The organism is Vibrio sp. vnigr-6D03 (assembly GCF_002835515.1).
Lineage (GTDB): Bacteria > Pseudomonadota > Gammaproteobacteria > Enterobacterales > Vibrionaceae > Vibrio > Vibrio penaeicida.
The window spans coordinates 1-57,671 of record NZ_PIZL01000023.1 but is presented as its reverse complement, the minus strand read 5'-3'; the positions used below and the strand labels follow the sequence as shown (position 1 = coordinate 57,671).

Genomic DNA, 57,671 nt, shown 5'->3' with positions numbered 1-57,671 from the left:
ACTCATTGATATGATCAGCCATGATGACATAGCAATGCTGAAATCTTTGGTTTACGAAGCAGGGCTTGAACCCGTCTAAAATATCGAATGTTGAACATAGAGAATATAGTGTAACCGAGAAAGGTCAGCAGACACTCGCTCAATAAGCTCACGTGATTTATCAAGTAAAAGCAGTATATAGGAATCAGTATCGGAACATGTTGTCTCCAATTAAACCACTTCAACTTAGCCTAACAGAAGGGCAAAAAAAGGTTCTTGGCGTTGTTCGTCAACACGGTTCTTTGCCCAGAACAAAGATTGCCGAGTTAACAGGGTTTGGCACAGGCTCTGTGACGACTCTTTGTAAAGAGCTATTGAGCTTGCAGCTTATTCAAGAAAGTGAGCGAGTTAAGGGCGGGCGTGGGCAGCCAGCAAAGCCCGTTTCATTGTCGCCTTATGCGGCTTTTACGTTTGGTGTGGCTTTTCATATCGCAAAGATTGACTTAGCGCTTGCCAATTTTACTGGTGAGGTATTGGATCGTGTCGAAATTTTTTACGACGAATCTCAACCTGTAAAGGACACCATTATTCTCATTGAGAAATCGATAGAGAAACTAACGGTAAAGCATAGATTAGTGAATGCTCGAATTCTGGGAATAGGGGTTTCGATGCCTGGTCCACATATGTCTGATGGTAAATGTGTTCACACCATCGATCAGATGAAGCACTGGAGAAATGTTGATTTAGCGGCGTTATTCGGAGACCAGTTCGATTATCCGGTCTGGATCGATAACGACTGTAAGGTGGCTGCAGTCGGTGAATATTATTCCGGGCTTTGGGAAGAGACAAAGCATTTGGTTCTGATAGAAATTGGTCACGGCATCGGCGGGGCTGTGATCATGGATGGAAAACTTTATTCAGGTAGGCACAACAATGCCGGTGAAATTGGAACATTTTTTAATCGGCGTGACAAATTGAGACCGTGCCTTCGAGAACTGATCATTGAACTTCAAGATGCAGGGTTAGATGTAGTGAAGTTGGAAGATATTCCCGACATCTCTCACCCGATTGTCGCGAATTGGATAAAACGCTCAGCAGAACGGTTGATGCCCGCACTACTGCTTACTCTGAGCTGGTTTGATCCCGAGTGCGTTGTTATTGGCGGCACCTCACCGAAGGCAATAAGCGATGCATTGATTAAAGAAATGGATTTAACTACTGAGTGGAACAGCCGCTTTGATTACCCCGTAGCGGAGATCGCGCCTTCTAGAGTTGGAAAGTACTTGTCTTCCTACGGGGCGAGTATGTATCCCGTATTTCAGACTCTTTCTTATCAAACATAGTGCTTTTCTTATCAAGCTTAGTGCTTTTTTATCAAATTCAGTGCTTCCTTTTTCGAAAATAAAAAAGACCCAATGGCAATGCTATTGGGTCTTTCTTCTATGTTAGCTATTTAGCAATTATTCTTAATAAAGTTGATTGCACTTCAATCGGTAAGGGAAAAGTATTTACGCTTTTGCCGTTTCCAAGTTTTCAGCTTTTTTCTCGTTATACATTTTGAGAAGGAAGTATACATTCACACAAGCGATAAATCCGTTGGTAACGACAACAGGCATAGCGTCGATCATTAGGCCATAGCTTGTGAAAAGTGCACATCCAATAAAGTTAAGTACTCGAAGTAATACGATGTCTTTCATCATTAGCGAGATCGCTACCATGATCGACGATGCGTAACCTAAAATTTCTACAGTGCTAAATTCCATTAATTGACCCTCATAGTCTCATCGGTGTTACAGCTACCAATTCTTCTCTTCATGAGATGGTGGGGGTTATCCTTGCCCCGAATGGTCATTTTGTTTAACTATAACAAGAGCTGAATAGGTCTGGAATACAAGGTGTTAAGGAAAGTGAAAGTAAGCGATTACGCAAACGTTAAACGTGAAAAATAAATGTTGTATACCGATTTGTGTTGAACCGAATCAACAAGATTTGGCGTGGAAGTTCTTCGCAGCAAAAAACAAAAACCCCTGCATAGCAGGGGTTCGAAAGCGGTTTGGATAAGCAAGTCGGCTTATTTTTTACCTTGGGTTTGCTTATCTGCTTCTGTTAGCTCGCGGATCTTACGGCTAATGTCGCGGCGAACTTTAGAGATTTCTGCGCTCTTAATGATGTGGTCATCAACGCGATCTTCATAATCGGCTTTCATGTTTTTGATGATAGCGACGATTTCATCAGGCTTCATTTCTGGCTTGATGTAGTCCAATAGGTTTTCTAGTAGATCAACACGCTTAGTGTTATCACGAATTTTCTTATCGTTGTCCTGCAACTCACGCTTTAGTTTGTTTTTACGACGAGCTTGGTTAACGATTTCAAATACGTTGTTCATAGGATTTTTTCCCCAAAATCAAAACGAGTAACTTTTTTTGATTAAAACATAATGCAGGAACGCTTAACAGACTTTAGATCAATCCCTTGCATCTTATGATGAAAATTTAAACATACAATCTGAGAACAGTTGTGTTGAACTCCTGAACCGCTATATCATCTTCCTAAGTATTTAAACAATTACCACGAAACTATGACACCTATTGATGAATGCGACACTAAAGAGAACTGTGCTTCCGCAAGAAGTAAACTGGGTTCCTCGTATAAAACAGGTCGTCAGTTGCAAGAAATTACCGAGATAGAACTGAGCCGAAGTAAAATAGTTGTTCTATCTTTGGATGGCAAGCCACAACGAATTCCTTTGGTCACTAACCACTAGATGAGGGTTAGTATCAGGGGTAGAACAAAAAGGAAGGTTGAATGAGCATTGAATTAAACGCTATTGAAGCTCGCGTGATTGGCTGCTTAATAGAAAAGGAAGTGACTACGCCAGATCATTACCCGCTTACTTTAAACAGCTTAACGTCTGCATGTAATCAGAAGAGCAATCGAGACCCTGTGCTTTCCTTATCTGAAGGTGATGTACAAAACGCGTTGGACTCACTTATACAACGTAGACTCGTGACCGACGAAAGTAGCTTTAACTCTCGTGCAGCGAAGTATCAGCATAGGTTCTGTAATACAGAATTTGGAAGCTTGAAGTTTTCTGCGCAAGAAAAAGGGATAGTTTGCTGCATGCTGCTCAGAGGAGCACAAACGCCAGGAGAACTTCGTACACGCACAAACAGGCTTTGTACCTTTACTGATGTAAAAGAAACAGAGAGTGTGCTGGAAGGGCTTGCTGCGCGTGAAGAGGGGGCGTTAGTTGTAAAACTGCCTCGTGAGCCAGGAAAACGTGAATCTCGCTATCAGCACTTATTCTGTGGTGAAGTTGATATCGAATCTCTTGCTACTGCTTCAATCGAGTCTTCTGGCGATACAACGAGAGTAGATGCGCTAGAAAGTGAAGTGGCTGAGCTTAAATTGGAAATTTCTGAGCTTAAGGATTCTCTTGCCCAGCTTCGAGCGCTAATGAATCAATGATAAGTGAAGACGCTTGGTTTGTTTACCTTGTAAGAGACAAAAACGCGTCTTTGTATTGTGGCGTAACCGATCATGTCATTCGTCGGTTTCGCCAGCATCAACAGGGTAAAGGGGCAAAGTTTTTACGCGGAAAAATGCCCTTAACACTTGAGTGGTTCTATGTTGCAGACTCTAAAAGTGCGGCGTTAAAACTAGAGTACAAAATCAAGCAATTGCCAAAAGTACAGAAAGAAAAACTCGTTTCTGGTGAATCCCTTCTTACTTTCCTAAATTAACATTCTTTTACTTATCCGGTTCAACCTTTCTAAAAGGCGTTATAGATCACATTAAATCGCGGTCGCAACTCAAGTCATACATTACACTAATCTATTGAAAGAGAGATTATCTTCATATCATTTATGAAAATAGTTGAGCTATATAAATAATAATTGGAATAGATTATGAATAACAAAAATGCAGTGGTTTTTGGCTTATCTTTGTTGTCGCTGTCTGTCAGCGCAGCTAATCATGTCGCCGATGGACGTGGAAATGGTATGGGGAATACTGGGGTTGCCTCAGGGGAATACTTAGTGGCTCCATTCTACAATCCGGCGCTTTCTGCGGTCAGTGAAGATTCAGATGACTTTGCTTTGCTTATTCCCGCAGGTGGAGTGAAAGTACGGGATACCGATAACGCAATAGAACTCATTGATGATGTGCAAAATACCTTTGAAAAAGTTCAGTCATCACCTAGCACAGCTTTGCTCCAAGAGCTAAATGGTCAACTAGATTCATTGTCTGGTCACAAGCCCCTTACCGCGTCTGGAAACCTCGGAGTGGCGGTAGCAATTCCTACTCAAGTTGTGTCTGTGAACCTATTTACTGCCGGTTACGTTGAAGTCATTGGGGTAACAAACGTAGCGTCGAAAGTATCTGATGGTCTTACGGATACGACGCAGCGAGTTCAAAACACCGATGTAGATTTGGTTGCTTTTGGTTACACCGAAATAGGGGTAGCGTTAGCTAAGCAACTTAACGTTGGTGGTCAGCAGTTTTCTTTTGGTGTGACTCCTAAGTTTCAAAACCTGACTACGTACTCGCAAAACATTAATGTTAATGACTTCAAAATCAATGACTATGATGAAGGAGAAACAACAGAGTCAGCATTCAACTTAGATTTGGGCGCGGTATGGTTACTCGGAGATAATTTTAGAGGGGCGTTAGCCATTAAAGACGTTCTAAAACAATCAATAACTACTGAAACAAACTTTGTATACGAACTGTCTCCACAGATAACAGTAGGGGGAGCTTTTGTTTCAGAGTTCTTTACCTTGGCAGCAGATGCTGATCTAACGGCTCAAACGCGTTTTGTAGGAGTCGATGATGATACTCAGTTTGTCCGACTCGGAGCAGAAGCGAACGCTTGGGACTGGGCTCAATTACGATTAGGTTATGAGATTGATACCAAAAGTACAGTAGACAATTCTGTCACATTTGGGCTAGGTTTCAGTCCCTTTGATGTGGTTAACATTGATCTCGCAGGTAGTTACGCAGGAAACAATCAGTTTGGCGCTTCAGGCAGTTTAGCTTTCACGTTCTAAATTTTACCTCTAGCAAGTGTCTCACCTGAAAGCCAGTTATAAAACAACATTGGAAATGTAGATTGAATGATCCAAGTTGTTTTATAACTGGCTTTTCTACTGAAAAACGACCAAGTGTGGTATTCATTTTTACAAAAAATAATTGAAGTAATTTCTCCCATTTGCTCTCAAATCAGCAACTTTTAATATCAAAGTTTTGAATGAATAGGGAATGAAAAATCTATCCTAAGATTATTTTTCTCCATTTCTGTATTTATATTAAAGTAAATAACTCTTAATTATATACTCCTTTGTATTTTATAAATAATAGATGTGTTTAACCTAAAATTAATATCTGATGATATAACTGTCACTGTAATTGGATGAAGAATAATGAATTTATTTATTCGCATCTCTTTAATGTGTTTTATAACAATGAATATATATTTTGTGATTTTAAATAATACATCTATATATAACGTTTGTAACCTTATGATTAATATAGGGTTTGATTAAAATCCGCACAATTACGTTTCTAAAATGTAAAATATAAGTTTCTTATTCAGTATTTCGTTAACATAAGTGCATGATATTTGAGATAGTGATCTTGTTTTGGTGATAAACCAAACTTTGTAAGTAGATTTATTAGAAATGTTGCTTATTTTAAATAACAAGAAATAAAAACGTCATAGAATTCTATTAAATTAAAAATAAATCTGAATCTTTGAACGTATTAAATAGATTAAGAATAAATCTCATTGAGACGTTAAAAATAACGTCAGTTGGTTTTGACGTCTTGCGTCACGCTTGTTGTAAGAACGGAGTCATTAATGGAAAAACTCGCTTTGATCACTGGTTCCAAGGGAGGAATCGGGTCGGCTATTAGCACTCAATTGGTTAGTGAAGGTTATCGTATTATTGCGACTTACTACACTGGTAATTATCAATGTGCAAAAGAATGGTTCGATGAGAAGCAATTCACCGAAGAGCAAGTCTTGCTCTTTGAACTTGACGTAACGAACACTGCAGAATGCAGTGAAAGGCTTGAGAAACTTCTCGTAGAGCAAGGTACGCCAGATGTTGTTGTTAATAACGCTGGAATTACCAGAGATGGAGTCTTCAAAAAAATGTCGGCTGACAGTTGGTTCGAAGTTATCGATACCAATTTAAATAGCCTATTCAATGTTACCCAACCTCTTTTTTCTGCAATGTGCGAAAAGGGCGGTGGGCGAATCATCAATATTTCCTCAGTAAACGGTCTAAAAGGTCAGTTCGGACAAGCCAACTACGCTGCTGCAAAAGCAGGGATGATCGGTTTTTCTAAGTCACTGGCTGCCGAAGGTGCGCGTGCAGGTGTAACAGTTAACGTTGTTGCTCCTGGGTACACGGCTACGCCTATGGTGACGGCTATTAGAGAAGACGTACTTGAGTCCATTAAGAGTGGAATCCCAATGAAGAGACTCGCAACGCCAGAGGAGATCGCAAAAGCGGTTAGCTATCTTGCAAGCGACGCAGCTGCCTACATTACCGGTGAAACATTGTCGGTAAATGGCGGTTTGTACATGAGTTAATTCAAAGTTACTAAGGATTCTACAATGGAAAAAGTTTATATCGTCGCGGCAAAGCGTACTGCCATTGGCGCGTTTGGCGGCACTCTGAAAAATACACCTGCTGGTGAACTGGGTGCAGTAGCAATCAAAGGAGCACTAGAAGCTGCCAATGTTCAACCTTCTGACGTTGATGAAGTAATCGTTGGAAATGTAGTTGCTGCTGGTCAAGGCATGAGCATAGGGCGTCAAGCCGCCATTTTTGCTGGTGTGCCAGAAACCGTACCTGCATACACGGTTAACATGGTGTGTGGCAGTGGTATGAAAACGTTGATGGATGCGGCTTCTCATATCCGAAGTGGTGATGCAGAAGTGGTTGTTGCTGCGGGCGTTGAAGTCATGTCACAAATTCCTTTTGCTGCCCCAACAAGCTTACGCCAAGGGCACAAAATGGGTGATCTTAACTTCAAAGATCTGCTTGTTTCAGATGGCTTAACCGATGTTTTCAACCAATACCACATGGGTGTTACTGCTGAAAACATTGCTAAAGAAGTTGGTTTAACTCGTCAGGTTCAAGACGAATATGCGTTGTCGAGCCAACAAAAAGCCGTTGCTGCGATTGAGGCAGGGAAATTCAAGCAAGAAATCGTTCCTGTTGAAGTTAAGAACCGCCGTGAAACGATCACATTTGATACCGACGAATACCCAAAAGTGGATGCAAGCCTAGCTGGGTTGCAAAAACTACGACCTGCTTTCGATAGAGAAGGTACGGTAACCGCTGGCAACGCATCCGGTATTAACGACGGTGCGAGTGCATTGGTCGTTGCATCGGAGTCTGCTGTAAAGCGCTTAAACCTAACACCTCTATGCGAACTGGCTTCTTACGCACAGACAGGTCTAGATCCCAAAGTCATGGGGTTAGGACCGGTTAAAGCTGTGACATCAGCCCTAAGTAAAGCTGAACTTTCTATCTCAGATGTTGATGTGTTTGAGCTAAATGAAGCGTTTGCTGCTCAAGCTCTCGGCGTTGTTCATCAACTTGCTGAGCATCACGAAGTTGAAAAAGACGTGATTCTTTCAAAAGCAAACATGAATGGCGGCGCAATTGCACTAGGTCATCCTCTAGGGGCGTCTGGAAACCGAATCATTGTATCTCTAATCCATGAAATGGAACGTCAGGGCAGCAGCTCAGGTGTGGCATCGTTATGTATTGGCGGTGGAATGGGAACGGCTGTGGTACTTAAACGCAGTTAAAGACTATTTTACTCATTGAGGTTACTGCCTCAAATGAATTGAAATCGATTCACTCAATGGAAAATTGTTTATCAGGAGAGACACCATGTACACAGATATTTTTAAAGCATTCACTGACCAAACTGAAAAAACTTTTGAACCTTACACAAAGTTCAACAAACTAGTCGCAAAAAACGCTGAGGTAGTTACTGAGCTACACCTAAATGCCATTCGCGCATACAGCGAGCTAGGTCTTTCTCAGATGAAAGCAGCAAGTGAAGTAAGAGATGTAACTTCTTTGGCTTCTTTCAGCAACCAGCAGCTATCTGTACTTACTCGCCTTTCTCAGCAGCTAACAGAAGACAGCAATAAACTGCAGTCTATTGCCACTGAATTTAAAGATGATGTTGAGACTATTACTGCAGACAATCTGAAAGCTTCTACTCCAGCTTAAGATGATGGCGCCACCCTATTGGGTGGCGTTTTTTTGATCCGATTAAAGGGTTTTATCATGTTTCAAAACTTCTTATCGGACTACCTTGTTAAGCTCCAAGAGAGCAACCAGCAATGGTGGAAAGATCTTGAGCAAGGCAAGGCAGCCGTAAACACTCCTCTAAACAAGGCAATGCAAGAAATCAGCCTTGAAGACACCACCGAATTACTAGAAAAAGCCGCTCAACAACCAGCAGCAATGCTGGAAGTTCAGACCAAGTGGTGGGAGCAGCAACTGGAAATTTGGCAAAAAGTAGCACTCCAAGCCAACCAAGGTTCGGTTATAGAATCTGAAAAAGGCGACAAACGCTTTCAGGACAAAGCGTGGCAAGAAGACGCTTATTACAACTTCATTAAGCAATCTTACTTACTCTTCAGTCGTACCTATATGGACACGATTGACGCAGTTGAAGGATTAGACGAGAAAACCAAAGAAAGGTTGAATTTCTTTTCTCGTCAAACGATTAACGCAATGTCACCAAGCAACTTTATCGCAACTAATCCAGAGTTACTGAAACTGACGATGGAGAAGAATGGCGAAAACTTGGTAACAGGCCTTCAGCACTTCAGAGAAGATGTTGAAGCAAGTGCAGACATCCTTAAAATTCGCATGACCAATACCGATTCATTCCAAATCGGTGAGCATGTCGCTAATACCAAAGGGGAAGTGGTTTTCCAAAATGAGCTATTTGAGCTCATTCAATATTGCCCTCTTACTGAGCAAGTCAATGCGACACCGCTACTAATTGTTCCACCATTCATCAATAAATATTACATTCTTGACCTACGAGAGAAAAACTCATTGGTTAAGTGGTTGCTTGAACAAGGCCACGCCGTTTTCATGATGTCTTGGCGCAATCCAGGTCCATCACAGGCAAACGTTGAGTTTGGTGATTATGTTACCGAGGGTGTCGTAAAAGCAGTCAATGCCATTGAATCTATTACAGGTCAGGAGCAAATTAATGCTGCTGGGTATTGTATAGGTGGAACGGTATTAGCATCTACAGTTGCTTACTATGCCGCGAAAAGAATGAAAAAGCGCATCAAATCTGCGTCTTTCTTTACGACGTTATTGGACTTCTCGCAACCAGGTGAAGTGGGTGCGTATATCAATGACACTGTAATTCAAGCGATTGAAGCCCAGAACAATCTGCAAGGTTACATGGATGGGCGTTCATTGAGCGTAACATTCAGTCTATTGCGTGAAAACAGCCTATACTGGAACTACTACGTTGATAACTACCTAAAGGGCAATAGCCCTGTAGACTTCGATTTATTGTACTGGAACAGTGATAGTACAAATGTGGCGGCTAAAACACACAATTTCCTTCTTCGTCAGCTTTATTTAGAGAACAAGCTTGTTAAAGACAAAGGCGTAAAAATTGGCGGTGTATGGATTGATCTGAATAAAATCCGCATCCCAAGCTACTTTATCTCCACGAAAGATGATCATATTGCTCTGTGGCAAGGCACTTATCGTGGTGCACTTAACACTGGCGGAAACAAGACGTTTGTACTTGGTGAATCAGGTCACATAGCGGGTATTGTTAACCACCCCGACAAGAAAAAGTACGGGTATTGGACAAACGATAATCTTGATGACAGCGCTGAGGAGTGGATGACAAATGCTGAACATCATGATGGCTCATGGTGGCTGCATTGGAACAAGTGGTTGTTGAGCTTTAACCCAGAAGAACAGCGCGAGCCATTTAGCATAGGTAATGAAGACTACCCAGTACTGGGACTAGCTCCTGGAAACTATGTAAAACAAACGCTGCCAGTGATTGAAGACATAGTAAAAGAGAAAGACGCGGAAACCGCTTAATATCTCGAAAAAATAATACTAACAACACAGTTGGCTTAAAACAAAAACTCCCACAATAGTGGGAGTTTTCTTTTTTAAGCCATACAGGCTTCAGCAAGAAAAGGTTTCTATCAATTTACTTTTTTATCTTTTCCAAGTGATAGTAGCCATAAAGATACGGCTGCGACCCCTAGGAAACCACCAATAATGATGACTGGCATTGCAGAATAGCCCAACATATGCCAGATAATTGATTCTAAATTACTCATTTAAATCTCCTTATTGCCAGCCTTCTACGCCGTGCATATCTGGTAATTTGTGCGCGATACCTTTATGGCAATCGACACATGTCTTTTCACCAGAAGCCAACGCCGTTGAGTGCTGGTTGGCACTTCTTGTGCTTTGCTCAGAGAAGTCCATAAACTCAAATTCGTGGCAATTTCGGCATTCCAAAGAGTCGTTGTTCTTAAATCGAGACCACTCTCTTTCTGCAAGGTAAGCTCGGCGATCTTGAAATTTCTCAGGTGTGTCAATTGTCTTTAACACAAAGTGAGCAAACAACTCTTTAGATGCTTGAACCTTGCGGACAATTTTGTCACCCCAATCATGGGGGACGTGACAATCAGAACAGATAGCACGAACACCAGAACGGTTAGAATAGTGAATAGTTTCTTGAATTTCAGCTACGATTGGTGCGTGGCAACCAGAACAGAACTCTTCCGAGTTTGTGGCTTCCATACCCGTGTTGAACGCTCCCCAAAAGAGTAAACCACCGGCAAAACCCATAAAAAGCACAACCCCTACGGCTGCTTTACTAGGGCTTATCAGTCTCTTCCAAAACGCTTTTAGTATTTTCATAATTCGCCTCTTATGGAGTGACTAATCACTTGTTCAGTGAGTCGACACTCTTAAACTCGTTTTCTACAAGCGGCTTTGCGTTTGCTTGAGGAACATGACATTGCAAGCAGAAGTAACGTCTTGGTGACATGTCTGCCAGCACGGCATCTTCGCGGTTTACGTAGTGGGTGACACTGACCTTCGTTGCGCCCATTTCTTTTGCATTTTTCCAACTGTGGCAAGCGAGGCATTTATTGGCGTTCAAAGATACTTCATAACCACGAATGTTATGAGGGATCAATGGTGGTTGATAAACATAGCTGCTTTCCAGAACTTGTTCCCGTGGGAACTTTTTAAAATCGTCTGCTGGGCGAGTTGTTTCCAATTCGCTTACACCGCGAAGGGATTCGACACCTCCGATTCCGCCTGGGTTTTCAAGTTCAGCAACCGCTGTTCCACTTAAAACTGCGCCCACCGACAGCAGTGTTAACATGAGTTTTTTCATTCTAAATCTCCGCCTTGTGGCTAAATTCTGATCAGACCGCCGCAATGGCGGTCAGTGCTACCTTTCGAATTTGCGTTACGCAATCTTGGTGATCTTCACCGGACATTTCTTAAAGTCGGTTTGCTTCGATAACGGATCGGTCGCGTCAAGAATCAGCTTATTGATTAGGATTCTAGCGTCGAAGAAAGGCACAAATATCAAGCCCTCTGGTGGGCGATTTCGACCTCGGGTTTCTACCCGCACTCGAACTTCGCCACGTTTGTTGGACATAAGAACCTCTTCGCCACGGCGAAGACCACGCGCTTTTGCGTCAGCAGGGTGGATGTAACAAACGGCATCAGGTGCTGCTTTGTAGAGCTCTGGTACTCGTCTTGTCATTGTGCCTGTGTGCCAATGCTCAAGAACTCGACCAGTACATAACCAAAGATCAAATTCAGAATCAGGTGTTTCAGGTGGAGCTTCGTAAGGCGCGGAAATGATCAGTGCTTTACCATCTGGTTTACCGTAGAAATCCCATCCAGATCCTTTTTTCGCATATGGGTCGGAGCCTTCTTTATAACGCCATAACGTTTCTTTGCCATCGACGACTGGCCAGCGAAGACCACGAACTTGGTGATAAACATCATACGGTGCGAGGTCGTGACCGTGATCGCGCCCGAATTCCGCGTATTCTTCAAACAGACCTTTTTGTACATAGAAGCCGAAATGGTGCGCATCGTCATTTAACTCACGAGCTTCCTCTATTGGGTATTTATCTACCTGCCCATTAGCAAACAACATGTCGTACATGGTTTTGCCTTTGTATTGAGGCGCTTGGGCTAGCATTTCCTCGGTCCAAACTTCTTCCATTTTGAAGCGTTTAGAGAATTCCATTACCTGCCAAAGGTCAGATTTTGCCTCGCCGACGGTGTCAACCTGTTGGTACCAAGCTTGAGTACGACGCTCTGCGTTTCCGTACGCGCCTTCTTTCTCAATCCACATAGCTGTAGGTAAGATAAGGTCGGCAGCTTGAGCCGTTGCCGTAGGGTAGGGGTCTGAACACACAATAAAGTTTTCGGGGTTTCGGTAGCCAGGAAGGCGCTCGTTGTTGATGTTTGGACCCGCTTGCATGTTGTTGTTACACATTACCCAATAAGCATTTAGCTTACCGTCTTTTAGCATGCGGTCTTGAAGAACAGCGTGGTATCCAGGTTTTGGTGGAATAACACCAGGAGGAATGTTCCAAATCTTTTCTGCGTATGCGCGGTGTTTAGGGTTAGCAACCACCATATCAGCAGGCAGGCGGTGAGCAAACGTACCAACTTCACGCGCTGTACCACATGCTGAAGGTTGACCGGTTAGCGAGAAAGGGCTGTTACCCGGCGTCGAGATCTTGCCCGTAAGAAGGTGGATGTTGTAGATCAAGCTGTTCATCCAAACGCCACGAGTATGCTGGTTCATACCCATCGTCCAAAGTGACATCACTTTAGTGTCTGGGTCGGCATACTGTTTAGCCAACTCGATGAGTTTTTCTTGTGAAACTCCAGACATTTCAGATGCTTTTTCAACGGTATAAGGAGCAACGGATTTTTTGTATTCTTCAAAGGAAATAGAACTCATTTTCCCTGAATTAGGGTTTTGAGCTTTCATTTGTAGAGGATCGTCATCGCGCAATCCGTAACCGATGTCTGTCGTCGCTTGCTTGAAATTGGTGTGTTTGTTAACAAAATCCCAGTTAACAGCATCATTTTCGATAATGTAATGTGCAATAAAGTTGGCGATAGCAAGGTCTGATTGCGGTTCAAATATGTAGCCTTTGTCCGCAAGCTCAAATGAACGATGGTAATAGGTGGAAAGGACGTTAACTTTGACGTGTGGAAAGCTTAATCGGCGGTCGGTAATACGTGTCCAGAGTACTGGGTGCATTTCAGCCATGTTTGAACCCCACAGTACGAAAGAGTCTGCGTGTTCAAAATCGTCATAACATCCCATTGGCTCATCGATACCGAATGAGCGCATGAACGCACCAACGGCAGATGCCATACAGTGACGAGCATTGGGATCAATGTTGTTTGATCTCAGACCCGCTTTCATCATTTTGGCTGCCGCGTAGCCTTCCATTACTGTCCATTGACCAGAACCAAACATTCCGACACCAGAAGGACCTCGCGTTTTCAGCGCATCTTTCCACTTTTCTGCCATGATATCGAAGGCGGTATCCCAAGAAACTGGCGCAAAATCGCCGTCTTTGTGGAATTTTCCGTCTTTCATTCGCAGTAGAGGTTGGGTAAGACGATCCTTTCCGTACATGATTTTAGAGAGGAAGTAACCTTTGATGCAGTTAAGACCTTTGTTCACAGGTGCCTCTGGGTCACCCTGAGTTGCGACCACTTTGCCGCCCTGAGTTCCCACTAATACTGAACAACCCGTTCCACAAAAACGACAAGGTGCTTTGTCCCATGTGATTTTAGTTTGATCGGAGCTGGCAATCAGATTGGTGGCCGATGCAGGTAGTGTTACACCTGCGACGGCTGCTGCCGATGCTGCTGCATTTGCTTTCACAAACGCACGTCTTGTCATTTTCATACTTCACCCTCTAATTGGGAATGTTGCGTTCCAGTGTTTTCATCCTTGTCGTCTAGGTCAGTTTCGATTTGGTGATAAACCAAAACTGTGCTCAGGACGTCCGGCAAGTTATTAATCGCGTCAATGGTGTCTGTGATGAAGCCTTGGTTTTCTGTTTCCAAAACCACCACAATTTTCCCTTCAGGGCTGTCTCCAAAAACTTCTGCATTTTCAAATTCTTCGATTCGAGACTTTGTCTGTGACAGATGTTCTGGTGACACATGCACCACTAAGCTGGAAATATGCACTTCATTTAGTGACATAGTTATCTCTCGTTATTTTGTATGCTCACATTGATGGATGAAGTAGGGCACACAGAAACGCACGCACCACAGCCATTGCACTCATCAAGGTTTAATTCGGGTTGGGCGACCTTACCTACAGCGAGTTTGAATTGAATCGCCATGGTTTCGCATTGGTCACCGCAAGATCGACATTCGACATTTTTGGAGGCAAGACAATCTTTATTGATGATTGCTTTGGCTTGCCATGCCATTTCATTCTGGCTAAGAAAAAGAGGTTCTGGACATACGTCGGCGCATTGATAACAAAACGTACATTCACCAAGATCGAAATCAATGGTTGGAAATCCGCCACTGCCGTGCTTGATGATTTGTGTTTCGCATTCATTTACACACTTATTGCAGCGTGTACACTGGTCGGTAAATTCGACAGCGCCACTCAACCAAGGCAGCCGAGGGTGAGTATCAGCTTCTTGCTTTCGTGAAAAAAAACGCCTGCGGAATTGATCAACCAAAACAACCTCTTATATAAGCCATTAAAATCTGTTAACAGATCTTCATTACTACACATAAATAGTTTAGTTTTAGTCACAATTGATTAAATAACCCTAAAGGGGTAATCAGAGTCTAAACTGTTTTAGATCAATAAAAATATCAACAATTCAAGCGCTAATGGTTATGAGATGGTTGGCAATTTGTTCAAAATAACTGGTTCACTAAGATTTCTACCGAGGATATTGTTTTGAACTTGGAATCGAGACGAGAAAACAATTTTGTTTAAGTTACCCAAAAAACCTGTGACAAGCACCGTCGCACAAGCCTTGTTACTCATCCTGTTGCTCTCGATTACGACAACGAGTTTTGCGATTCTAACTTTGGCATCGAGTTTGAATGATGCGGAAGCGGTAAATGTTGCCGGATCGATGCGAATGCAAAGCTATCGGCTCGCGTACGACATTCAAAGTAATTCACTTGATTTCAATTTGCACGTTGAGCAATTTGAAAGTTCTTTGTTCTCACCTTCAATGTCGGCCCTTCGGCACTGGACGGTTCCAGCGGATATTCAGCAAGAATATATGTTGATCATACAAAGATGGCAGCAGCTCAATACCTTGCTACATTCCCAACAGAATGACGTGTATTTAGGTCAGGTCGCCGATTTTGTAGAACAGATCGACGAATTCGTGTTTGGGTTACAAGAATACTCAGAACAGAAGTTGATTACGCTATCGTGGATAGGTGGTGTGGGGTTAGGTGGTATCCTCATTATTTCGACGTTTGTTGTGCGTTACGTGAGAAGAGAAATAGTTAACCCACTAAACAGGTTAAGCCATGCGAGCTACGAGATTCAAAATAGGAACTTTGATGTGGCCCTTCACGTGTCTGGGGATAATGAGCTATCTCGACTAACGGAAACATTTAATTCAATGGCCACCGAGTTAGGGCACCTCTATCGTGGTTTAGAAACCGCAGTGGAAGAGAAAACTCACCGATTGCGCCATGCTAATCAGTCGCTGCAAGTGCTGTATCACTGCTCACAAGCACTTAACGTTTCTCGGATTACAAAAAGTCACATCGAGAAAGTCATTGATTTTATGTTCAGTTTAGAGGGTGTCGCTGCGGTAAAGTTGACGTTAGGCGATCCACAGCAAAGCGAAGTCATCGAAAGAGGTATGGCTAAGCCAAATAACAAATGGAATTGTACAACGCTAGAATTGGATAATCAGGTACTGGGAACACTAGAAACTCAGTTTATGCTGCCGTGCCCCGATCAAGAATTGATAAACAGCATCATTCAAGTACTCACTCAAGGTATCTATTACTCTCAGACTCAAAAACAAGAAGAATACCTCATTCTAATGGAAGAGAGGGCAACGATAGCACGTGAACTTCATGATTCACTCGCTCAATCCTTATCTTATCTCAGGATTCAAGTAAGCTTACTAAAGAGAATGCTTAACAGTGAATCAGATAAGAAACGAGCCGCACTGCCGTCCATTATATCGGATATTGATAGTGGGCTGACGGGGGCTTATACCCAACTTAGAGAGTTGCTGAATACGTTTCGCCTTTCAATTAAGGACGCGAATTTTGATGAAGCGCTTATTCAAATGATCATTCCACTGAGAGAGCAAACGAATTCTATTATTACTGTTAACAACCACGTCGCCTCATTAAATCTTAAAGCCAATGAACAAATCCACGTACTTCAATTAGTTCGAGAGGCTGTTTTGAATGCAGTGAAGCATGCCAAGGCAAAACACATAGAAGTTAACTGCACAAAGTCTGACAACGAAATGCGGGTTATAGTAGTGGACGATGGTATTGGCTTTGATGTTAAGCATCAAAAGCTGAATCATTATGGGTTAAGCATTATGGAAGAAAGAGCAGGCAGGCTCAACGGGCGTATAGAGATAGAAAGCGAACCAGAGAATGGTTGCAAAATACAATTAACTTACACTGTAAAAGAGGATCAAAATGACGATCTGTAATGTACTCATCGTTGACGACCATCCTTTGATGCGCAAAGGGATCGCTCAACTACTGAGCTTTGAAGACGAATTTAGTGTAGTGGGTGAGGCAAGTAATGGTTCTGATGCACTTGCTATTGCTTTAAAAGTACAACCAGATTTGATTTTGCTTGATCTTAATATGAAGGGCATGTCGGGTCTTGATACCTTAAAAGCTCTTCGATCTGAAGACATAGAGGCTCGAATTGTGGTTTTAACGGTATCTGATAGTCCAAATGACATTGATGTTATGGTTAAAGCAGGTGCCGACGGTTATTTGCTGAAAGATACTGAACCAGATGATTTGATTGCGTTGATTAAAGAATCCATGTCCGGTAGCCAAATTTATAGCGAAGAAGTTCGTAAATATTTAATCGAAAGAGGTGATAAACCATCTGTAATGGACCTATTAACGGACCGTGAACAACAGATTCTGCAAGAAGTCGCTAAGGGTTTTCGCAATAAACAAATAGCAGATAGTTTGTTTATTTCAGAGTCCACAGTGAAAGTTCATATGAAAAGCTTGCTAAAAAAACTAGAAGTGCCCTCCAGAACAGCGGCTACCATTCTCTATTTAGAGCATTTTGGTGATCCTAGGTAGCAAAATACCAATGCAATATGATGCATTTTCTTCGAACCGTGCCAGACTTTACCATGAATTGCGTTAAGGATAAGCAGTCAGACTTATCCTAAGCAATTGCGATATAAATTCTTTTTTACATCAACTATATTATCGTGAGGCATCACGCAAATTGGTGATTAAGATATGAAATTGCAACATCTTTTGGTTGGCACCTTAAGTTTGGCTTTAACATCCGGCTTAAATGCAGCACAAGCTCTCAATGGCTATTGGGAATACAGTGATTATTTAAAAACATTTCCTGAACAGCAGGGGCTCGTGAGGAATTTTAGTGAGGTCGTTCGCTCTGAGCCAACGCCTCTCGCAGTAAGACAAACGAAACCAGTAACGATTTCCGTTATCTATCCTGGCGAACAAGTCTCAGATTATTGGCGACGTAACATCACCGCGTTTAGTAAGCGTATGGATGAGTTGGGTATTGATTACCAAATTAACAAAGTATTCACGCGTCCTAATGTCGATATTAGGCAACAAAGTGCTTCGTTGATGGAGGCAATACGCAACAAATCCGGGTATTTAATCTTTACGCTTGATACTGGTCGTCACCGGAAATTCATTGAGCACGTCCTAAACAGCCCCGACACAAAACTCATACTTCAAAACATTACCACTCCACTTAAAGCATGGTCTCAGAACCAGCCTTTCATGTATGTAGGGTTTGACCACGCAACAGGTAGCCGCGCACTCGCAAGCCATTTTAAATCCCGTTTTCCTCGCGGTGGCGACTACTCTGTACTCTTCTTTTCGCAAGGTTATATAAGTGCTGCACGCGGCGATACATTTATTGAAGCGATGAGTAATGAAGGTGAGGCGTATCAATTACGTTCGTCATTTTACACAAAAGCAAGTCGTCAAAGTGGGTACGAAGCAGCGAAAAATGCACTTAGTCAAGGTGATAATCTGTCCTTTATCTACGCGTGCTCTACCGATGTTGCGCTGGGTGCTACCGATGCAATTAAAGAGCTGGGTCGCAAAGATATCGTAATTAACGGCTGGGGCGGTGGAAGTGCGGAGCTTGAAGCGATACAAAAAGGTGAATTGAATGTTACCATTATGAGAATGAACGATGATACAGGTGTTGCGATGGCGGAAGCCATTAAAATGGACCTAGAGGATAAACCTGTCCCAACCGTTTATTCTGGAGATTTTGAGATAGTAACCAGTCAAGACAGTGAAGAAAGAATACAAGAATTAAAGCTTCGTGCTTTCAGATATTCTGACTAATGGAAAAGCTGAGCTAGGATGATTAAAAAACTTACAACTAAAAGGCGATCGCTGGCGAACCTAATTGTTCGCCTGATCGTTATTATTTTTGGTGTTCTGACTATAGGTGTAATGGTTCAGAGTTACCACTTCTCATCCAGCATTATCAAGCAGGAGGTGGCTCGCAGTTCATCTCAAACGTCTAGCTTGTTGCAAAACTTACTTGACTATAAATTAGCTACGTTGCAAAGCCACCAAGACAGTAATGCCCTTAACATTACACTTCAAAACAACTTGGCCGATATCCATTCAAATAAAGTTGATTATTTCTTCCTAGATTTAGAACAAAATGACCCTCTGAACACACCAGATTTTCGGTTTATAACCACAGACAGAGGTGAAGTTGAATGGAATGATGGAAATGGTCTGTTCTATGGTTTAACAGAAGTACATATGGAGCGGATTTCGACTTCTATCAGCTTCGGGCGTGATTGGCATTACCTAAGCCAAGATACAGTATTAGGTGAAAGAAATTTATTAATTCGACGAACTCCAATTATCAGTCTAGAAAATGGACAGGTACTGGGGCATTTGTATATATCGGTGGTTCTCAATCGGAACTTATCATTGATAGACCAACTTCAGGTCGCCTCCAATAGCGATGCTGTCATTATGATGATTGGTGACACAGCCATCGCAAGTACCATTCAATCCGAAGAGCCGCTGTATTCAGAAGTTTTGGAAGACCTAAACCAAGACGATACGGGTTCTTCCGGTGGGCATTTATTCAATGCGACAAACCTGCTTATCAATGGGGAAGACACTCCAATATACATTTATACGATTCAAACTAACTCAAACATATTGACGCTAGAGGAAAATTACAAAGTTGGTCTAGCAATCAGTATGTTCACCATGTTCGCATTAGCGCTTTTGACGCGTCAAATTATTCAAAGACTCGTCTCTAATGAGTTAAAAAGTTTGATGGAGTACACGCGCTCTGCTGGTGACAGAATCGAATCTTCTGAGTTTCAAGGTTCAAGCATTTACGAGTTTGATCACGTTGGGCATACGTTGGAAAAAACGTTTGAAGAGCTAAGAGAAAAAGACAAATCTTTCCAGGATTTATTCAATTTCTCACTTTCTCCAATCATTGTGTGGGATACAGAAGGCGGCGTACTTAGAATGAACCCCGCAGCTGAGAAGGCGCTCAACTCCAAATTAGACTTAAGTAATAGCGACATTGATGATCGATTTAAGAGTTTCCAAAGTAAGGTTGCCTTTTATTTGAGAATGGTAATGACGGGCGAAACTTTAATGGGTGTAAATGTTCCTATAGATAACAAAATTTATCGATGGAACTTATCTCCACTTGAACTGGATAATGAAATCCACGCGATCATCGGACAAGGGCAAGATATCACGACCCTCATAGAGGCAGAAAAGCAAAGTAACTTAGCTCGTATTGAAGCCGAGCGAAGCGCAGTTGCGCGAGCGGATTTTTTAGCCAAAATGAGCCACGAAATTCGTACGCCTCTCAATGGAATTTTAGGTATCACTCAAATCCTTCAAGGCACGCTCGAGAAGGAAGAAAATAAAGAAAAAGTCGATATTCTTTACCAAAGTGGTGAACATCTTCTCACCGTACTTAATGATATTCTTGATTTTTCCAAGATAGAGCAGGGTAAGCTGAATATAGAATTCAACGAATTTGTGTTCGAAGACTTAGTGAAGTCACTAGAAACAATTTATACGCCTCTCTGTGTTAATAAAGGGCTGTCTTTTGAAATTCAGAATCAAATACCTGCTAAACAAGTTATTCGGACAGATCAAGTTCGATTGAACCAGATTCTGTTTAACTTGCTAAGTAACGCCGTTAAATTTACCACTACTGGTGGCGTTATTGTACGTTTCGTACTAGAGAGCCCTGAACCAGGGAAAGAAGTTTTGAACTTTGAAGTACGTGACTCAGGTATTGGTATTACCGAAAGCAGCTTAGAAACGATGTTTGAACCTTTTGTGCAAGCCGAATCAACAACAACACGTGAATATGGTGGAAGCGGTTTAGGTCTTGCTATCGTTAAAAACTTGCTCGATTTAATGGGTGGCTCAATCAAGGTGACGAGCTTATTAGGAGAGGGGGCATCTTTCTGTATTAAGCTGCCAGTTACACCCGTCAGCAGCATTCAGTCTGAAGAAGAAGAGGCGTCAAACCCAGATCCTTCATCGTTATTTGACTCTCAAATTAGAGTCCTATTGGTGGAAGATAATAAGAGTAATGCCTTCATTGCAAAAGTATTTTGTCAAAAATATGGAATGGATGTCGATTGGGCTCAAGATGGCTTGATAGCAATGGAAAAAGTCAAAACAAACGAATACGATCTGATCTTGATGGACAACCAAATGCCGAATTTAGATGGCGTTGAGGCCACGCGCCGCATGCGTCAAGAGATGGGGATCATAACGCCTATATATGCCTGCACTGCGGATGCGTTTGAGTCAACGAAAAATGCATTTCTCAATGCGGGAGCCAATTTCGTTATTGTTAAACCGCTTAAAGAGAAACCTCTTTACAATGCTTTTTATCATTTTAAAACCAATGACTTATTGTCAAGCGAAACCCCTAAATCTGCGACGGGCTCTTAATAAAAAGACTGCTTATAAATCTATTATTATAAAAAGCAGTTAACTTGGCCTTGTATCTGATACATTGATCAAAATAATAAAAAATTGTCTGGATTATATTTAGACACCTTTAGATACTTCTTTAACGGAGTATCGAGCGTTTGGAAAAATCATAACCTGCGGCTAAGACAGGAAAGAATTCCAAGCGTATTTTTATATATAAAAACGTTGGTCAGGGAAGACAATATGAACAGGCTCGTCAAACCGAGCATCATAAGTCAGGAAAATGTATTAGTCCTGCTGGTGCCCGCAATTCTGTATTACTCGCTAGTGCATTTATTTGGAATGTTCTGGTGTATCTTAATTTTATCCGCTTACGGATGTTTCGTTTCTATTTACTCGACTAGAAAGAGCATTGTTGCCTTCTTTTTTGCTTTGTTTGGGCTAATAGAATGGATGGTGTCGTTACATGTTCCTGTTACGCTTATAGAAACGTTTCCGCAATTTTCATTAATGGCCAGCGCGTTGCAAATTGGTCTGATAATGTTGGTGTTTTCATTTCTTCGTTTTCCGTTACCTATGCTGCTTGCAGAAGCCACTTATGATCATTTGAAGGCATTAAACCGCCAGTTTCCTGATGAATACCTGAGGATGTGGCAAAAAATCAGCGCGATGTGGATAACGAGCTTTGCAGCAAAAGCGGCGCTATTTTATTTTACGCTTTCCGCACCAGCAGAGCAGGTTCATTGGATGGGGATTCTACTAGGCTGGCCTCTTTATTGTATGTTGATCTTGGTGAGCATTATTTTTGTAAACGCGAAAGTTCTGAGCTTCTATAGGGAATCCTTAACTTCGGAAGGCAATCGAACCCATATCAATGGGCACTTTTTCTAGATGACATAGCTGTGCGTCTGATTGTTTCAAAACAGCTAAGTTCAATAAATTTGGATTCAAAAAAACGAGATTCAAAAAAGCCGCTTAACTAAGATGAGATAGGCGGCTTTTTAAATGCATTTTTGATATGTACTTTTTGAAGTGGGCTTAAGTCTTCGAAGTTGAATTAGCGTGAGAGCTTACTGTGTGCTTTTGTAAAGTGTCCTGAACAGAAGGCACCAACAATCGATAACTCTCCGGCCAAACAAAGTGACGCACATACTTCGGCAAGTGCTCTTGCTTTGCCAGACCCACTCAATCCCATAATATCGAGACAGGCTTTTTGTGATGGAAGCCCTGTGCCACCACCAACGGTTCCGAGCATTAGATTTGGAAGCGTTACGCTAGCATATAGGTCGCCATCATCTTTTATCGTCATACGAGACATACCAACGGCAGATTCAGCGACACACGCTGCATCCTGCCCACAGGCGATATACAGTGCAGCGAGAGCATTGGCAAAGTGAGCGTTAACGCCAATAGAGCCGCTTAAGAGTGCGCCAGAGGTGGTGATTTGTCCGAATTTGACCATGTCTTCCGGTGTTGTGTGCAAGAATTCCTTTACCAGTTTTCGTGTAACATGAACTTCCGCAGAAACTTTTTTCCCTCGCACGCTTCGCATAGTATGGGCGTTGGCCTTTTTGTCTCCAGATAAGTTTCCATCAAGAATGGCGTGATTAGGCGTAATTGGCGAATGTTTTAAGATAAACTCAAAAACAGCATTCGTCGCTATGGTGACCATGTTCTGACCTGACGCATCACCTGTAAGAAATTCAAATACCAAAAATACTTGATTACTTTCGATGGTGATACTGATGTCTTTCAGTTTTCCGTGGCGAGTAGTGGATTCTGCCAGTGTTTTAAAAGTCTCGTATTGGCTGGTTGCCCACCCAACAAATTGACCTGCCATTGCTAGGCTTTCAAACATGAATGCTGGCGTTCGGGTAACTCCCTCATTGATTAACATGGCAGATGCACCGCCCGATGCAGTAATCAATTGGCACCCTCTATGGTAAGACGCAACAAGTGCGGCTTCCGTGGTAGCAAGTGGTACAAGAAAATCCTCGTTAGCAAATAACCCATTAACACGCAGTGGACCTGCAACGCCTAATGGAACTTTGACGGAACCGATAAAGTTCTCAATATTCTTGCTGTACGCTTTTCTTTGCTTGTGTGTACTTGAGTCGAGTAATGCATCACGCACGTCTGGCTTTCCGATGCTATTCCAACGGCTTTCAATCGCTTTGTCTGTTAAGAATGGCGAACGCGGCAGTGCGAGGACTGGCGGGCTATTATCTGGAGCAAGCTTTGTATCTATTTGTCCTAAAGAACACTGTTCTTGAATGGAGTAATGCTCTGTACTTTCTAGTGCATTCAGTTTTGGCATGAGTGAAGTATGTAATTATATTTTGTTAAAGATTTTACCTGTGAAGGCAGATAAAACAAGGAAGAGTCACCGAAACTTACAATATCAAAGTCGGATTATAAGGGTTTATTGACCATCTACCGATTAACTTTGTGCGAGTTTTATACGTTTTGTATTCAACCAAGCTGTGTTAACCGCAGCAAAAATATTTAGAAGGTTGGGTGTAATCAGTTGAATTAAAAAGAGGCGCGAGGTGCGTCTCTTGATGTTTAACGGCCAACAGTTCTGCTACTCACCAGTTTTTAGCTTCAATACATTAGCCAATTCCGTTAAGAGTTTTTGCGTATCATCACTGAGGCGATTTATTTCATTGGTGGATTCAGAAGACCTAGAAGCCAACTGCCTTACTTCATCCGCAACGACCGCAAACCCGCGACCATGTTCGCCTGCGCGCGCCGCTTCAATCGCGGCATTTAAAGCGAGTAGGTTGGTTTGATCTGATATGCCATCGATGACCTTGGCAATCTCTGAGATTTCGTTACTTGATGTCCCAACACGATCCATGATTTCTTTCATGCCGTTACGTTGCTTAACTTCTGAAGAAATGTCTTTGATGAATGCCGTGTAAATGGTTTTGCCATCAAGGCTGACTTTAGAAAGAGAAAGCAGACCCCAAGCTTCCTTTCCATCCGGTCGGTTAATTGGAACTTCACGGCTTGTACCCACAATTTTATTTTCACCAGTATTGATGTTGCGCTGAATGAAACCATCGTGATTCGCCTGAAGCTCTACTGGAACCAGCATTTTTACGTTTTTACCGATAACGTCTTCAGGTTTGTATCCCCAAAGCGCTTCCGCCGCTTTGTTAAAGAAACTTACCGTTCCGCGCTCATCAATGGTAATGACTGCATCAAGTGCTTGAGACAGGGTTTGATTGATGGTTTCTTTTGCAGTGCGTTCTTCCGTAATGTCTCGTACAAACGCGGTGTAAGCGATTTCGCCACCTACTTCGATTTTAGAAAGGGAGAAGCTAACCCATATTTCCACGCCATCTTTACGTTCCATTAATAACTCTCGGCTAGAGCCGACGATCTTATCTTTACCCGTGCGCCTGTTTGAATTTACGTATTCATCATGGCGTGATTGATGAATCTTTGGTACGAGCATCTTTACGTTCTTTCCAATAACTTCTGCGCTTTTGTAGCCCCACAATGTTTCCGCTGAAGGGTTGAAAAAGGTCACGATATTGTCTTTGTCGATGGTGACAACGGCATCAATGGCTTGGTAAAGCACCTGTTCCATCTGTTCTTTGGCAGCTTTTTCTTGAGTAATTTCGCGTGCGAACGCGGTGTATCCGAGTTCACCATTTAATTCAATTCTTGATAGAGAGAGGTTTGCCCAAATTCGTCGACCATCTTTTGTCTCAATTTCAACGTCTCGACTAGTACCGACGATCTTATCTATCCGGGTTTCTCGGTTGGCATTCACGAGTGAGTCGTGTTTGTCTCTAAGTTCTCGTGGAACAAGCATTTTCACATTCTTTCCAAGTACCTCTTCTTGTGTATAACCCCACAAGCGCTCGGCAGCTTGGTTTAGGTAAGTGATGCAGTTTTGCCCGTCTATAGAAACAACAGCGTTGACCGACTGAGCAAGGACTTGCTCTATGCGTTGTTGTGCGTTGACTTCTTCTGAAATGTCTTTAACAAAAGCAGAGTATCCAATCCCATCTGGTAACTTGGTTTTAGAGAGAGCTAAGCTCACCCAAACCTTGCTACCATCTTTTCTTATCAGCTCTAGCTTTCTTGATGTACCAACAATGACATTTTGCCCTGTCGTTCGATTCTTATTAACGTATTCGTCATGGTTAGGTTGAAATTCTTGTGGTACCAGCATCTTGACATTTTTGCCGATAACTTCTTTTTCTGAGTATCCCCACAGCTTTTCGGCTGCACGATTAAAATAGAAAACCCTATTGTTTTTATCTATAGAAACAATAGCATCCAGGGCGTTGTCGATAATCTGGTTACTTACGTTTCCACTGTTTTGGCTTTTTCCATTTAAAATTGAAAATAGTCCCATTGCTCGTTCCCAATCTTGGTTGTCGACGTTGTGCTGCCAGTATTTATTATTTTATTTGAGTCTAGACGGCTATTCTTGGTTGTTCCAATTTAGAACAATTATTTCATTATAAAGCCCATAACACCTGCCTAACGTTGTGCTTATGCCCAGCCCAATTTGATGGCTAAAAGTTTGAGATATGAATAGATGCGATAGTCTTGTTAATATATCCAAGTGATCCGAGATCTTTAGCGTTGTTTCAACGTAATCGGACATAAAACGGCAGTATTCGATAAGTGGAGGAAAGGATGACAAGAATACATTTATTTAGGCATGGGCAAACACAATGGAATCTTGAGCAAAGACTGCAAGGGCATGAAGACTCCCCTCTAACAGAATTAGGAATTGAACAAGCTCAATCAGCGAAAGACAAATTAGACAATGTTCAGTTTGACTCTGTATGGGCTTCCCCAAGTGGTCGAGCGGTGCACACTGCGAGTTTACTTACTGGTCTCGATACTAATCAAATCAAAACCATGGAAGGTCTACGAGAGATAAATCTTGGCAGTTGGGAAGGGCAAACCACAGAACACGTCAATACAAATGATAATGAAAGATACACCGCCTTCTGGAATCGCCCTGATCTTTATGAACCGGATACAGGTGAATCGTTCGAGCAGGTAAAGGTTAGGGGGTTACAAGCCCTTGAGGATATTGCGTTAGAATGCCCCAATCAAACTCTTGTGATTGTCTCTCATGCTGGTTGGATAAAAACGATAGTTACGTCATTGTTGGATATGGCACCAAAAGATATTTGGCAAGAACCGTTTGCCCATAACTTGAGTGAATCTATTTTGTGCTTTGAGAGTGGCAAGTGGCGCGTGGAGAAATTCTGCGATATCACTTGGAACAAGTAACAAAATTACCCTGCTTTCAGGCAGATAGCTAAGTGAGCAATATTGTACAATTTTAACCAGCTCATTGCCGTTAACTTATCTACTTCTAGTGAGCCCCACATCCCGTATCCTAAGTTGATAGGGAATTAACAAGGATCGTTATGCCAGCAAAGTGTTCAAAAAAAGCGAAAGAAATAGCGAATTACAATATCGCTCAGGAATTGGGTGGATTAGAGCTGCTCGACGCTTGCTTTGAAAAACAAAACTTTTCTCGTCATAGTCATGAAGGTTATACGGTCGGTGTTATTGAAACGGGTGCTCAACGATTCTACCGCGGCAGTGGGTATCATATTGCACCAAGCGACAGCATTATACTGGTTAACGCTGATGAACTTCATAATGGACATTCAGCGAGCGAAGGAGGGTGGTCTTATCAAGCCATGTACCCTTTACCTGAACATTTTGAGTTGATCGGTCAACCTCTATGCGGTGCTCCATTTTTTCCTGAGCCAGTGGTTTACGACCCACTGTTAGCGAATCAGTTTCGGTCACTGTTTTCGGTTTTGAAACGTAGCCGTAATCGGCTAACCCGTGAAACTTGCTTGTATCAAACATTACTCGCGTTGGTACTTCGTCACGGAAAGACTTGCCCAGATTCCAAATTGCCAGGTGTTGCAAAGAACAATATGCAAATCGCCAAAGAGTTTTTGGATGACTTACCTCAGGCAAACGTCTCGTTAGAAGAATTGGCCTCTATGGCACATTTAAGCACGTATCATTTCGCTCGTGAGTTTAAAAAAGCTTATGGGATTCCGCCTCATGCATACCAATTGCAAGCAAGGCTAAGAGTAGCGAAAAAATGGTTACGTGCTGGGATGAAAGTGGCAGACATTGCAAATGATTTAGGCTTTCACGACCAAAGTCATTTTCACCGACATTTTAAATCAGCTTTAGGGGTGACACCCATGCAATATGCCAAAGCTGCTTAACGTCATCGGATCTGAGTTACCATCAACTCTCGTTTTTAGACACTGTCGCAACAAAGCCCTCCGCATTTATAGAGATAAATACTTTAGGAATATCAATGATCTCAGAATCCCGAACCAAACTGTTTATCCAAGGTTCCTTAAAGATGATGCCACTGAGTATTGCTGTGGTGCCTTGGGGGATTTTGGCAGGCTCATTTGCAATAGACAGTGGTTTAACCGCATTAGAAGGACAAGCCTTTTCTCTTATATTATTTGCAGGAGCCGCCCAATTGGTCGCAATGGGAATGATCAAGGCAGGGGCAACATTAGGTGCTCTTGTGTTAACGGTATTCTTCATTACATCTCGCCACTTCCTATACAGTGTTGCCATGCGAGACAAAATCAGCCCGTTGCCTTTCAAATGGCGGTTTGTATTAGGGTTTCTGTTAACGGATGAACTGTTTGCGTTTTGTGGAAATCAGACACCCAATCAATTTAAACCATGGTATGCATTTGGGGCAGGATTTAGTTTTTATCTTATTTGGAATCTAGCAACGCTAGTGGGCATTATCGCAGGCGCGACGATTCCAAATTTAAGTGAGCTCGGGTTGGAGTTTGCCGTTGCAGCGACGTTTATTGGGATTGTTGTCCCTACTATAAAAAATATTGCGGTTCTGGTTTCGGTTATTGTGGCTTTAGTGTTCTCCGTATTATTTGCTTGGCAACAAGTCGAAGGAGGCTTGGTGATTGCGAGTATTTTGGCCATGTTAAGTGGTTATTTTTGTGAAAGGTTTAAAGGCAAGGCATGATCTATCTTTATATATTTGCAATGGCATCCGTGGTTTTCTTTAGTCGCTACCTCTTTTTAGAACCCAAGTTGCCACTTAGATTAAACCACCAATTTCATCGCTTACTCAGCTACGCAAGCCCAGCTGTGCTTACCGCTATTCTTTCGCCGATAGTATTTGCACCAGAAGGCGAGCTCCAAGTATCTCTTTCTAGCCCTTATATTTGGGCAGCCTTGTTATCTTGTTTTATCGCATGGAAAACAAAAAATGTGCTTACCACAACGTTAGTCGGTGTTTGTGTTTTTCTAATACTGAAGCATTTCCTATTTTAAGAACTCTTGCTCTAACCATTTCCGCAGTGATTTCACGCTTTCAGATCTTAGATTTGAAGGGTGGCATGCATAGAAAAACGTATTTGTTGGATGCGTTACGCTATTGCCGATTTGAGCGAGTAATCCATGTTGAAGGTCGTCTGCCACAAAGAGTTTATGCGTAACCAGAACTCCGAGTTTTCTCCGGCATGCATGAATGGCCTGAACGGAAGTGTTAAATGTGAGGTTGTTTTCTTTTTTTGGCTGTGAAGTGTTTTGGCTATTCGCCCAAAATTTCCAGTCGTCTTTTCTTCTATCGTTAGACACGAATATGGCAGGAATGTGGTTAAGTAAGTCGTTAACGTCTTGCGGGGATTGAGTCGAATAAGCCAGTGCGATGTCCGGGTGCGCAATCATAACGAGTTCATCATCGAGTAACTTATGACAATAGTAGTCTTGCCAGTGTTTTTCTTGACCTTGAATAATGGCGAGGTCGACACCTTCTTTTTGTAAATCAAACGTACTATTAAGGTTCGATATCCTCGCATCAAGCAGCGCATTGGCTTCTTGAAACGATTCAACTCGTGGTATCCACCAATGCAATGCGAGTGAAGCAGCCATGTTTATGGTTAGCCGACCATCATCAGGGGCTGTTTTTAGCTTTTCAGTAGCGACCGCAATTTCTTCAAAGGCGGGTGAGACCTGTTGATAGTATTTTTGACCTTGTTCACTTAACGTTATCGCTCTTCCAACTCGAATAAACAGGGCTACGTCCAAATAGTTTTCTAAGGATTTTATCGCTTGGCTCACCGCTGAATGGCTGACATTAAGGTAGTCGGCTGCCTGAGTCATGCTCTCGAAGCGAGCAACGGCTATAAACGTATAAATTGATTTAAATGGTGGCATAGTAAAACCCTAGCTTCGACGTTCTTTTGGTTGGATATATGTAAGTTTAACTTACAAGTGACGTAAGTTTAAATCGTTATTCCTATCTCTTGTTGAGTTTTAAAATACACTCAAACAGGAGATATTTATGAAGTTATCGAAACCTATTGTTTTTATGCTCGCGTCTACTTTCAGCCTTTCTTTGAATGGTGTATTTTCAAAATTTCTTACAGAAAGCTTTAGTGTCCAGTTGCTCAGTACGCTCAGGTTTCTCTTCCCCGCTATTATATTGTTCTTGATGATGTTCTTGAGTCGGTTTGTGTTACCACATCGAAAAATGTGGACATCTTTGCTTATTCGATCCTTTTGTATTGCAGCATGTCAGCTGTGTTTCCTTATGTCGATGCAATCATTGACACTGGTGGAATCCGTGGTGCTTTTCAGCACTGGCCCACTTTTTATTCCAGTTTTAGAGCGCCTCATTTTTAAAGTGAAATTTTCGGCTATTAACATCGTACGTTTAGTGATTATGTTAGCGGGTGTTGTTGCTCTGGCTGGCGATCTTTCTAACTTCAGTTTCAAATGGGAACTGTTGCTAGGGCTTGGGGCAGGAATACTAGGCGCGGGATCTCAGTTGGCTTTGTTTCGCGCAACTAAGGGAACGATGACAGCGATTTCTCTGAATGCTTGGTCTTTCCTCCTAGCCTTTCTCATCTTGTTGCCTTTAACGTTTATCATTGGACCGAGTGACGCGGACAAGTTGATTTTGTCGATGCCAGAAGAACATGAATTTATCTGGATGATGTTAGGCGTGCTGGCACTGCTGATTGTTAATACGCAGGTTTTTCGTGCCAAAGCCTACCAACTGGTTGATACAGGCTCACAGTTAGCACCACTTATATACACCAATTTAATTTTCACTTGTATCTGGCAGGTGACTTTGTTCGACGAGGTGTTGGATGAACATAAAATTGTGGGGGTGCTCTTGATTGTCTTGGCTAGCGCTTTAAATACGTTAAAGGGGCTGGTGCTAAAGTTGAATAGCTCATTTAAGTTGATCCGTTCATTAAAGCCAATTCGCGTATTGAAAACAACGTTATTGACTCATTGGGTTTCGTTGCTAAGAAGTGTGCGCGCCACTTACCATATGTATTTGAAAGCGGCGCATAGAATGGACCTACATTAAAGAGAGGGCTTAGGTCGCCCTCTAAAAAGCTTAAGATTCAATTTTGGTTGAGTTGTTTGCTGGGTTTGAATTAGCTACCGCACTCGAATCTGAAGCTTCAGATTCATAAGCCAACTTAGAAAGGTGTATCAGAACCTCTGTCATATGCGCGTTAATATCAACCTCGACAATTTGCTCTTCTTGCAAGTAAGCTTTAGCGTATTTCATATAAACCCCTTGCTGTAAAAACAACAAATATAACTCAGTATCGATATGACCAGATGTGGCAAGCTTCGTCATAATAGAGAGCGATTCTTTTAAGCTTTTTGCCTTTTTGTATGGTCGGTCACTCGCTGTAAGCGCTTCAAAAATGTCGGCTATTGCCATCACTCGTGCTGGTACTGAGAGCTCTCCGGCATTTAGGCCGCGAGGGTAGCCAGTTCCATCCATTCTTTCATGGTGCCCGCCTGCAATTTCAGGAACGTTCTGCAGATACTCTGGATAAGGCAATCGATCAAGCATGTCGATAGTTTGGATAATGTGGTCATTTATGATGAATCTTTCTTCGTCTGTTAACGTTCCGGCTCGGATAGACAGGTTGTATAGTTCACCACGGTTATAATGATATTCACCTGGTGTGAGCGTGAAGTTTTCCTTCCACATCTTTTTCGGGTTGAATCCTTGTGCCCAAGGAATGCAATGGACCTGTTTATCCGACAATACCGATTCCATTATTGGTAATGCTGAAGCTGGGTCGCAACGCTTTTTCTCCAACCAGGAAATACCAAGTCGATCACTGATGGTTCTCTTCCACTGACGTTTACTTATCTCTTTAATCCGTGTGAGTTTTTCATCATTCATGTACTCGCTTCCAACGTTGCATTCAGCGATGAATTCAAAATCCTGATCCAGCGCTTGTAACTCTTCATCCAGTTCTTTCTTAAGCTGTGCTTTGTCTTGTCCGGCGCAAATGCCTTTCCAATATTGGGTATGGGCGGTTTGTTTAAGTAATTCGAATCGCATACGAACTTCATGAATTCGGTCGTAAATGGTTTCGAGCTTGGTTGCTTTATCAACCACATATTCTGGTGTGATTATCTTACCGCAGTCGTGTAACCAAGCGCCGAGGTGCAATTCTTCCCACTCTTTTTCAGACATAGAGAAATCGGCAAAACGTCCCTTATCGTCAACAACCGCTTGTGTGAGCATTTCAGCAAGTGCCGGAACACGTTGACAGTGCTTACCAGTGTAAGGGGATTTGGTATCGATCGCGGATGCTAAAAGCTCGATGAAAGCATTTAACATGTCTTTTTGTTGTTGAATTTGATCGATGTTTTCTTTTGCAATTGCAGCAAAGGAGAGCAACTCTCGTAAGAAGTCATGCTTTTCCTTCTGCGCTTCTGTTACTGGTCGTTCGTAGCCAAGTGTCAGAATACCGACCAAACTTTTGTCGCGATTAAGTAAAGGAAACAAGTAAAGATCCGAGTTATAGAAATACACCATGTAAGGCTTCATTACAGGGTCGTCTTTGGATAAATGAACTATTTCACCTTCTCTAAGTTTCTTGCAAACCTCTGGCGCATTGTCGAGCAAAAGATTGATATTAATCTTTAAGGGGATAATGGCTTGGTTCACGCTTTCATCAAATTTTTTCGTCGTTTTGTTCCATACGGATAGGACAATGGTTTCCGCTTTGGTGACAATGTAACTTTGATGGGTGATGTTTTTCGCTAGCAAAGAGAAGTCGCGGTTACTGGCTGTTTCATGGAGTAATTTGAGCAAATCATGAAGTGTATGCTCCATAAGTTCGACAGATTGAGTAAGGTCATTAACTTCTTTAATTAGGCTTTTCGGGTAGCGTGTTTTAGTGAATTCAAAGCGACGTATATTGTCTGTCTGCTGATACAAATTGTGTAATGGGCTAGCGATACGCTTTGCTATGTACCAAACGATGATAAAACACCCTAGTAACATCAACACGGCCACTGAGACTTGCTTGTCTCGCATTGAATATAGGTTGGCGAGCAGTGCATCTTGTGGAGTTGCCTCAGCAAGCCATAGGTTAACGTTATCGGTTAGCTCTACAGGCGTTAAAGTGACAGACCAATCAATACCGTCATGCGTGATCGTATGGTATTGGTAGCCCAGTGTGGTGCGAAGGTTAAGATCGGAAAAAACCGTGTTCTCGAGTTGAACGCTTAAATGTGAGTTATTCGTCGCACTCGGTGGGGTTTTCATATGGTGAGATGCCAAGGGTCTCAATGCACTATCAAAAAGCAGCAATTGGCTTTTTGAGTCGTAAGCAAGTTCACTTATGCTGTTATTAAGACCACCTAATGAAAAATCGGCAGCAACAACAAATTCTAAGTTTGCTGTTTTTCTGACAAAAGTAACGCCGATATCTTTTAACCAGTAGAAATAATAGGGTTCAGTTAAGTGGATTTGCCCATCATCCGAAGCGTGGCTATACCAAGGGCGATTACGTGGGTCGTACTGGTTGTCGTAACGGATAGACGCGGAAACCACTTGGCTATCGCCATCCAAGAACATGGATTCATTTCTACCTTCAACGTTTGTGGTACGAAACAAGATTTCACTGCCGGAAGGCGCGTTGAATTGCTTAGCGGTTTTGGGGTTGTATAAAGGTCGGTATAACGTAAAATCGCCGTTTTCAGAGCCATAGTAAAGCGCGACTAAACTCATGTTTCTTTGGAATATCATTTCCAGCGAATCCAGCCATCCCCCTTTTTCAACGGAGTCGCGTTGATGGCGAATGAAACTGCTCATCGCCATAAAATCTAACGTCGTTAAAACGGGCGCGACTTGCTCCCTAAATAACGTTTCCAACTTTACACTGTTTTCATTACTCAATTCTTTAGCAGAACCTTGCAACAATTCTTGGGAGTGGTGGTAGCTTATTGCGATTAAAACACTTCCAATAACAGTAGCGAGTGCCATAAAGAGACTAGTAATATGAATGCTAAGAGGATAGCGGTGCTTGATCATACTTTTTCACCATGCAGCAAACTGACAAAATGCGATGTAAAACTGAGCCAATAGTGCAAGGGCTCAGGTGAGTTTATAGTTGAGCTGTATCGTCTCTATTATTTTTTAAGGTGTTGTAACTGATACCAATTAAGTATCGTAGAGGTTGTTTTATATGCAAGCTTTGTAATTGGTTGTTTATGCATATATGTTGGAATGTTTGAGCTAGATCTCTTCGTACTTTCGAAAACGATGTCACACAATGACACATTTTGTTAGGCATCTAGATTCAACTTAAAGAACTGGTATGATTTTCCCTACGTCATTAACGAGTTACCTATATTAGCGAGCTACCCATAAATGAAACTACTTGTCGATACACATACGCACACCTACGCCAGTGGGCACGCCTATAGCACGCTTATCGAAAATGCCAAATCTGCCAAAGAACGTGGCTTAGCGATGTTTTGCACAACTGATCATTCAGAGTCTATGCCCGGAGCACCGCATTACTGGTTTTTCAGCAATCAGCGCGTGCTTCCTCGATTTATTGAAGGCGTCGCCATTATTCGCGGTGTAGAGTCAAACATTATGAACAGGGAGGGGGAAATCGATATCCCGCTCTCCGTCGATAAAAACCTAGATTGGGTCATTGCGAGTTTTCATGAAGCTGTTTTCAAGCCCATTGATAAGGCAGCGCACACGGAAGCGCTCATCAATATCATCGTATCGGGAAGGGTAGATGCCCTCGGGCATTTGGGTAACCCCAATTACGATTTTGATTTTGAAGCGGTTATTCAGTGTGCGGTAGAAAATAACGTAGCCATAGAAATCAACAATACGTCTTTAAAAGGAAACAGCCGTGCTGGCAGTGTGGAGCGATGCGCTGAAATTGCCAGTATTGCGAAGAAAAAAGGCGCATTTATCACAACCGGTTCGGATGCGCATTTTTGTTTGGATGTCGGGAATCTCGATTTAGCGGCAGACTTAATTGACCGTTCCGGAATTTCTGAAGAGAAAGTGATAACACGGTCTCCAGAGCAGTTTCTGCAATTTCTTGCGTTACGTGGAAGAAAAATAATTAACGATTATTCAATGTTTTACTAACTAAATACTCAGCTTTGTTCATAAAACTATCAAAAAGTGACTTTTTTCGCGCCAGTTAATTTATACTGAATATCTCTCTGTTAGTCGGTGGGGGTTGAGATGCTACCATTGAACATTGCTCGGACAATACAAGATCGTAAGTTATTTTGGCTCTTGAGTACGATATTGATCTTGGTGATATGCCTTGCGGTCATTTTTACGTTTCCCGAGGCTATCGTTACCACTGGTTTAGCACTTTTTTTAACCTTATTCGCCTTCCTTCAATTGGTTCATTTTCATGTCATTTCTACCAGCAAGAAGCTGGTGGAACTTGAAAAGCAACTAGCAGACTCTGAAAAAGAAAACGCCTCGCTACGCGAGCTAAACCAAGCTCTCAATGATCGAACTAACCGGTATCAAACTCTTCTGAATAGCATTCCAGATCTTGCGTGGATAAAAGATACTGAAGGCCGCTTTCTTGCCGTAAACGCGGAATTTCAACATGCATTTGGCGTTAATTATGAAGCCTTAATTGGTAAAACAGATTTTGATTTATCGCGTTATGAAGATGCGGTTCGATATCGCCAAGACGATGAAGAAGTTATGAAATCGCTTTCGCCTATTCGACAAGAGTTTCTTGCAACGTCGGTGGACGGCACGCGATCTTGGATCGAACTCATTATAGTTCCAGTAGTTAAGGAAGGGAACGTTGTTGGCACCGCGGGAACAGCTAGAGATATTAGCGAACGAAAACAAGCCGAAGAAAAGCTCGCCTTTCTCGCACACTACGACATGTTAACGCTCGTGAAAAACCGCTATTCGCTAGAAAACGATTTAGACGAACTTATCGCGTCTGGCTCGCGATTTATTGTCGCGTTTGTCGATTTGGACAACTTCAAAATTGTGAACGATTCGATTGGGCATGCCGCGGGAGATTCCGCTTTGAAAGCCGCCGCTAATCAGTTAACACAAGCTATTGGAGAGCGGGGAGAAGTTTATCGCCACAGTGGAGATGAATTTGTGGTGGTGGTGAAAGAAGACTTTGACCATGAAAAAACTCAAATGCTAGGTCGTCATTTGTTGGATCAGGTTGGTATGACATTTCAAGTAGACAACTATGAGTTCAATTTCTCCGCGTCTATAGGGCTGGCGGTTTACCCCGCGCACGGTGATACGTCTACAGAATTGCTGCGCAATGCAGACATAGCCATGTATCAAGCAAAAATATCAGGTAAGCGCCGAGCTCAGGTGTTCTCATCCCGTTTTGAGGGGATGACACTCAAACACTGGACGATGGAAAAACGACTACGCCGCGCGATTGACAACCAAGAGTTGTTTTTACGTTATCAGCCAATGATCGACAGTGATACGGGCGAAATAAAAGCAATGGAAGCGTTGATACGCTGGCAAGATCCTGAGAAAGGGGAAATTGGACCCGCGGATTTCATCCCTTTTGCCGAACAGTCTGGTTTGATTTCAGAAATTGGCTTGTATGTCATCAAGGTTGTTTTGAATCAATTGGTTGATTGGAAAGAAAAGGGCATCGACTGCAAGCCCATTTCCGTCAATGTTTCAGGCATTCAATTTTACCATCATAACCTGCTCTGTGAAGTGGAGTCCCTGCTCAAAGAAACGGGGGTTCCTGCAAACCTTTTGGAGCTCGAGCTAACTGAATCCATATTGATGAAAGACGAAGATCGTTTGATCAGTACTCTTCAAAAGTTTCGAGAATTGGGCTTAAGCCTAAGTGTGGACGACTTTGGAACGGGTTATTCAAACCTCGCTTACTTGTCGCATTATCCGATTAGTAAACTGAAAGTAGACCGCTCGTTTGTGACTCAAATACACATGCACAAAGACAAGCAAATCATCACTCGTACCATTATTGAATTGGCTAAAAACTTAGGAATGGATGTCATTGCGGAAGGGGTAGAAAACACCTCAGAGTTGGCTCAAGTGAGAGAGCTGGGTTGCAGCAACATTCAAGGGTTTTTATACGCCAAACCATTGCTTTTAGAAGAGATAGAAGAATTATTGCTCACAAATTACAAATTCTTACCATGATCAGTGTGATCGCTGTTGAGTAAGCTCTCTGCACCTTTGAAAGTTTTATAAATACAAGATACCCTGCCTGCCAATCGATAAGGAAGGGTTATGAACCACCGTTCTCCAATGAACAAAAGCATGCTATTTGCCTGCGCCCTAAGTTGGGTGCTGGTAACGCTTATGCCTGTTATCAATGCACATGGCAGTAATGCCGGTGTATGGGCGATGCTTTGTACGGTTAACGGCTTCGAACTGGTTCAAGTAGAAGAAGGACAAGAGGTTAAAACCCACAGTGGTAAGCCTTGTCCTTTTAGCCATTATTCCACCTTTCATCACAGCCATCTTCCAACTACACCGATCTTCCAACTTTTAAGTTTTGCTATTGAAAGCCAATACGTTTTTTTGGCTCTAAACGTGCGTTATCAATGGCAAATACCTCGCGCTCCACCCATTTCTATTTCCTGAACAAACACACTTAATACAAAAATAACAAGCACTCGTATGCCTGCGTTTTTGGTTCTTGCCATGCTTAGCTCAAGAAAAGCTTAGAACCTAATAAAAACACGGCGGAACGGAGTGTCTTTAGCTTTTATAAAGGAAATTATTATGTTGGGAAGCACTCAAACCGCTCAACCAAAGGACTTTGCACGTTCAAAGTACCTCTACTTTCTTACTTGGAGATGGCATTTTTACGCAGGGTTATTTGTCATCCCTTTTATGTTGATGCTGTCTTTGACTGGCATTGTCATGCTATTTGATGACGAATTAGAAAGCATTCGACACGGCGAGATTCTGGTCGTGGAACCAACTGATTCACGTATAGCTGTTTCTGAACAACTCGCTTTGGTTAAGCAAGAATATGACAACGCAACGGTGACTCAGTTCATTCCAGCGGCATCGGATACCGCGCCAAATCGTTTTAACGTGAGATTGGATAGCGGTTCCAATCGCCTTATTCTGGTCAACCCATACAATGGGGATATCTTGGGTGAGATTAACCGAGACGACAGCTGGTACGCTCTGGCTAACGAGATACACAGCACTTTGTTAGCTGGTGATGTGGGCAGCTATCTGATTGAAATCTCGGCTAGCCTATCCATCGTTCTTTTAGTCACCGGAATATACCTTTGGCTACCATCCGATAACGCTTCAAGAGCAGGGTTTTTGAAAATCCGTTCACAAAGTGGTGTACGGATTTTCATGCGAGATCTTCACGCCAATCTTGGCGGTGTGCTGTCTCTTGTTTTACTTTTCTTTTTGGTTTCTGGGCTCGCTTGGGCTGGCGTATGGGGTGGTAAGTTCGTACAACCTTGGAGCAGTTTCCCAGCACAAAAATGGGCAGATGTACCACTATCAGATAAAACACACGCAAGCCTAAACCATGGTGTTGAAGAAGAAGTGCCTTGGGGATTAGAGAAAACACCGTTACCAGAGTCTACAGGGCACGAGCATCATGGTGACCACGGAGGCCATCAAAATGATAATCCAGCTCAGTTTGCCTCGACAGTTTCGATTGATGAAGTCGTCGCAACCGCCAGTAAGTTCGGGCTGACAACGTACAAACTGAACTTACCGAAAAGCGAGACAGGGGTATTTACGCTAGGTGCCAATACCATGAGTGGAGACATTACCGACCCAACTCAAGATCGCACCACTCACATTGATCAGTACTCGGGTGCGATTCTGGCAGATGTCACCTGGGACGACTACAGCTGGATGGCAAAGTTCATGGCAGCGGGTATTGCTCTTCACACTGGTGAAGTTAGCATTATCAACAAGCTATTGAATGTGTTCTTCTGTATCGCTTTTATCGCGGTTTGTGTAACAGGCGTGATTATGTGGTGGAAACGCCGCCCTGCGGGTAAGAAAAAATTGGGTGCGCCACCGACATTTGAAAAAAGCGGAATTTGGAAGCTGGGCGCATTAACTATAGTGTTGGTCGGGTTCGCCTTTCCATTGGCTGGCGCAACGATCGTCACCGTACTGATTTTGGATGCATTACTTATGAAAGCCACACCAAAATTGCATAATTGGTTTGCGTAACGCATAGGTTATAAATCGCCTTAGCGAAGTAGCAAACCATACCAAATTGAGTGACCCATACACATATGGGTAGCTTAATCGACGAACTAAACGCTCGATGCACTTCATCGGGCGTTTTTCGGATTATCTAAAACGCTAGCTTGTATTTGCTCCAAAGCTCGTTTGGGATCCAGCTCGGAAGTTAACCGCAGAATCGCTTTTCTTATTGAAGCTAGGATCCTGCTCCATTCAAATCTCCGCCTTCGACTTACTGAATAATTTTCAGGTCATTCGAGTAATAAAAGTTTGTTCGTCATCCACAAAAGCTACAAACCCGCCATGATAGATAAAAACTCGACCACGCCCCTCAACTAAGCAGGCAAGCTGTGGGTTCAAATCTTCTTCGTTATCTGGGCTTTTAAATGTGCCAGTGTCGGTGATTACGCCGCTGAGTGTAGGCAAATATCCATAACTACGCTTGGCTTGGGCAATCAGGTTCAATTCGCTGGTGGTAGAGAAGTAAGAGGGGATCGCCTCCGCTTCTTCGATAAACATAGTTCTCAGTTCTTCAAAAGCTGTAATCACCAGCCAGTCGATACCGTTAACATGATGGATAAACATAGAGTTTCTCAGAAATTTTAATGCGGAGATTCTATCACTATCAGGGGCTAAACATAGTGGAAATTTAGTCGCTAGAGGCGGTTACTCTGTGACATTTTCGAACATTCGATAGGTCACCTGATTCACGTTATTTGTGATGATACGTATTGCTTATTTAAAGCTCCCTCGGGAGCTTTTTAGTTCCGCGACGTTGCCAATTCCTGCTTCACGAAATCAATAAAACTCGAGACTTTGGCAGACATATGTTTGCGGCTAGGGTAAATCAAATACATGTTAATTTGTACTTTGGGGTAATCACTGAACAATTCGACCAGTTCGCCTGTTTCTAGCTCATTGCCTAGGTTAAATGTAGGCATTCTAGTAATACCGAGCCCCTCTTTACACATGGCTAATTCAAGTTGTGGGCTGTTTGTTAGAAGTTTGCTCTTTACTCTGACTGACTTTTTGGTTCCGTCTTTCTCCCAATAGGTCCATTGAGAGGGATTTTTAATCAAGCTATAGCAGATCGCTTTGTGATCTTTTAATTCAGAAGGGTGGATAGGGGTGCCACAACGGGCTAAATAGGCCGGGGATGCAAAGGTGACGCTATCACTGGTCATCACTTTCTGGCTGATTAATGTTGAATCTTCAAGCTGGCTGGATGTACCTCTAATGGAAATATCAATGCCCTCTGCAATCATGTCGACTTTGTGATCACTTAAGTCGATATCCAAATCGACATTTGGGTATTGCTCTGAATACTTAGCCAAAACAGGCTTAATACGAGACAAGCCAAAGGTGACGGGGCAGCTAATTTTAAGCGTACCTCTTGGTGTCGCGTTTTTCCCACTCAGTGTTTCTCCCAATTCCTCCACATCTAAGATCAACTGCTGGCAGCGGTCGAAGTACAACTCTCCCTCTCAGGCGTTAAGCTTAGTGTTCAGGTAGTTCGGTGTAGCAGTCGGGCGCTGAGCCTTTCTTCTAGCTTGTTGATTTCTTTACTGATGTAAGACGTAGAATGCCCTGTGCTTTCCGCTGCTTTGGTGAAACTGCCTTTCGATACCACTTCGGCGAAAATAACCATGCCATCAAGTAATTGAGTGTCGGTAGCCATGATCTTCCTTAAATTATGCAATTAAGAGTTATATGGAAATAATGATTTTACAGCGACACTATTAATCTTCAAATAGAATCAATGTAAAGTGTCTATCAATCGATACAAAACAGAATCATAAAAAGCGGTAGATTGAATTAAGAGCCACGTCTGTCGTTTAACAAAATTAGGAAGGTATAAATATGAAAATTATAGCATTTGCAGCAACCAGTAGCCGTGAGTCTATCAACAAGCAGCTTGTGACTTATGCGTGTAGCCTAATTGATGGCGCTGACGTTGAGGTGTTGGACATCAACGATTATGAGATGCCTCTGTTTAGTACAGACAGAGAGAAAGAACTGGGGCAGCCGGCAGAAGCGAGAGCATTTTATGAAAAGCTGGGCAGTGCAGATGCTATTGTCATTTCATTCGCTGAACATAATGGCTCATACACCGCTGCATACAAAAACCTGTTCGATTGGACATCGCGCGTCGATATGAAGTTATTCCAGAATACACCTGTTGTCGTTTTGGCAACGTCACCTGGTCCGGGTGGTGCTAAAAATGTTCTCGCCACTGCCGTAGGTGCAATCCCTCATTTTGGTGGCTCTGTTATTGGTGATTTTTCACTACCAAGCTTTTTCGATAACTTCGACATGGATCAAGGCAAGGTAAAAGATGAAACTCTCAACACTGCCTTGGTTGAATTGATGGCAAAGGTGCAATCGAACTAGGAACGGGAGCTAGTCACTTGCAAGCTTTTCCACGATGTAATCGATGAATACGCGCAGCCTTACAGGCATGTATTTGGTTTGCGCGTATTGCATGGCAACGGCACCGTGGTAGTTACTTTTCAGCGTCCAGTCTGATAAGACCTCAACCACACTCCCATCTTTTAACGCCTCTTTCACCACAAAATCGTGGAAGATTCCTATCCCTAAGCCGCAGTTTACACCTGCCAATCGCATTTGGGAGTGGTTAACGGCGTAACGGCCAGATACGGCAACAGCAAAGAACTCATCGTCTTTTAAAAAATCCCATATGTGGTCGCTGTCTGTCTCTGCAAGATAAAGGCAATCATGATCAGCAAGGTCGGTTGGGTGATTAGGTGTGCCTTTTCTTGATAAATACTCAGGGCTCGCGCACAAGACCAGATTGGTTTTGCGTATCTCCTTTAGAACTTGGTTCTCATGAGGCTTATCGGTGAGACGAAACGCGATATCAATATTTTGATTCAAATCGATATCGCCATCGACCGCTCGCAGTTTCAACTGTATGTCAGGGTAGGCTTCAAGAAAAGGCAAAATGTGCGATTGCAAAACAGAGTTTAAATAGGCTTCTGGCGCAGCGACTGTAATGCTACCGGCTAATTCTGTGTGATCTGCTTCGGATATATCTATCGCTTGCTGTGCGGCGTTCACCATCACGACACTTTGCTCATACACTTTTTTACCCGCCTCTGTAATCACCAATGAGCGCGTAGTTCGTTCAAACAGTTTTACAGCCAGCGCTTGTTCTAGACGTGTTATCAGTTTACTCAATGCAGAAGGGGTCACATTCAGTTTCTTCGAAGCTGCGGTAAAGCTTCCTTCGTTTACGACTAAAATAAAAGCAGCGAGATCGGGCAGCAAAGCAATGAGTTTTTGATTAAGCATGTCGCGACGTTTTCCTTATTTGTGCCTGTGAGTCACTAATGGTTTTCCATTGTAAGGGATAATAGTCGCTAATGAGTTCAATTAAAATAAAAACCACTGTGCGCAGTACAACAATAACTATGAAGGAATGAGAACATGTCTTCTGCATTTTATCAGCAAATCCAAACCCAAATTGAAGAAGTAAAAAACGAAGGGTTGTATAAATCTGAAAGAATCATTACTTCTGCTCAAAAAGCAGCGGTTTCTATCTCGACTGGTGAAGAAGTACTTAACTTCTGTGCTAATAATTATCTTGGTCTTGCTAACCACCCAGATCTTATCGAAGCGGCGAAAGGCGGCATGGATGAGCACGGTTTTGGTATGGCTTCTGTTCGCTTTATCTGCGGAACGCAAAACTCTCATAAAGAACTAGAACAAAAACTATCAACGTTCCTAGGCAAAGAAGACACGATTCTTTACACCTCTTGTTTTGATGCCAATGCTGGGCTTTTTGAAACCATTCTTGGTAAAGAAGACGCGATCATTTCCGATGCATTGAACCACGCTTCCATTATCGACGGTGTTCGCCTATGTAAAGCGATGCGTTTCCGCTACGCAAACAACAACATGGATGAGCTAGAACAGCAGCTTATCGCAGCGAAAGAAGCAGGTGCTCGTCATACGCTTATTGTTACCGATGGCGTGTTCTCTATGGACGGCGTGGTAGCTAACCTACCAGCCATTTGTGACCTTGCAGATAAATATGAAGCGTTGGTGATGGTTGATGATTCTCACGCTGTAGGCTTCATGGGTGAAAATGGCGCGGGTACGCACGAATTCCATAATGTTGTTGATCGCATCGACATCATTACAGGCACCTTAGGTAAAGCGATGGGTGGTGCGTCAGGTGGTTACACATCGGGTAAGAAAGAAGTGATTGACTGGTTGCGCCAACGTTCTCGCCCGTACTTGTTCTCAAATTCTGTGGCGCCTGCCATCGTTTCTGCGTCTATCCGTGTTTTGGACCTTCTTGCTGAATCTGGCGACTTACGTACTCAACTTTGGGAAAACTCGGCGCATTTCCGTGCTCGTATGGAAGCTGCTGGTTTCACAATGGGCGGCGCAGATCATGCCATTATTCCTATCATGCTGGGTGATGCAAAGGTTGCTGCTGAATTTGCAGAGCGCGCATTAAAAAAAGGCATTTATGTTGTCGGTTTCTCATTCCCTGTAGTGCCAAAAGGGCAAGCACGTATTCGTACACAAATGTCGGCTGCGCATTCACGCGAACAGCTAGACAGAGCAATTGATGCCTTCATTGAAGTAGGCCGTGACATGGAGATCATCAAATAATGAAAATCAAAGCACTTTCCAAACTAAAAGCGGAAGAAGGCATCTGGATGACCGAGGTGGAGAAACCTCAAATCGGTCATAACGACATTCTTATCAAAATCAAAAAGACATCTATCTGTGGTACAGATGTTCACATTTACAACTGGGACGAGTGGTCGCAAAAAACGATTCCAGTGCCTATGGTTGTTGGCCATGAGTATGTGGGTGAAGTGGTCGAAATCGGCCAAGAAGTTCGTGGCTTTGAAATTGGTGATCGCGTTTCAGGTGAAGGTCACATTACTTGTGGTCACTGTCGTAACTGCCGTGGTGGTCGCACGCACTTGTGTCGTAACACAGAAGGTGTGGGTGTAAATCGTACGGGCAGTTTCTCGGAATACCTTGTATTGCCTGCGTTCAATGCCTTCAAAATCCCAGATGAAATTTCGGATGAATTAGCTTCAATCTTTGACCCGTTTGGTAACGCTGTACACACTGCACTATCGTTTGACTTAGTTGGTGAAGATGTACTGATTACCGGTGCGGGCCCTATCGGCATTATGGCAGCGGCAGTGGCAAAGCATGTAGGTGCTCGCCATGTGGTGATTACAGACGTGAACGAATATCGTCTCGACTTAGCTCGCAAAATGGGCGTGACACGAGCGGTAAACGTCGCGGAAGAAAAGCTTGAAGACGTGATGCAAGAACTAGGTATGACAGAAGGGTTTGATGTCGGGCTTGAAATGTCTGGTGTACAAGCTGCATTCAGCACAATGCTTCAAACAATGAACCACGGTGGTCGTATTGCACTTCTGGGCATTCCACCATCGAACATGGCTATCGATTGGAACCAGGTTATATTTAAAGGCTTGGTGATCAAAGGTATCTATGGTCGTGAAATGTTCGAAACATGGTACAAGATGGCAAGCTTGATCCAATCTGGATTAAACTTAACTCCGATTATCACTCATCAGTACAAAATCGATGATTTCCAGAAAGGGTTCGACATTATGCGATCGGGCATGTCTGGCAAAGTAATCCTTGATTGGGAATAAACGTTCTCACAGTTCCAAAAAAATGGCAGCTTCGGCTGCCATTTTTTATATCAATCTAGATATAATCCCTCATGAATATTGCTCTAAACATTAGGTAGTTACGTCTACTCTATTTAGGTAAGGGATTATGAGAATCAACATAGCGGGTAATGCCGGTTCAGGAAAAACGACACTCGCAAAAGCGTTAGGTGAGGCTTTGGACCTGCCCGTCGCTAGCTTAGACGGGGTAGTTTGGAAAGAAGGCTGGGTAACGGCTTCAAAAGAAGAAAGAACTCGTGGCGAACAAGGATTGATTGAACCTAAGAGCTGGATAATTGAAGGGGTATCTAAATCAGTTAGGAAAAATGCCGATTTTATAGTTTTTCTAGATATTCCACGCCATATTTGTTTACTTCGCTGTCTAAAAAGAAATCTTCCATATCTTTTCAAATCCCGACCAGAACTACCAGATAACTGCCCAGAGATTCTTATTCTACCGAGCTTGATCAAGCTTATATGGCTGTTTCCTACACGGGCTAGGAACGTGATTTTACAGTCTATTGATCAACAAAATGGTATCGTTATCGATGAGTTAATCAAGGTGGAGGAGCTCGTCGCGAAGATTATTCTTGAAGTTGCGGCTAAGAGAAATAAAACGAGTGGTTTCGAAACAAGCAGCTCTGAAACGCACCTAAGTTCCGAACAGACGTAATTATATGGATATTGAATACACACTAGGTCTCTTGTCTTTTGTCACCTCATTGGTGGCGGGTGTCATTGGTTTTGGGGGAGGGATGTTACTGATCGCCATATTGCCTACGTTTCTGCCACCCAGTCTGATCATCCCTATACATGGTATTACTCAGTTAGCGAGCAACTCTTCAAGAATGCTCTTTTCTTTAAAAGACGTACAGTGGGCATTACTTCCCAAATTTTTAATGGGATCACTGGTAGGCGTAGCGCTGTTTGGGTACTTATTATCGAATATATCGATGGAGTATGTTCCGGTTGGAATCGGGCTCTATATTCTCCTCAATCTTTGGAGCCAACGATTTTCGAAGTTTATTAGCCGATACGAAAGTTATTACCTGATTGGAATGGTCCAAACAGGGTTGGGTTTGATTGTTGGGGCAACAGGGCCTTTGTCTCTTTCCGTATTAACAAAAGAACTAAAATCAAAAGACCACATAATCGCCACCAGCTCCATGTTCATGACCATCAGCCATCTAGCCAAAATTCCGGTATTTATGGTGATAGGTACTTCTCTTTTCGGTTCTGTTCAACTTCTTATTTACATGGTGATAGGTTCGATTCTTGGCTCATTTGTGGGGACAAAGTTAAGAATGGCGGCGAAGAACGAAAAACTCATTATGTGGATTAAAATTTTGCTCACTGCCATGGCAATTAAGATGGTGGTTAGCGCATTACTGTCGCTTTCTAATTAATAAATTAATAAATTAATATAGTGTAACGTTCAGATAAAAAAAGAGAATAATATGGAAGTGTCGCTTAAGGAAATAGATCTTACATCCCGTCATATTTTGGAAAACCTCTTTCCTCTTTATATCTACGACATGTCTGAATACATGGGATGGAGCCCTAATCAAGAGGGGTTATTTGTTTACAATAATTCGAACTTTGATGTTTATTGGGATAGAGAAGATCACACACCGTATTTTATCTGTGTTGATGGTGACATTGCAGGGTTTGTGTTGATTCGAAAGTACCTAACAAATCTTAGCCTCTACGATATTGAACAGTTTTTCATCTTGCGAAAATACAAGAGAAAAGGCGTTGGGAAAGAGGCTATTGCACAAGTTTTGATTCACTACCCGGGTGAATGGCAGATAAGAGTGCTGCTTGAAAATTCAGGAGCATTGGCTTTCTGGGAGGCGGCAATTGCGAACGCGGTTGGGCGTAATTACACATTAGAAAAAGACATCGACGTAGATAAAGAAATGCATTTTATACGTTTTAACGTCCAAGATAGGTAACAAGTGGAAAATAGACGAATTCGGTTAGAACCCCCCACGGTCGAGATTGCACCCAAAATGCTTGAAGCAATCATCGAAAGTAAAGAAGAACTAGAGCAATACTTACCTTGGGTGCACAACGCATTAACTCTCGAACAAGCGACGAAAAGCGCACAAGAAGCGGTAGAAAAATACGAAAACTTTGTTGATGACATTCGATACAGCATTATTTGCAAGGAATCAGGAACACTGCTTGGTGCAATAGGATTGATCATCAGAGAGCAGTCTGTGCCTTTTTTTGAAATAGGGTATTGGTTGAGAACCTCTGCTGCGGGCAAAGGCATCATGACAGAAGCCGTTGCTCTACTTGAAAACTATGCTTTTGAAGAACTAGGTGCAAACCGCATTGAAATTAAAGCGGCAGAGTCAAACCAGCGCAGTTGGATGGTCGCAGTACGATGTGGCTACCAGCTTGAGGTCACAATGAAAAATACGCGAAGAATCAAAAACGGAAATTTGGACAACACCGTCATTTACGTAAAAACTTCTCTATAATTGGCAAGTATGCTGAAACAGGCTGGAATAAAAACGAGGGACTGAAAATGAAAACGGCTTTGATAACAGGTGGTTCAAAAGGCATCGGTTTAGAGATGGTACGGCGATTACTTGATCAAGGTTTTCAAGTGATAACTTGCTCAAGAAATAAAAGCGGTTGGGATGAGTCCATCCGTCAGTACCCAATTCTTGAAGCCGTCGATTACCATGTTACCGACATTTCAGATGAAGCAGCATTAAAAACGTTATTTGGACATGTTGCGCAGCGTTACGGCAAACTCGACATTGCTGTGAATAATGCATCGCCAGCGATAGGGTCTCTTGGGCAATTCCACACCGTCGATTCCGAAAAGTTAAAAGATACGCTTAATCATGATTTTTGGGCTCAAGCACTCTGTTTGCAAAGCGAGCTTAATTTGATGTCTGAAGGCGCGGCAATTGTGAATGTGAGCTCAATAAATGGGTTGAGACCAACGCCAAATGCGGCAATGTACAGCGCGGCAAAACATGCTATTGAGGGTTTAACGCGTTCTTTAGCGATTGAAAATATTGAGCGCGGAATACGCATCAATGCCGTCGCCCCTGGTGTCACTTGGACTCCTCGGTGGGAGGAAAGAGCGAAAACAGATCCCAATATCAGAGAGAGTGTATCTCAAGCTGTTCCCATGAAACGATTCGCCAAAACGGAAGAAGTCGCCGATGCGATAGAGTTTCTGCTCTCCGATAAGGCAAGTTATATTGTTGGGCACACACTCGTTGTCGATGGCGGTATTACGCTTAGTTAGTATATCCGAATCAATTCTGTGGTTAGATTTGTCTCTATCTGCAATTCCATTGTACAAAATGTCATTTTTCCAACATTGGTGGTATTCCACTATTGATGGAATTGACATCTATTTTTTCAATTTATAAGAATAGAATTGCTATAAGCAAAAAGGTTATGTGTACACCGAAGGATGTATGCGGTATTTGGTGCGTTGTCCTTAACTTTCAACGAAATTCTATAACTTACTGGAGTGAGTTAAATGAAAAAGATGATTGCACTAGGAATTTTTTTATCTTTACTTACAACAGGTTGTGCTTCGTCTTGGTGGGGGGTTAAATATGGCAAAGAAAAACCTCATATTAGTTTTGTACAGACACCCTCCGGAGAAGTGAAAGATCGATTGTACGTATGGAATCCAAACCATAACGCTGCCTATATTTTTGATGGTTCTAATGGAAAGATAGCTGCATGTCTTGCTTCTGCTGATGTGGCTAAATCAAGAGATTTTGAAGCGTCATTAAATCTAGATGTAGGAAAGATCCTTGATAAAATTGAAAGTGGGAAAGTTGATAGCACACTCAAATCAATTGAAAAATTGACGAAACTTAGTGAGAAGAAAGAAGCCGCTTCCTATCTTAATGTTGCAATGTTTCATATATGTATGCTGGCAGGTGCAGATAAAATATCTCAACAGCAGGCCGCGACACTAATGCAGAAAGCCATTGAGCATTCTGCGACACTTCTTAAAAAGTGATGATATCAGTCTCGTTGCCATCATAAAATTGTTTCAAAGCCGAGCCAAGTGCTCGGTTTTTAAATTCCACACAAAGTATGGGATCAAATCCCCATCAAATTCGTAGCAGCTGCTTAATAATGGAGAAAAACAAATATAAGGAAGTAAGCAATGTTGTTATTGATTTTAGGTATTTTCATATGGAGCGTAATCCATTACGTCCCGTCACTCACCCCGCAGGTAAAAGTAAACCTTATCGAGAAGGTCGGTCCCAACGGTTACAAAGGCATTTTTTCATTGGTGGTTATCGCTGGATTACTGATGATCATATTCGGCTGGCGTAGCACCGTACCGAATTACTTGTACGTCCTTGGTCCGGAATTTCGTGGGTTAACCATGTTACTCATGCTGGTGGGTTTTATTCTGTTTGGCGCAGCTCAAGGAAAAACTCGATTGAAGCAGTACATTCGTCACCCTCAACTGATGAGTGTGATCGTTTGGTCTGTGGCGCACTTACTTAGCAATGGAGAGCAGCGTTCTGTTATTTTGTTTGGTGGATTAGCACTTTGGGCAGTCATCCAAATCATGCTTATCAATCGACGAGAGGGCGAGTGGGTTAAGCCAGCTATTCCCCCTGTCTCGCAAGAAATAAAAACGCACGCAATCAGTTTGGTTCTCTACTTTATTACGGCTTTTTTCCTACACGTATACTTAACGGGTATCCCTCTTAAATAATGTGAAAAATCGTGTTGACGCTCTCTCAATACAGGAATACTATCCGCCTGTATTGGGGAGTAGTCTACTAAGAACTCTTAGTTTGTATGTCGTCATCCCGTTAAGCGTTCGCTTTTCCGGCATACAAAAGTATAAGCCCTTACCAGCTTTCACTCTGACGAGACCAACGCATTCATTTGCCAGAATTGCCTCACTATTTTCATTTGGTTGGGTATGTTTTGGTTGGTTTGCGAGGGTGCACGCCTATAAGCCGTCTCTTCGCAATTAACTGTGTTGTGGAATGAGGTGTTTAATGAGTCCTTTTGCTTATTTTGCATTTGGTGCGCTGACATTAATGTTGGTGTGCGTCGATATTTGGCAAACTCGTGGCGGTAATATTACCGTAAGAAAAGCCGCGATTTGGAGTGTTATTTGGGTTTTGGTTGCCTTGGCATTTGGCGTATCTATTCTGTATTTTTGGGAATGGTACGCACCGGGGAGCTCGTATACCTCAAGTAAAGCCGCTACCGCGTTTTTTACGGGATACCTGTTAGAGAAATCGCTTAGTGTCGATAACCTTTTCGTGTTTGCGATTATCTTTCACCAATATTTAGTGCCAGAAAGTTTGCGCCCGAGAGCACTGCTTTTAGGCGTTATAGGAGCACTCATCTTACGCGCTGTGATGATTGCGATTGGCGTACAATTGCTAGAACAGTTTCATTGGGTTTTGTACTTGTTTGCCGCTTTCCTTATTTGGACAGGCTATAAGCTAACGCAGCCCGAAGAGCAAGAAGCACTGAGCCCGCTGCCGGAAAGGATCATTCGTAAGTTTGCCAGAGTGACCGACGATTACAGAGGCAATGCGCTGTACATAAGAGATAACCTAGGGTTCATATTGACACCCATGGCGATCGTAATAGCAATGATCGCAATGATGGACGTGATGTTCGCTCTGGATTCGATTCCAGCCATATTTGCCGTAACGCGTGAGCCATTTCTAGTATTGGCTGCGAATGTGTTCGCTTTACTTGGGCTGCGTTCTCTCTATTTTGTTTTGCAAGGCATGATGGAGAAGTTCGTATACCTTAAACCGGCATTAGCCTTCATCATGATTTTTATCGGCATAAAGATGTTATTGGTCGAAACGGAGTGGGCGATTCCAACGCAAGTCTCACTTGGTGTGCTTGTCACGGTGATGGGAAGTGCAATCTTGGCATCGATTATAAAGTCTAGGAAACACTCGGTAGAAGTTTTAACAGATGAAGTTTGAACAGATAGGGTTTAAACCGATAAAGCTTAAACCGAGATATCTAACATAGAGCCAATCATGTCGTTGGAGCGAGAAACAACACTTGCTCCAACGCTGTTGTAGCTTTTGGCTTGATTGAGTTTGGCGGCAGCTTCGACGTAATCAGACTCGTCTCTGCTTTCATTGGTGATTTCTTCTTGTCTGGTGTCGCGCTCTTCTTCAGCGCTAGGTAGGCGGTTGAATGATTCTTGGTAGTCGGCTTCAGTTTCACGCGCGGCATCGGTTTCTTGAATTTCTTCTGTTCGCTCTGAAGCTCTAATTTCTTCGTCGGGTTGAACTTCTTGTATTCGCTCATCTTCTGCCATTTTTTCCGTGCGAGCTTTTTCAAGACGAGCTTCTTCATTGAGCTCCTCTGTTGCTTGCTTTGCCATGGTTCTCGACTGCTGGAGAATGACATGACCGGAATGTATCGATGAGACTGGCATTGATCGTTACCTCAGAATCTACTTAAAGGTTAAACTTTAGCCAGTAAAAGTTCAACTTTATGGGGTAATTACTCTTTAAAAAGGTGACAAATCGCCTCGATTTCTTCAGGAGTAAGCTCAATTTGAGTCCCGTTTTTGTCTAGCTTCCCTTCTATTTCCGTTTGTAAGTCTTTCAATTGAGCAGGAGTCAACTCCAGAACCTTACTCCTCAATTGTTCATACTGATGCTGTGGCATTTTTCTTCTTCCAACCTTAATGATAGTCAATGTCTCATTTGCACCGATAGCGAAACTTTGTGCGCTAAATACTAACGCAACCTACATTAAGAGCATCGAAATCTTCGTTTGTTCAATTTTTGTCAGAAAATGAGTAAATAATAAAAGATATGTGATCTTTACCCATAAATACATTTGTAGGAAGTGACAATGCAGAAAGGGGAAGGCCAATAGGAGAGGGAAAAGATCGTATTCGGATGAGCATCAGAGTACGAAATGAGGGCACAGCTATTGAGCGCTATTCGGAACTCTTACCGCAAATTTCGCCGCTAACGAATGAAGCTCAGGTAGCATTCGATAGATCAAATGAAGCTGTTGCAAGACCAATCGAGCCGAGCTTTCATCTTCATCTCGCCATTCACTTAACCGCTTTTCAATATCTGTCTCTTCGATCACGGACGTATCGCATTCTTCACATTGGTCATTCAGCTGTTTATGAAGGATCTCAAGGTGCTTGTGAATGGCTCTGTGCGAATCCAAAACAAGCTGGTGGATAGTCTCATCTTGTAAACGTGTTCGGTGGGCACCCAAAGCAGAAACATAGCTGAGCAATGCGTGATTCAAGGTAAGGAAGCGAAAGCTCTCGTCGACGGCAGACCGATATTTACCAGGTTCAACCAGCATATTGCTGATTGAAGAACTCAGGCTCGCATCTTTATTGTGAGCATCACGTCGCGAAATGCGGTATGCCAATGTGTCTTTTTTCCCAACTCTATACTGACCAATAATTTGAGCGAGATAGCTTTGGTTGGCGATAACCGATTCTGCCATCACTTTGTGCAATCGTTTCGAGTGCCAATCTGGCAAGATAAATGCGACAGCCAGTACCGCCAAAGCGCACCCGATCAACGTATCTGTTAAGCGAGGCAGCACAACGGCAAACCCTTCACCCAATTGGTTGAAACAAAACAGAACTAAGAGGGTAATAAAGGCGGTGGCAAAACCGTAATTATTAATACGAAAGGCAAAAAACAAAATACCGGAAAGGACGATAAAAACGAGCTGGCTCTCTAGGGAAGGGAAAAACGTGAGAAGCGGAACACCGACCAGCAAACCTGCAATTGTGCCGATAACTCGCGCCGTCAGTTTTTGCCTAGTTGCACTGTAGTTTGGCTGGCATACAAAAAGGGTGGTGAGTAAGATCCAATATCCTTTATCTATGTCGAAAGCTTGAATCAAACCATATCCAGCAGTTAAAGCAATCGACATTCTAACCGCGTGACGGAACAGAATGGAGCTAGGTGTCATGTTGCTTTTAATTCGTAACCACATCGCCTTTGGGGTATGTGCGGTGGTATCGTCTAGTACATCGTCCTCTGCGTTTTGCTTAACGTCGGGGTTGCTGACATTACTAAGTTGCTTTTCAACTGTAGATAGATTTCGAAATAGATAACTTAACTGACTCAGAGAGAGGGACCAATCTGTTCTTTTTTGTTCCTGCAAAAACACAATTGAATCGTTAAGTTCATTTAAGGCTTCAGCGTTTTTGTCGTCGTGATTGTATTGATTACCTAAGTGCAGAGATTTGGATATCTGTCGACAGGCGTTTGCTTGTGTTTGCAGCAGGTGCTTAAAGCGAAAGAGCACGTCGCTGTGTTTGAACTGCTCCGCAAGGTCTTGATAGCGGTAGTGAGTAGAACTGACTCGCTCATGAATGTCTTGCGCAAGGAAATAAATGTTGAGAAACCGGTCGCTTGGTCCGTCTATATGCCCACGCTTAGAACGAGACAGTAATGTTGCTTTGCACTGGTTCAGAGAGGTAACCGTTGCGGCGTTTAAGCTGGCTTCACGAATTCGGTGAGGTTGAGGTGCCAAATTGGTAACAGGGTGGAATAGCTCACTTTTGGCGTCCAAATAATTGGCCAGTTCTTCAAATACATTGCCTAAGCTCTGTTGCACGGGCTGCATTGGCCAAAATATTTGCCAAATCATGGAAATAAAGTAATACCAAGCCGAACCCGCTAAAAGCATCACTGGTTGAAACCATATATTGGGGCTCTCATGAGCACCTAGCATGGTATATATCGCGATCAATAGAGAGCCAAAGGCAATACTGGCGTAGCGGGGGCCTATCGCTCCAAGCATGATAAAGGCAAAGGTTGACGCGAATAATCCAATGGCGAAAAAAATGGGGAGATCAAACAGAAGCTCAATGGAAAACGCAGCGATGGCAAAACAGACAAAGGTGAGAATAAGCGCACGCATTCTTCCCCAAAAGCTGTCGTCGGTTTCTGCGAGAGCAGCGGCAATTATGCCTAAGATTAGCGGGACAATGGCCGTATTTTGTTCGTAAAACCAGCAAGGGATAACAACCCCAATAAGGGCAATAGTGATGCGAATGCTGTAATTAATGGTTTTATTAGACCAGTAGTGGCGAAAAATAGTCAATAGAGGCACAGTTTATAACTTCGTACTTTGTCAAAAGGAACGCGCGATAGTGTAACTGACGACAGTATCAAGGATATGACCTAGCACCAAGAAAAAGTGTGTATGGTGAATTAATAGCCGATGAGCTTAGACTTAGCGTTGTTCTACAACCCGGTGTGATTTAAGATTCCCCATAGACAAAATAATACCGAATCAGGGTTCACTCAATGCAACTAGCGGCATCACGATCTGCCAAGTTTTTAATTCAGACGGAATACAATGAAGTCAGTGTCGAAGACGACAAACTGGTTTTGAACTCCGCGCAAAGTGAAGAGCATATTCCCTTTTCGGTATGGGATGGCTCTATTACATTGAAGCGTGGTTTAGTCTGGGGCAGTTTAGTTTTTCATGCACATGAAAAAAACAGCACTCAACAAGCTTGGTTGGTGCAAGGTTTACCTTGGGCAGACTGCAATGCTTTTATTCAATATGCTCAGAAAGAATATTCTGACTGGCATTTTCACCAATGTCAGAGCCTAAACGAAAAACTGCCCGCATGGCGCGAAGCGCTTACCCTAATTAGAAATCAACCTTCTTACCTACAAACCTCCCAGCTTCAAAGCTGGACGGACAGCGTCGTTAACGACTTTTCTCTGTTGAATATGAGTTTAGAAGAAGCCGAGCAGCGAATGCCCAAAGCCATGGTCGAGGTATCAGACTGGTTAGGAAATGGGTTTGAGAATCAGAAATCACGAAATTTAGACTGGCTAGAGAAAGAGCGTGAATATTGGCAAGTCTTGTTTGCACAGTGCGAATCGAGCCCGCTCAACCTTTCTCAGCAACAAGCTGTTTTGATGAACAATGACCATAACCTAATACTGGCAGGAGCGGGAACGGGTAAAACAAGTGTCCTCACGGCGCGTGTATCTTATTTGCTTCAAAGCCATCAAGCTAAACCAGAAGAATTGCTAATGGTGGCGTTTGGGCGCGATGCGGCAGACGAAATGCGTCAGCGTTTAGAAAGCAAATTAGGCAGTGATGGGAATGCCATTACGGTAAAAACATTTCATCAATTAGGGTTAGAAATCATTCGTCATGTTGAAAATGAGTCGATAGAAATTACGCCATTGGCAACCAACGATAGCATGAAGCAAGCTTGGTGTGTTCAATGGCTAAAACAACATTGGGCAACGCAAAATCAATTTAAGCGCTGGCAAAAACATCTTTCTCAATGGCCGATTGCCTATTTAAAAGGGGATGAAGAGCTAGGATCCCAGTCCGAGAACCCTAAACTCATCGCGTGGTTACAAAAACAGCTAGAACAGTTGTGTGCAATGAACATCGGTAAAAAGCAAATACAGCAGCGTATTATCGATCATGAAGACTATTCTCGTTTAAACAGTGAATTGCAGCTTGTTTGGCCATGTTATCAAGCATGGGTTCAAATGCTGAAAGACAACACCCAGATCGATTTTCACACCATGATCACTAAGGCAACCAAATACGTTGCGAGCGGCAAGTATCGACCTCAGTGGCGCTATGTTATGGTCGATGAATATCAAGATATTTCACCGGCTCGGCTTGAGTTGTTGGAGGCGATTTGCCACCAACCAAAAACTAAGCAGCAGGCTTCTCTATATGCTGTAGGAGACGATTGGCAGGCTATATATCGGTTTGCTGGTGCTGATGTGAGCCTAACAACAGACTTCGATTCTCGATTCCCTGGTGCTTCTATCCATTACTTGGATACCACATACCGCTTTAACAATATGCTTGGGGAGGTCGCTAATAAGTTCATACAACAAAACCCATCTCAATTGCATAAAAATGTGACAAGCCACAAGATGGTGAAACAAAAGTCTATTACTTTGTTGCATATGTCTATACTTGAGAAATCCCTTCTGGAGCTAGACAGAAAACAGACCTCAAAAAAAGAGGTATTACTGCTAGGGCGTAACCATTACCACTGTCCAGAGCAACTAAAAGATTGGCAAAAATCTTGCTCTAACTTGGACATAAAGTTTATGACATGCCATGCAAGTAAAGGTCAGGAAGCGGATTTTGTCTTTATTTTGAGTGTTGATGAAGGTCAGTTCCCTGCAATGGAACGACAACACCATCTCGATAGTGCACTTATTCAAACCCAAGATACTTATGCCCATGCTGAGGAGCGTCGTTTGTTTTACGTTGCTTTGACTCGGGCAAAATCTAAAGCGTGGGTAATGTACGGCGCTCAACCTTCTGTATTTGTAGAAGAATTGAGAGAAGGAGGTTACCCCGTTATCAAAAAATAACTAGGCTAGGGTAACCATGAATATCGGGATTTTTATCTATGAATACGCAGAGCCCATCGACTTTACCGGTCCTTACGAAGTGTTTGCGACGGCTAATAAATTCGCAGCAAACTTCGACGCGCAGTTCCTCCCTTATCTGATCAGTGAATCCGGCGATACCATTACCGCAAGGCATGGCTATCAAGTGGTTCCACATCGCTCCATCCATAACCATCCAGAATTAGATGTATTGATCGTTTCAGGAGGCGTGTACTCCCATGAGATGAAAAACAGCAGAGTGATCCGTTGGCTTCAGGAGCAATCAACGAAAGTCAAAATAGTTTCCTCAGTGTGTAATGGGGTATTTTTACTTGCTCAAGCGAAATTGCTTACTGACAGGCGTGTAACGGTGCATAAACAGCATTTAGACGATCTCGCACAGCAATTTCCAGATGTGAAACTTGTTAAAGACGTTCGTTGGGTAGAGGATGGGGAAATCATTACTTCTGCGGGAATGACGGCGGGTATAGACATGAGTTTACAACTTGTGTCCCGGCTTTCAAAAATGGAGCTTGCCTTGAAAACCGCAGATCAGCTCGACTTTAATTGGAGAAGCAAACATGTCGTCGCCTACTGATTTTGAACATCACTCAATCAATTACATTGAATTTGCTGTGAACAATCTAAAAGAATCCAAGTTATTTTTTGAGAAAGCATTTCAGTGGGAGTTTACAGATTATGGGGAAGAGTACACAGCTTTTACGGCGAAGGGGTTAATGGGGGGATTCTTTCAATCGGATGTAGTGAGCGCAACAAACGACGGAGCGCCGCTTCTTGTTTTGTATAGTAATGATCTTGAAAGCTCATTCGACGTCGTTAAATCTCAAGGCGCCGAAATAACACGACCTATTTTTGAGTTCCCGGGCGGACGCCGATTTCAATTTAAGGAACCTAGCGGTAATGAATTAGCTATATGGGGTGAATAGCAAAAGATGCCCATATGATATGCATTAAATTTATTATCTATGAGACATTCGGCTGTGATTTACTAGTACGAACAATGCGCAAGCGCAGTTCGTCTTATAAAATCACAGCCTTTTCTTCATAGATTGTTCAAAAAGCACCGAGTGTAAGTTACTTTCGAAAGAAGAAGGGCGTTAAGTATCTCGAAAGGAATTGAGTATGAAAAAGTCAGCCCGACTACTATTAGCGATATCAACCTTATTCTCTTTACCCATTCTATTACTATCACCAGCGCATTCGGCGCACCATCACTACTTGTTAGATTCTAATGTTTCATCGGTAAACTTTGCGACCATCAAGAAGCAGTACATCGTAGAGCCTGCTAAATTCACTGAAATTGATGGAAGAATCGATGCGAGTGGCGAGTTCACTTTAGAGATCGAATTGGCATCTGTAGACACGATTGTTCCAATTCGTAATCAGAGGTTGAGTGAGCTTTTTTTCGATACGGGTAAATACCCTAAAGCGACATTGAAAGGTAAGGTTGATCTCGCGGAAGTATCAAGCCTTACTGAACCTACCATCAAGAATATTGATGCTACGTTAAATTTCTACGGAATGGATAAAAAAGTGACGTTGTCTCTTTTGGTGATTAACACGCCTCAATACATTGTCGTTAGCTCGGTCAAGCCTGTTATCGTTAGTGCATTAAGCTTTGGCGCACCAGAAGCCAACTTAAAAGCACTGTCTGAAACCGTAGGAGCGATTGCAATTTCACCTACTGTTTCTGTTAACGCCTCACTGGTATTTAAACGGAAATAGCATTTTTTCCAGATATCAGAAATGTCCTTATACCCATATATGGTCTCCT

At 42.7% G+C, this 57,671-nt stretch carries 56 protein-coding genes and 1 pseudogene (1 of these 57 running past the window's edge); 39 read left to right on the top strand and 18 right to left on the bottom strand.

What is annotated here, in order from left to right; genetic code table 11:
• Window positions 1-79 carry the final stretch of a glycerophosphodiester phosphodiesterase family protein gene (locus tag CW749_RS19560; protein ID WP_101113963.1) on the top strand. 752 nt of this gene lie to the left of the window's left edge, so 79 of the gene's 831 nt are visible here — the last part of the coding sequence; the start codon falls outside the window, past its left edge; its stop codon occupies window positions 77-79.
• 118 nt (window positions 80-197) lie between these two features.
• Window positions 198-1,322 (top strand): ROK family transcriptional regulator, encoded by a 1,125-nt coding sequence (locus CW749_RS19555; protein WP_101113962.1) that lies wholly within the window; start codon window positions 198-200, stop codon window positions 1,320-1,322.
• 165 nt (window positions 1,323-1,487) lie between these two features.
• Here the strand turns inward: CW749_RS19555 and CW749_RS19550 are convergent, their stop codons facing one another.
• Together CW749_RS19550 and CW749_RS19545 are read right to left on the bottom strand one after the other, a co-directional pair.
• The gene (locus CW749_RS19550) at window positions 1,488-1,742 is read right to left on the bottom strand and encodes a YgjV family protein (protein ID WP_101113961.1); all 255 of its coding nucleotides are present in this window, start codon (window positions 1,740-1,742) and stop codon (window positions 1,488-1,490) included.
• 308 nt (window positions 1,743-2,050) lie between these two features.
• Window positions 2,051-2,365: a DUF496 family protein gene (locus CW749_RS19545; RefSeq protein ID WP_101113960.1), complete on the bottom strand. Its 315-nt coding sequence runs from the start codon at window positions 2,363-2,365 to the stop codon at window positions 2,051-2,053.
• Window positions 2,366-2,557: 192 nt separating this feature from the next.
• Here CW749_RS19545 and CW749_RS19540 point away from each other — a divergent pair, with 192 nt between their 5' ends.
• From CW749_RS19540 to phaC, 8 genes are all read left to right on the top strand, one after another.
• Window positions 2,558-2,743: a hypothetical protein gene (locus CW749_RS19540; protein WP_101113959.1), complete on the top strand. Its 186-nt coding sequence runs from the start codon at window positions 2,558-2,560 to the stop codon at window positions 2,741-2,743.
• Window positions 2,744-2,784: 41 nt separating this feature from the next.
• Window positions 2,785-3,447, top strand: a complete 663-nt coding sequence (locus tag CW749_RS19535; protein ID WP_101113958.1) for a YceH family protein — start codon at window positions 2,785-2,787, stop codon at window positions 3,445-3,447.
• Entirely contained in the window at window positions 3,444-3,722 is a 279-nt protein-coding gene (locus tag CW749_RS19530; RefSeq protein ID WP_101113957.1) for a GIY-YIG nuclease family protein, read from the top strand. The genes CW749_RS19535 and CW749_RS19530 overlap by 4 nt, the downstream gene beginning before the upstream one ends.
• A gap of 165 nt (window positions 3,723-3,887) precedes the next feature.
• Complete coding sequence (locus CW749_RS19525) at window positions 3,888-5,027, top strand: conjugal transfer protein TraF (RefSeq protein ID WP_101113956.1); 1,140 nt, start codon at window positions 3,888-3,890, stop codon at window positions 5,025-5,027.
• Between the two features lie 809 nt (window positions 5,028-5,836).
• On the top strand, window positions 5,837-6,577 hold the full coding sequence (locus CW749_RS19520) for an SDR family oxidoreductase (RefSeq protein ID WP_101113955.1): 741 nt from the start codon (window positions 5,837-5,839) through the stop codon (window positions 6,575-6,577).
• Window positions 6,578-6,601: 24 nt separating this feature from the next.
• Window positions 6,602-7,807 (top strand): acetyl-CoA C-acetyltransferase, encoded by a 1,206-nt coding sequence (locus CW749_RS19515; RefSeq protein WP_101113954.1) that lies wholly within the window; start codon window positions 6,602-6,604, stop codon window positions 7,805-7,807.
• A gap of 85 nt (window positions 7,808-7,892) precedes the next feature.
• The gene (locus CW749_RS19510) at window positions 7,893-8,240 is read left to right on the top strand and encodes a phasin family protein (protein WP_101113953.1); all 348 of its coding nucleotides are present in this window, start codon (window positions 7,893-7,895) and stop codon (window positions 8,238-8,240) included.
• A gap of 57 nt (window positions 8,241-8,297) precedes the next feature.
• Window positions 8,298-10,103 (top strand): class I poly(R)-hydroxyalkanoic acid synthase, encoded by a 1,806-nt coding sequence (gene phaC / locus CW749_RS19505; protein WP_101113952.1) that lies wholly within the window; start codon window positions 8,298-8,300, stop codon window positions 10,101-10,103.
• Between the two features lie 110 nt (window positions 10,104-10,213).
• On the opposite strand, the gene CW749_RS19500 is transcribed toward phaC, so the two are convergent.
• From CW749_RS19500 to napF, 6 genes are all read right to left on the bottom strand, one after another.
• Window positions 10,214-10,351 (bottom strand): TIGR02808 family protein, encoded by a 138-nt coding sequence (locus CW749_RS19500; protein WP_101113951.1) that lies wholly within the window; start codon window positions 10,349-10,351, stop codon window positions 10,214-10,216.
• A 10-nt stretch (window positions 10,352-10,361) separates the two neighbouring features.
• A complete protein-coding gene (locus CW749_RS19495; RefSeq protein WP_101113950.1) occupies window positions 10,362-10,940 on the bottom strand; it encodes a NapC/NirT family cytochrome c in 579 nt (192 codons plus the stop codon).
• A 25-nt stretch (window positions 10,941-10,965) separates the two neighbouring features.
• Window positions 10,966-11,424 carry a nitrate reductase cytochrome c-type subunit gene (locus tag CW749_RS19490; RefSeq protein WP_101113949.1) on the bottom strand — a complete coding sequence of 153 codons (459 nt, stop codon included), beginning with the start codon at window positions 11,422-11,424 and terminating at the stop codon, window positions 10,966-10,968.
• Between the two features lie 75 nt (window positions 11,425-11,499).
• Window positions 11,500-13,989, bottom strand: a complete 2,490-nt coding sequence (napA, locus tag CW749_RS19485) for a periplasmic nitrate reductase subunit alpha (RefSeq protein WP_101113948.1) — start codon at window positions 13,987-13,989, stop codon at window positions 11,500-11,502.
• On the bottom strand, window positions 13,986-14,291 hold the full coding sequence (locus tag CW749_RS19480) for a chaperone NapD (RefSeq protein ID WP_101113947.1): 306 nt from the start codon (window positions 14,289-14,291) through the stop codon (window positions 13,986-13,988). The genes napA and CW749_RS19480 overlap by 4 nt, the downstream gene beginning before the upstream one ends.
• A gap of 2 nt (window positions 14,292-14,293) precedes the next feature.
• Window positions 14,294-14,785: a ferredoxin-type protein NapF gene (gene napF, locus CW749_RS19475; protein ID WP_101113946.1), complete on the bottom strand. Its 492-nt coding sequence runs from the start codon at window positions 14,783-14,785 to the stop codon at window positions 14,294-14,296.
• Between the two features lie 258 nt (window positions 14,786-15,043).
• Between napF and narQ the strand changes: the two genes are divergently transcribed.
• From narQ to CW749_RS19450, 5 genes are all read left to right on the top strand, one after another.
• Entirely contained in the window at window positions 15,044-16,762 is a 1,719-nt protein-coding gene (gene narQ, locus CW749_RS19470; protein ID WP_101113945.1) for a nitrate/nitrite two-component system sensor histidine kinase NarQ, read from the top strand.
• Window positions 16,749-17,381, top strand: a complete 633-nt coding sequence (locus tag CW749_RS19465) for a response regulator (RefSeq protein WP_101113944.1) — start codon at window positions 16,749-16,751, stop codon at window positions 17,379-17,381. The genes narQ and CW749_RS19465 overlap by 14 nt, the downstream gene beginning before the upstream one ends.
• A 165-nt stretch (window positions 17,382-17,546) precedes the next feature.
• The gene (locus CW749_RS19460; protein WP_101113943.1) at window positions 17,547-18,644 is read left to right on the top strand and encodes an autoinducer 2-binding periplasmic protein LuxP; all 1,098 of its coding nucleotides are present in this window, start codon (window positions 17,547-17,549) and stop codon (window positions 18,642-18,644) included.
• Between the two features lie 18 nt (window positions 18,645-18,662).
• On the top strand, window positions 18,663-21,269 hold the full coding sequence (locus CW749_RS19455; RefSeq protein WP_101113942.1) for a LuxQ periplasmic sensor domain-containing protein: 2,607 nt from the start codon (window positions 18,663-18,665) through the stop codon (window positions 21,267-21,269).
• Window positions 21,270-21,494: 225 nt separating this feature from the next.
• On the top strand, window positions 21,495-22,142 hold the full coding sequence (locus CW749_RS19450; RefSeq protein ID WP_101113941.1) for a hypothetical protein: 648 nt from the start codon (window positions 21,495-21,497) through the stop codon (window positions 22,140-22,142).
• Window positions 22,143-22,308: 166 nt separating this feature from the next.
• Here CW749_RS19450 and CW749_RS19445 read toward each other — a convergent pair whose 3' ends face one another.
• Together CW749_RS19445 and CW749_RS19440 are read right to left on the bottom strand one after the other, a co-directional pair.
• The gene (locus tag CW749_RS19445) at window positions 22,309-23,568 is read right to left on the bottom strand and encodes a hydroxymethylglutaryl-CoA reductase (RefSeq protein WP_101113940.1); all 1,260 of its coding nucleotides are present in this window, start codon (window positions 23,566-23,568) and stop codon (window positions 22,309-22,311) included.
• Between the two features lie 267 nt (window positions 23,569-23,835).
• Complete coding sequence (locus tag CW749_RS19440; RefSeq protein ID WP_101113939.1) at window positions 23,836-25,626, bottom strand: PAS domain S-box protein; 1,791 nt, start codon at window positions 25,624-25,626, stop codon at window positions 23,836-23,838.
• A gap of 287 nt (window positions 25,627-25,913) precedes the next feature.
• Between CW749_RS19440 and CW749_RS19435 the strand changes: the two genes are divergently transcribed.
• The 4 genes from CW749_RS19435 (at window position 25,914) to CW749_RS19420 (ending at window position 28,589) form a co-directional block, all read left to right on the top strand.
• The gene (locus CW749_RS19435; RefSeq protein WP_101113938.1) at window positions 25,914-26,522 is read left to right on the top strand and encodes a histidine phosphatase family protein; all 609 of its coding nucleotides are present in this window, start codon (window positions 25,914-25,916) and stop codon (window positions 26,520-26,522) included.
• Between the two features lie 140 nt (window positions 26,523-26,662).
• Entirely contained in the window at window positions 26,663-27,490 is an 828-nt protein-coding gene (locus tag CW749_RS19430; RefSeq protein ID WP_101113937.1) for an AraC family transcriptional regulator, read from the top strand.
• 95 nt (window positions 27,491-27,585) lie between these two features.
• Window positions 27,586-28,278: an AzlC family ABC transporter permease gene (locus CW749_RS19425; protein ID WP_101113936.1), complete on the top strand. Its 693-nt coding sequence runs from the start codon at window positions 27,586-27,588 to the stop codon at window positions 28,276-28,278.
• Window positions 28,275-28,589, top strand: a complete 315-nt coding sequence (locus CW749_RS19420) for an AzlD domain-containing protein (protein ID WP_101113935.1) — start codon at window positions 28,275-28,277, stop codon at window positions 28,587-28,589. The genes CW749_RS19425 and CW749_RS19420 overlap by 4 nt, the downstream gene beginning before the upstream one ends.
• Here CW749_RS19420 and CW749_RS19415 read toward each other — a convergent pair.
• Window positions 28,581-29,474, bottom strand: coding sequence for a LysR substrate-binding domain-containing protein (locus CW749_RS19415; RefSeq protein WP_101113934.1), 894 nt, complete (start codon window positions 29,472-29,474; stop codon window positions 28,581-28,583). The genes CW749_RS19420 and CW749_RS19415 overlap by 9 nt on opposite strands.
• Before the next feature lie 127 nt (window positions 29,475-29,601).
• On the opposite strand from CW749_RS19415, the gene CW749_RS19410 reads away from it, so the two are divergent.
• Window positions 29,602-30,639 carry a DMT family transporter gene (locus CW749_RS19410; protein WP_101113933.1) on the top strand — a complete coding sequence of 346 codons (1,038 nt, stop codon included), beginning with the start codon at window positions 29,602-29,604 and terminating at the stop codon, window positions 30,637-30,639.
• A gap of 30 nt (window positions 30,640-30,669) precedes the next feature.
• Here the strand turns inward: CW749_RS19410 and CW749_RS19405 are convergent, their stop codons facing one another.
• Window positions 30,670-33,624, bottom strand: a complete 2,955-nt coding sequence (locus CW749_RS19405) for an HD domain-containing phosphohydrolase (protein WP_101113932.1) — start codon at window positions 33,622-33,624, stop codon at window positions 30,670-30,672.
• Window positions 33,625-33,963: 339 nt separating this feature from the next.
• Here CW749_RS19405 and CW749_RS19400 point away from each other — a divergent pair, with 339 nt between their 5' ends.
• The 4 genes from CW749_RS19400 (at window position 33,964) to CW749_RS19385 (ending at window position 38,778) form a co-directional block, all read left to right on the top strand.
• Window positions 33,964-34,710: a phosphatase gene (locus CW749_RS19400; protein WP_101113931.1), complete on the top strand. Its 747-nt coding sequence runs from the start codon at window positions 33,964-33,966 to the stop codon at window positions 34,708-34,710.
• A gap of 99 nt (window positions 34,711-34,809) precedes the next feature.
• Window positions 34,810-36,753, top strand: coding sequence for an EAL domain-containing protein (locus CW749_RS19395; RefSeq protein ID WP_101113930.1), 1,944 nt, complete (start codon window positions 34,810-34,812; stop codon window positions 36,751-36,753).
• 90 nt (window positions 36,754-36,843) lie between these two features.
• On the top strand, window positions 36,844-37,200 hold the full coding sequence (locus CW749_RS19390) for a hypothetical protein (RefSeq protein WP_101113929.1): 357 nt from the start codon (window positions 36,844-36,846) through the stop codon (window positions 37,198-37,200).
• 141 nt (window positions 37,201-37,341) lie between these two features.
• Window positions 37,342-38,778, top strand: a complete 1,437-nt coding sequence (locus CW749_RS19385) for a PepSY domain-containing protein (RefSeq protein WP_101113928.1) — start codon at window positions 37,342-37,344, stop codon at window positions 38,776-38,778.
• 261 nt (window positions 38,779-39,039) lie between these two features.
• On the opposite strand, the gene CW749_RS19380 is transcribed toward CW749_RS19385, so the two are convergent.
• Window positions 39,040-39,378 carry a cytosolic protein gene (locus tag CW749_RS19380; RefSeq protein ID WP_101113927.1) on the bottom strand — a complete coding sequence of 113 codons (339 nt, stop codon included), beginning with the start codon at window positions 39,376-39,378 and terminating at the stop codon, window positions 39,040-39,042.
• 176 nt (window positions 39,379-39,554) lie between these two features.
• A pseudogene (locus CW749_RS19375) lies at window positions 39,555-40,471 on the bottom strand (LysR family transcriptional regulator).
• A gap of 182 nt (window positions 40,472-40,653) precedes the next feature.
• Between CW749_RS19375 and CW749_RS19370 the strand changes: the two are divergent.
• The gene (locus CW749_RS19370) at window positions 40,654-41,184 is read left to right on the top strand and encodes an NAD(P)H-dependent oxidoreductase (protein WP_101113926.1); all 531 of its coding nucleotides are present in this window, start codon (window positions 40,654-40,656) and stop codon (window positions 41,182-41,184) included.
• A gap of 9 nt (window positions 41,185-41,193) precedes the next feature.
• Here CW749_RS19370 and CW749_RS19365 read toward each other — a convergent pair whose 3' ends face one another.
• Window positions 41,194-42,105: a LysR family transcriptional regulator gene (locus tag CW749_RS19365; RefSeq protein ID WP_101113925.1), complete on the bottom strand. Its 912-nt coding sequence runs from the start codon at window positions 42,103-42,105 to the stop codon at window positions 41,194-41,196.
• A gap of 135 nt (window positions 42,106-42,240) precedes the next feature.
• Between CW749_RS19365 and CW749_RS19360 the strand changes: the two genes are divergently transcribed.
• The 10 genes from CW749_RS19360 (at window position 42,241) to CW749_RS19315 (ending at window position 50,458) form a co-directional block, all read left to right on the top strand.
• Window positions 42,241-43,437: a glycine C-acetyltransferase gene (locus tag CW749_RS19360; protein WP_101113924.1), complete on the top strand. Its 1,197-nt coding sequence runs from the start codon at window positions 42,241-42,243 to the stop codon at window positions 43,435-43,437.
• Window positions 43,437-44,468, top strand: a complete 1,032-nt coding sequence (gene tdh, locus CW749_RS19355) for an L-threonine 3-dehydrogenase (RefSeq protein ID WP_101113923.1) — start codon at window positions 43,437-43,439, stop codon at window positions 44,466-44,468. The genes CW749_RS19360 and tdh overlap by 1 nt, the downstream gene beginning before the upstream one ends.
• 127 nt (window positions 44,469-44,595) lie before the next feature.
• Entirely contained in the window at window positions 44,596-45,159 is a 564-nt protein-coding gene (locus tag CW749_RS19350; RefSeq protein ID WP_101113922.1) for a topology modulation protein, read from the top strand.
• A gap of 4 nt (window positions 45,160-45,163) precedes the next feature.
• Window positions 45,164-45,892 carry a sulfite exporter TauE/SafE family protein gene (locus tag CW749_RS19345; RefSeq protein WP_101113921.1) on the top strand — a complete coding sequence of 243 codons (729 nt, stop codon included), beginning with the start codon at window positions 45,164-45,166 and terminating at the stop codon, window positions 45,890-45,892.
• A gap of 51 nt (window positions 45,893-45,943) precedes the next feature.
• Window positions 45,944-46,441 (top strand): GNAT family N-acetyltransferase, encoded by a 498-nt coding sequence (locus tag CW749_RS19340; RefSeq protein WP_101113920.1) that lies wholly within the window; start codon window positions 45,944-45,946, stop codon window positions 46,439-46,441.
• Window positions 46,442-46,444: 3 nt separating this feature from the next.
• Entirely contained in the window at window positions 46,445-46,975 is a 531-nt protein-coding gene (locus CW749_RS19335) for a GNAT family N-acetyltransferase (protein WP_101113919.1), read from the top strand.
• Window positions 46,976-47,022: 47 nt separating this feature from the next.
• A complete protein-coding gene (locus CW749_RS19330) occupies window positions 47,023-47,760 on the top strand; it encodes an SDR family oxidoreductase (protein WP_101113918.1) in 738 nt (245 codons plus the stop codon).
• A gap of 240 nt (window positions 47,761-48,000) precedes the next feature.
• Entirely contained in the window at window positions 48,001-48,495 is a 495-nt protein-coding gene (locus CW749_RS19325; RefSeq protein WP_101113917.1) for a hypothetical protein, read from the top strand.
• A gap of 150 nt (window positions 48,496-48,645) precedes the next feature.
• On the top strand, window positions 48,646-49,209 hold the full coding sequence (locus CW749_RS19320) for an NnrU family protein (RefSeq protein ID WP_101113916.1): 564 nt from the start codon (window positions 48,646-48,648) through the stop codon (window positions 49,207-49,209).
• A gap of 292 nt (window positions 49,210-49,501) precedes the next feature.
• A complete protein-coding gene (locus tag CW749_RS19315; protein WP_101113915.1) occupies window positions 49,502-50,458 on the top strand; it encodes a TerC/Alx family metal homeostasis membrane protein in 957 nt (318 codons plus the stop codon).
• A 26-nt stretch (window positions 50,459-50,484) separates the two neighbouring features.
• Here the strand turns inward: CW749_RS19315 and CW749_RS19310 are convergent, their stop codons facing one another.
• The 3 genes from CW749_RS19310 to yccS form a co-directional block, all read right to left on the bottom strand.
• Complete coding sequence (locus CW749_RS19310; RefSeq protein ID WP_101113914.1) at window positions 50,485-50,922, bottom strand: hypothetical protein; 438 nt, start codon at window positions 50,920-50,922, stop codon at window positions 50,485-50,487.
• A 68-nt stretch (window positions 50,923-50,990) separates the two neighbouring features.
• Window positions 50,991-51,158 carry a hypothetical protein gene (locus CW749_RS28250; protein WP_180958450.1) on the bottom strand — a complete coding sequence of 56 codons (168 nt, stop codon included), beginning with the start codon at window positions 51,156-51,158 and terminating at the stop codon, window positions 50,991-50,993.
• Window positions 51,159-51,425: 267 nt separating this feature from the next.
• Window positions 51,426-53,594 (bottom strand): YccS family putative transporter, encoded by a 2,169-nt coding sequence (yccS, locus tag CW749_RS19305; protein ID WP_101113913.1) that lies wholly within the window; start codon window positions 53,592-53,594, stop codon window positions 51,426-51,428.
• Window positions 53,595-53,791: 197 nt separating this feature from the next.
• Between yccS and helD the strand changes: the two genes are divergently transcribed.
• From helD to CW749_RS19285, 4 genes are all read left to right on the top strand, one after another.
• Window positions 53,792-55,858, top strand: a complete 2,067-nt coding sequence (gene helD, locus CW749_RS19300) for a DNA helicase IV (protein ID WP_101113912.1) — start codon at window positions 53,792-53,794, stop codon at window positions 55,856-55,858.
• Window positions 55,859-55,874: 16 nt separating this feature from the next.
• A complete protein-coding gene (locus CW749_RS19295) occupies window positions 55,875-56,474 on the top strand; it encodes a DJ-1/PfpI family protein (protein WP_101113911.1) in 600 nt (199 codons plus the stop codon).
• Entirely contained in the window at window positions 56,458-56,823 is a 366-nt protein-coding gene (locus CW749_RS19290) for a VOC family protein (RefSeq protein WP_101113910.1), read from the top strand. Before CW749_RS19295 ends, CW749_RS19290 begins: the two co-directional genes overlap by 17 nt.
• 196 nt (window positions 56,824-57,019) lie before the next feature.
• On the top strand, window positions 57,020-57,622 hold the full coding sequence (locus tag CW749_RS19285) for a YceI family protein (RefSeq protein ID WP_101113909.1): 603 nt from the start codon (window positions 57,020-57,022) through the stop codon (window positions 57,620-57,622).
• The last annotated feature ends 49 nt before the right edge of the window (window positions 57,623-57,671 follow it).

Coding starts and splice junctions, on each gene's coding strand:
- CW749_RS19555 (WP_101113962.1), top strand. CDS start 198: ATGTTGTCTCCAATTAAACCACTTCAACTTAGCCTAACAGAAGGGCAA.
- CW749_RS19550 (WP_101113961.1), bottom strand. CDS start 1,742: ATGGAATTTAGCACTGTAGAAATTTTAGGTTACGCATCGTCGATCATG.
- CW749_RS19545 (WP_101113960.1), bottom strand. CDS start 2,365: ATGAACAACGTATTTGAAATCGTTAACCAAGCTCGTCGTAAAAACAAA.
- CW749_RS19540 (WP_101113959.1), top strand. CDS start 2,558: ATGACACCTATTGATGAATGCGACACTAAAGAGAACTGTGCTTCCGCA.
- CW749_RS19535 (WP_101113958.1), top strand. CDS start 2,785: ATGAGCATTGAATTAAACGCTATTGAAGCTCGCGTGATTGGCTGCTTA.
- CW749_RS19530 (WP_101113957.1), top strand. CDS start 3,444: ATGATAAGTGAAGACGCTTGGTTTGTTTACCTTGTAAGAGACAAAAAC.
- CW749_RS19525 (WP_101113956.1), top strand. CDS start 3,888: ATGAATAACAAAAATGCAGTGGTTTTTGGCTTATCTTTGTTGTCGCTG.
- CW749_RS19520 (WP_101113955.1), top strand. CDS start 5,837: ATGGAAAAACTCGCTTTGATCACTGGTTCCAAGGGAGGAATCGGGTCG.
- CW749_RS19515 (WP_101113954.1), top strand. CDS start 6,602: ATGGAAAAAGTTTATATCGTCGCGGCAAAGCGTACTGCCATTGGCGCG.
- CW749_RS19510 (WP_101113953.1), top strand. CDS start 7,893: ATGTACACAGATATTTTTAAAGCATTCACTGACCAAACTGAAAAAACT.
- phaC (WP_101113952.1), top strand. CDS start 8,298: ATGTTTCAAAACTTCTTATCGGACTACCTTGTTAAGCTCCAAGAGAGC.
- CW749_RS19500 (WP_101113951.1), bottom strand. CDS start 10,351: ATGAGTAATTTAGAATCAATTATCTGGCATATGTTGGGCTATTCTGCA.
- CW749_RS19495 (WP_101113950.1), bottom strand. CDS start 10,940: ATGAAAATACTAAAAGCGTTTTGGAAGAGACTGATAAGCCCTAGTAAA.
- CW749_RS19490 (WP_101113949.1), bottom strand. CDS start 11,424: ATGAAAAAACTCATGTTAACACTGCTGTCGGTGGGCGCAGTTTTAAGT.
- napA (WP_101113948.1), bottom strand. CDS start 13,989: ATGAAAATGACAAGACGTGCGTTTGTGAAAGCAAATGCAGCAGCATCG.
- CW749_RS19480 (WP_101113947.1), bottom strand. CDS start 14,291: ATGTCACTAAATGAAGTGCATATTTCCAGCTTAGTGGTGCATGTGTCA.
- CW749_RS19465 (WP_101113944.1), top strand. CDS start 16,749: ATGACGATCTGTAATGTACTCATCGTTGACGACCATCCTTTGATGCGC.
- CW749_RS19460 (WP_101113943.1), top strand. CDS start 17,547: ATGAAATTGCAACATCTTTTGGTTGGCACCTTAAGTTTGGCTTTAACA.
- CW749_RS19455 (WP_101113942.1), top strand. CDS start 18,663: ATGATTAAAAAACTTACAACTAAAAGGCGATCGCTGGCGAACCTAATT.
- CW749_RS19450 (WP_101113941.1), top strand. CDS start 21,495: ATGAACAGGCTCGTCAAACCGAGCATCATAAGTCAGGAAAATGTATTA.
- CW749_RS19445 (WP_101113940.1), bottom strand. CDS start 23,568: ATGCCAAAACTGAATGCACTAGAAAGTACAGAGCATTACTCCATTCAA.
- CW749_RS19440 (WP_101113939.1), bottom strand. CDS start 25,626: ATGGGACTATTTTCAATTTTAAATGGAAAAAGCCAAAACAGTGGAAAC.
- CW749_RS19435 (WP_101113938.1), top strand. CDS start 25,914: ATGACAAGAATACATTTATTTAGGCATGGGCAAACACAATGGAATCTT.
- CW749_RS19430 (WP_101113937.1), top strand. CDS start 26,663: ATGCCAGCAAAGTGTTCAAAAAAAGCGAAAGAAATAGCGAATTACAAT.
- CW749_RS19425 (WP_101113936.1), top strand. CDS start 27,586: ATGATCTCAGAATCCCGAACCAAACTGTTTATCCAAGGTTCCTTAAAG.
- CW749_RS19420 (WP_101113935.1), top strand. CDS start 28,275: ATGATCTATCTTTATATATTTGCAATGGCATCCGTGGTTTTCTTTAGT.
- CW749_RS19415 (WP_101113934.1), bottom strand. CDS start 29,474: ATGCCACCATTTAAATCAATTTATACGTTTATAGCCGTTGCTCGCTTC.
- CW749_RS19410 (WP_101113933.1), top strand. CDS start 29,602: ATGAAGTTATCGAAACCTATTGTTTTTATGCTCGCGTCTACTTTCAGC.
- CW749_RS19405 (WP_101113932.1), bottom strand. CDS start 33,624: ATGATCAAGCACCGCTATCCTCTTAGCATTCATATTACTAGTCTCTTT.
- CW749_RS19400 (WP_101113931.1), top strand. CDS start 33,964: ATGAAACTACTTGTCGATACACATACGCACACCTACGCCAGTGGGCAC.
- CW749_RS19395 (WP_101113930.1), top strand. CDS start 34,810: ATGCTACCATTGAACATTGCTCGGACAATACAAGATCGTAAGTTATTT.
- CW749_RS19390 (WP_101113929.1), top strand. CDS start 36,844: ATGAACCACCGTTCTCCAATGAACAAAAGCATGCTATTTGCCTGCGCC.
- CW749_RS19385 (WP_101113928.1), top strand. CDS start 37,342: ATGTTGGGAAGCACTCAAACCGCTCAACCAAAGGACTTTGCACGTTCA.
- CW749_RS19380 (WP_101113927.1), bottom strand. CDS start 39,378: ATGTTTATCCATCATGTTAACGGTATCGACTGGCTGGTGATTACAGCT.
- CW749_RS19370 (WP_101113926.1), top strand. CDS start 40,654: ATGAAAATTATAGCATTTGCAGCAACCAGTAGCCGTGAGTCTATCAAC.
- CW749_RS19365 (WP_101113925.1), bottom strand. CDS start 42,105: ATGCTTAATCAAAAACTCATTGCTTTGCTGCCCGATCTCGCTGCTTTT.
- CW749_RS19360 (WP_101113924.1), top strand. CDS start 42,241: ATGTCTTCTGCATTTTATCAGCAAATCCAAACCCAAATTGAAGAAGTA.
- tdh (WP_101113923.1), top strand. CDS start 43,437: ATGAAAATCAAAGCACTTTCCAAACTAAAAGCGGAAGAAGGCATCTGG.
- CW749_RS19350 (WP_101113922.1), top strand. CDS start 44,596: ATGAGAATCAACATAGCGGGTAATGCCGGTTCAGGAAAAACGACACTC.
- CW749_RS19345 (WP_101113921.1), top strand. CDS start 45,164: ATGGATATTGAATACACACTAGGTCTCTTGTCTTTTGTCACCTCATTG.
- CW749_RS19340 (WP_101113920.1), top strand. CDS start 45,944: ATGGAAGTGTCGCTTAAGGAAATAGATCTTACATCCCGTCATATTTTG.
- CW749_RS19330 (WP_101113918.1), top strand. CDS start 47,023: ATGAAAACGGCTTTGATAACAGGTGGTTCAAAAGGCATCGGTTTAGAG.
- CW749_RS19325 (WP_101113917.1), top strand. CDS start 48,001: ATGAAAAAGATGATTGCACTAGGAATTTTTTTATCTTTACTTACAACA.
- CW749_RS19320 (WP_101113916.1), top strand. CDS start 48,646: ATGTTGTTATTGATTTTAGGTATTTTCATATGGAGCGTAATCCATTAC.
- CW749_RS19315 (WP_101113915.1), top strand. CDS start 49,502: ATGAGTCCTTTTGCTTATTTTGCATTTGGTGCGCTGACATTAATGTTG.
- CW749_RS19310 (WP_101113914.1), bottom strand. CDS start 50,922: ATGCCAGTCTCATCGATACATTCCGGTCATGTCATTCTCCAGCAGTCG.
- CW749_RS28250 (WP_180958450.1), bottom strand. CDS start 51,158: ATGCCACAGCATCAGTATGAACAATTGAGGAGTAAGGTTCTGGAGTTG.
- helD (WP_101113912.1), top strand. CDS start 53,792: ATGCAACTAGCGGCATCACGATCTGCCAAGTTTTTAATTCAGACGGAA.
- CW749_RS19295 (WP_101113911.1), top strand. CDS start 55,875: ATGAATATCGGGATTTTTATCTATGAATACGCAGAGCCCATCGACTTT.
- CW749_RS19290 (WP_101113910.1), top strand. CDS start 56,458: ATGTCGTCGCCTACTGATTTTGAACATCACTCAATCAATTACATTGAA.
- CW749_RS19285 (WP_101113909.1), top strand. CDS start 57,020: ATGAAAAAGTCAGCCCGACTACTATTAGCGATATCAACCTTATTCTCT.